The organism is Sediminibacterium goheungense, assembly GCF_004361915.1.
Taxonomy (GTDB): domain Bacteria; phylum Bacteroidota; class Bacteroidia; order Chitinophagales; family Chitinophagaceae; genus Sediminibacterium; species Sediminibacterium goheungense.
On record NZ_SNWP01000010.1, the window covers coordinates 1,384,556 to 1,442,226 of the forward strand.

The 57,671-nt window shown below is 40.0% G+C and carries 57 protein-coding genes (1 of these 57 cut by a window edge); 28 read left to right on the forward strand and 29 right to left on the reverse strand.

Annotated features, from left to right (window positions below; translation table 11 throughout):
• The first annotated feature begins 18 nt into the window (after window positions 1-18).
• Window positions 19-1,167, forward strand: a complete 1,149-nt coding sequence (locus BC659_RS05870; protein WP_133473736.1) for an amidohydrolase family protein — start codon at window positions 19-21, stop codon at window positions 1,165-1,167.
• A 60-nt stretch (window positions 1,168-1,227) separates the two neighbouring features.
• On the opposite strand, the gene recO is transcribed toward BC659_RS05870, so the two are convergent.
• Together recO and pheS are read right to left on the reverse strand one after the other, a co-directional pair.
• Window positions 1,228-1,965, reverse strand: a complete 738-nt coding sequence (recO, locus tag BC659_RS05875) for a DNA repair protein RecO (RefSeq protein ID WP_133473737.1) — start codon at window positions 1,963-1,965, stop codon at window positions 1,228-1,230.
• Between the two features lie 113 nt (window positions 1,966-2,078).
• Window positions 2,079-3,110, reverse strand: a complete 1,032-nt coding sequence (gene pheS, locus BC659_RS05880; protein WP_133473738.1) for a phenylalanine--tRNA ligase subunit alpha — start codon at window positions 3,108-3,110, stop codon at window positions 2,079-2,081.
• Between the two features lie 123 nt (window positions 3,111-3,233).
• On the opposite strand from pheS, the gene BC659_RS05885 reads away from it, so the two are divergent.
• Together BC659_RS05885 and murA are read left to right on the forward strand one after the other, a co-directional pair.
• Window positions 3,234-3,995, forward strand: coding sequence for a DUF4290 domain-containing protein (locus tag BC659_RS05885; protein ID WP_133473739.1), 762 nt, complete (start codon window positions 3,234-3,236; stop codon window positions 3,993-3,995).
• A 122-nt stretch (window positions 3,996-4,117) separates the two neighbouring features.
• The gene (murA, locus tag BC659_RS05890; protein ID WP_133473740.1) at window positions 4,118-5,422 is read left to right on the forward strand and encodes a UDP-N-acetylglucosamine 1-carboxyvinyltransferase; all 1,305 of its coding nucleotides are present in this window, start codon (window positions 4,118-4,120) and stop codon (window positions 5,420-5,422) included.
• Between the two features lie 10 nt (window positions 5,423-5,432).
• On the opposite strand, the gene BC659_RS05895 is transcribed toward murA, so the two are convergent.
• Window positions 5,433-5,873 (reverse strand): response regulator, encoded by a 441-nt coding sequence (locus tag BC659_RS05895; RefSeq protein WP_133473741.1) that lies wholly within the window; start codon window positions 5,871-5,873, stop codon window positions 5,433-5,435.
• A 23-nt stretch (window positions 5,874-5,896) separates the two neighbouring features.
• The gene (locus BC659_RS05900) at window positions 5,897-10,120 is read right to left on the reverse strand and encodes a PAS domain S-box protein (protein ID WP_133473742.1); all 4,224 of its coding nucleotides are present in this window, start codon (window positions 10,118-10,120) and stop codon (window positions 5,897-5,899) included.
• Window positions 10,121-10,258: 138 nt separating this feature from the next.
• On the opposite strand from BC659_RS05900, the gene BC659_RS05905 reads away from it, so the two are divergent.
• From BC659_RS05905 to BC659_RS05920, 4 genes are all read left to right on the forward strand, one after another.
• The gene (locus tag BC659_RS05905) at window positions 10,259-10,843 is read left to right on the forward strand and encodes a nitroreductase family protein (protein WP_133473743.1); all 585 of its coding nucleotides are present in this window, start codon (window positions 10,259-10,261) and stop codon (window positions 10,841-10,843) included.
• Between the two features lie 184 nt (window positions 10,844-11,027).
• On the forward strand, window positions 11,028-11,603 hold the full coding sequence (gene gmk / locus BC659_RS05910) for a guanylate kinase (RefSeq protein WP_133473744.1): 576 nt from the start codon (window positions 11,028-11,030) through the stop codon (window positions 11,601-11,603).
• 40 nt (window positions 11,604-11,643) lie between these two features.
• The gene (locus tag BC659_RS05915) at window positions 11,644-12,462 is read left to right on the forward strand and encodes an SDR family oxidoreductase (RefSeq protein ID WP_211340707.1); all 819 of its coding nucleotides are present in this window, start codon (window positions 11,644-11,646) and stop codon (window positions 12,460-12,462) included.
• A gap of 97 nt (window positions 12,463-12,559) precedes the next feature.
• Window positions 12,560-13,030, forward strand: a complete 471-nt coding sequence (locus tag BC659_RS05920) for a hypothetical protein (protein ID WP_133473746.1) — start codon at window positions 12,560-12,562, stop codon at window positions 13,028-13,030.
• Between the two features lie 3 nt (window positions 13,031-13,033).
• Here BC659_RS05920 and lysS read toward each other — a convergent pair whose 3' ends face one another.
• From lysS to BC659_RS16825, 4 genes are all read right to left on the reverse strand, one after another.
• Window positions 13,034-14,560, reverse strand: a complete 1,527-nt coding sequence (gene lysS / locus BC659_RS05925) for a lysine--tRNA ligase (RefSeq protein ID WP_133473747.1) — start codon at window positions 14,558-14,560, stop codon at window positions 13,034-13,036.
• 82 nt (window positions 14,561-14,642) lie between these two features.
• Entirely contained in the window at window positions 14,643-15,107 is a 465-nt protein-coding gene (locus BC659_RS05930) for a GNAT family N-acetyltransferase (protein ID WP_133473748.1), read from the reverse strand.
• The gene (locus tag BC659_RS05935) at window positions 15,100-15,687 is read right to left on the reverse strand and encodes a pseudouridine synthase (RefSeq protein ID WP_133473749.1); all 588 of its coding nucleotides are present in this window, start codon (window positions 15,685-15,687) and stop codon (window positions 15,100-15,102) included. The genes BC659_RS05930 and BC659_RS05935 overlap by 8 nt, the downstream gene beginning before the upstream one ends.
• Window positions 15,688-15,802: 115 nt before the next feature.
• Window positions 15,803-15,964 carry a hypothetical protein gene (locus tag BC659_RS16825; protein WP_162847361.1) on the reverse strand — a complete coding sequence of 54 codons (162 nt, stop codon included), beginning with the start codon at window positions 15,962-15,964 and terminating at the stop codon, window positions 15,803-15,805.
• A gap of 140 nt (window positions 15,965-16,104) precedes the next feature.
• On the opposite strand from BC659_RS16825, the gene BC659_RS05940 reads away from it, so the two are divergent.
• On the forward strand, window positions 16,105-17,055 hold the full coding sequence (locus tag BC659_RS05940) for a UDP-3-O-(3-hydroxymyristoyl)glucosamine N-acyltransferase (RefSeq protein ID WP_133473750.1): 951 nt from the start codon (window positions 16,105-16,107) through the stop codon (window positions 17,053-17,055).
• A 119-nt stretch (window positions 17,056-17,174) separates the two neighbouring features.
• Here BC659_RS05940 and BC659_RS05945 read toward each other — a convergent pair whose 3' ends face one another.
• The 5 genes from BC659_RS05945 to BC659_RS05965 all read right to left on the reverse strand — a co-directional run bounded on the left by BC659_RS05945 (window position 17,175) and on the right by BC659_RS05965 (window position 20,301).
• The gene (locus BC659_RS05945; RefSeq protein ID WP_133473751.1) at window positions 17,175-17,744 is read right to left on the reverse strand and encodes a thioredoxin domain-containing protein; all 570 of its coding nucleotides are present in this window, start codon (window positions 17,742-17,744) and stop codon (window positions 17,175-17,177) included.
• A gap of 70 nt (window positions 17,745-17,814) precedes the next feature.
• Window positions 17,815-18,150: a hypothetical protein gene (locus tag BC659_RS05950; protein WP_133473752.1), complete on the reverse strand. Its 336-nt coding sequence runs from the start codon at window positions 18,148-18,150 to the stop codon at window positions 17,815-17,817.
• 39 nt (window positions 18,151-18,189) lie between these two features.
• A complete protein-coding gene (locus BC659_RS05955) occupies window positions 18,190-19,167 on the reverse strand; it encodes an NAD-dependent epimerase/dehydratase family protein (RefSeq protein WP_133473753.1) in 978 nt (325 codons plus the stop codon).
• A 48-nt stretch (window positions 19,168-19,215) separates the two neighbouring features.
• Window positions 19,216-19,632, reverse strand: coding sequence for a Fur family transcriptional regulator (locus tag BC659_RS05960; RefSeq protein WP_133473754.1), 417 nt, complete (start codon window positions 19,630-19,632; stop codon window positions 19,216-19,218).
• Between the two features lie 12 nt (window positions 19,633-19,644).
• Window positions 19,645-20,301: an SCO family protein gene (locus BC659_RS05965; protein WP_133473755.1), complete on the reverse strand. Its 657-nt coding sequence runs from the start codon at window positions 20,299-20,301 to the stop codon at window positions 19,645-19,647.
• Between the two features lie 107 nt (window positions 20,302-20,408).
• Between BC659_RS05965 and BC659_RS05970 the strand changes: the two genes are divergently transcribed.
• Window positions 20,409-20,801, forward strand: coding sequence for a MerC domain-containing protein (locus tag BC659_RS05970; protein ID WP_133473756.1), 393 nt, complete (start codon window positions 20,409-20,411; stop codon window positions 20,799-20,801).
• On the opposite strand, the gene BC659_RS05975 is transcribed toward BC659_RS05970, so the two are convergent.
• Window positions 20,798-21,487, reverse strand: a complete 690-nt coding sequence (locus BC659_RS05975) for a metal-dependent transcriptional regulator (RefSeq protein ID WP_133473757.1) — start codon at window positions 21,485-21,487, stop codon at window positions 20,798-20,800. The two genes, BC659_RS05970 and BC659_RS05975, sit on opposite strands and share 4 nt — an antisense overlap.
• A 91-nt stretch (window positions 21,488-21,578) precedes the next feature.
• On the opposite strand from BC659_RS05975, the gene BC659_RS05980 reads away from it, so the two are divergent.
• Window positions 21,579-23,861 carry a TonB-dependent receptor gene (locus tag BC659_RS05980; protein WP_133473758.1) on the forward strand — a complete coding sequence of 761 codons (2,283 nt, stop codon included), beginning with the start codon at window positions 21,579-21,581 and terminating at the stop codon, window positions 23,859-23,861.
• A 136-nt stretch (window positions 23,862-23,997) separates the two neighbouring features.
• Here BC659_RS05980 and cysS read toward each other — a convergent pair whose 3' ends face one another.
• The 5 genes from cysS to rlmD all read right to left on the reverse strand — a co-directional run bounded on the left by cysS (window position 23,998) and on the right by rlmD (window position 30,078).
• A complete protein-coding gene (gene cysS, locus BC659_RS05985) occupies window positions 23,998-25,503 on the reverse strand; it encodes a cysteine--tRNA ligase (RefSeq protein ID WP_133473759.1) in 1,506 nt (501 codons plus the stop codon).
• Window positions 25,504-25,627: 124 nt separating this feature from the next.
• Complete coding sequence (locus BC659_RS05990) at window positions 25,628-26,743, reverse strand: endonuclease/exonuclease/phosphatase family protein (protein ID WP_133473760.1); 1,116 nt, start codon at window positions 26,741-26,743, stop codon at window positions 25,628-25,630.
• 80 nt (window positions 26,744-26,823) lie between these two features.
• Window positions 26,824-27,750 (reverse strand): rhomboid family intramembrane serine protease, encoded by a 927-nt coding sequence (locus BC659_RS05995; protein ID WP_162847362.1) that lies wholly within the window; start codon window positions 27,748-27,750, stop codon window positions 26,824-26,826.
• A 17-nt stretch (window positions 27,751-27,767) separates the two neighbouring features.
• Window positions 27,768-28,613 carry a rhomboid family intramembrane serine protease gene (locus tag BC659_RS06000; RefSeq protein ID WP_133473762.1) on the reverse strand — a complete coding sequence of 282 codons (846 nt, stop codon included), beginning with the start codon at window positions 28,611-28,613 and terminating at the stop codon, window positions 27,768-27,770.
• A gap of 40 nt (window positions 28,614-28,653) precedes the next feature.
• Complete coding sequence (rlmD, locus tag BC659_RS06005) at window positions 28,654-30,078, reverse strand: 23S rRNA (uracil(1939)-C(5))-methyltransferase RlmD (RefSeq protein WP_133473763.1); 1,425 nt, start codon at window positions 30,076-30,078, stop codon at window positions 28,654-28,656.
• Window positions 30,079-30,178: 100 nt separating this feature from the next.
• Here rlmD and BC659_RS06010 point away from each other — a divergent pair, with 100 nt between their 5' ends.
• Entirely contained in the window at window positions 30,179-31,672 is a 1,494-nt protein-coding gene (locus tag BC659_RS06010; protein WP_133473764.1) for a TlpA family protein disulfide reductase, read from the forward strand.
• A gap of 51 nt (window positions 31,673-31,723) precedes the next feature.
• Here the strand turns inward: BC659_RS06010 and metF are convergent, their stop codons facing one another.
• Window positions 31,724-32,677 carry a methylenetetrahydrofolate reductase [NAD(P)H] gene (gene metF, locus BC659_RS06015; protein WP_133473765.1) on the reverse strand — a complete coding sequence of 318 codons (954 nt, stop codon included), beginning with the start codon at window positions 32,675-32,677 and terminating at the stop codon, window positions 31,724-31,726.
• 129 nt (window positions 32,678-32,806) lie between these two features.
• Here metF and lptB point away from each other — a divergent pair, with 129 nt between their 5' ends.
• The 3 genes from lptB to BC659_RS06030 all read left to right on the forward strand — a co-directional run bounded on the left by lptB (window position 32,807) and on the right by BC659_RS06030 (window position 35,720).
• Window positions 32,807-33,595 carry an LPS export ABC transporter ATP-binding protein gene (gene lptB, locus BC659_RS06020; protein ID WP_133473766.1) on the forward strand — a complete coding sequence of 263 codons (789 nt, stop codon included), beginning with the start codon at window positions 32,807-32,809 and terminating at the stop codon, window positions 33,593-33,595.
• A 91-nt stretch (window positions 33,596-33,686) separates the two neighbouring features.
• A complete protein-coding gene (locus BC659_RS06025; RefSeq protein WP_133473767.1) occupies window positions 33,687-35,192 on the forward strand; it encodes a GH3 auxin-responsive promoter family protein in 1,506 nt (501 codons plus the stop codon).
• Window positions 35,193-35,222: 30 nt separating this feature from the next.
• Entirely contained in the window at window positions 35,223-35,720 is a 498-nt protein-coding gene (locus BC659_RS06030; protein ID WP_133473768.1) for a DUF3667 domain-containing protein, read from the forward strand.
• Here the strand turns inward: BC659_RS06030 and BC659_RS16935 are convergent.
• On the reverse strand, window positions 35,715-35,861 hold the full coding sequence (locus BC659_RS16935; protein WP_211340708.1) for a hypothetical protein: 147 nt from the start codon (window positions 35,859-35,861) through the stop codon (window positions 35,715-35,717). The two genes, BC659_RS06030 and BC659_RS16935, sit on opposite strands and share 6 nt — an antisense overlap.
• Window positions 35,862-36,076: 215 nt before the next feature.
• Between BC659_RS16935 and fabG the strand changes: the two genes are divergently transcribed.
• The 7 genes from fabG to BC659_RS06065 all read left to right on the forward strand — a co-directional run bounded on the left by fabG (window position 36,077) and on the right by BC659_RS06065 (window position 44,189).
• The gene (gene fabG / locus BC659_RS06035) at window positions 36,077-36,832 is read left to right on the forward strand and encodes a 3-oxoacyl-[acyl-carrier-protein] reductase (RefSeq protein ID WP_133473769.1); all 756 of its coding nucleotides are present in this window, start codon (window positions 36,077-36,079) and stop codon (window positions 36,830-36,832) included.
• A gap of 210 nt (window positions 36,833-37,042) precedes the next feature.
• The gene (locus BC659_RS06040; RefSeq protein ID WP_133473770.1) at window positions 37,043-37,336 is read left to right on the forward strand and encodes a hypothetical protein; all 294 of its coding nucleotides are present in this window, start codon (window positions 37,043-37,045) and stop codon (window positions 37,334-37,336) included.
• A gap of 53 nt (window positions 37,337-37,389) precedes the next feature.
• Window positions 37,390-38,955 (forward strand): SulP family inorganic anion transporter, encoded by a 1,566-nt coding sequence (locus BC659_RS06045; protein WP_133473771.1) that lies wholly within the window; start codon window positions 37,390-37,392, stop codon window positions 38,953-38,955.
• Window positions 38,952-39,587: a carbonic anhydrase gene (locus BC659_RS06050; RefSeq protein ID WP_133473772.1), complete on the forward strand. Its 636-nt coding sequence runs from the start codon at window positions 38,952-38,954 to the stop codon at window positions 39,585-39,587. The genes BC659_RS06045 and BC659_RS06050 overlap by 4 nt, the downstream gene beginning before the upstream one ends.
• 155 nt (window positions 39,588-39,742) lie before the next feature.
• Window positions 39,743-41,449 (forward strand): peptidase domain-containing ABC transporter, encoded by a 1,707-nt coding sequence (locus tag BC659_RS06055; RefSeq protein WP_133473773.1) that lies wholly within the window; start codon window positions 39,743-39,745, stop codon window positions 41,447-41,449.
• Between the two features lie 4 nt (window positions 41,450-41,453).
• A complete protein-coding gene (locus BC659_RS06060; RefSeq protein WP_133473774.1) occupies window positions 41,454-42,803 on the forward strand; it encodes an HlyD family secretion protein in 1,350 nt (449 codons plus the stop codon).
• Between the two features lie 6 nt (window positions 42,804-42,809).
• Window positions 42,810-44,189, forward strand: a complete 1,380-nt coding sequence (locus tag BC659_RS06065) for a TolC family protein (protein WP_133473775.1) — start codon at window positions 42,810-42,812, stop codon at window positions 44,187-44,189.
• Here the strand turns inward: BC659_RS06065 and BC659_RS06070 are convergent.
• From BC659_RS06070 to BC659_RS06085, 4 genes are all read right to left on the reverse strand, one after another.
• The gene (locus tag BC659_RS06070) at window positions 44,181-44,828 is read right to left on the reverse strand and encodes a DNA-3-methyladenine glycosylase family protein (RefSeq protein ID WP_133473776.1); all 648 of its coding nucleotides are present in this window, start codon (window positions 44,826-44,828) and stop codon (window positions 44,181-44,183) included. The genes BC659_RS06065 and BC659_RS06070 overlap by 9 nt on opposite strands.
• Window positions 44,825-45,601, reverse strand: coding sequence for an enoyl-CoA hydratase/isomerase family protein (locus BC659_RS06075; RefSeq protein ID WP_133473777.1), 777 nt, complete (start codon window positions 45,599-45,601; stop codon window positions 44,825-44,827). The genes BC659_RS06070 and BC659_RS06075 overlap by 4 nt, the downstream gene beginning before the upstream one ends.
• A gap of 58 nt (window positions 45,602-45,659) precedes the next feature.
• Complete coding sequence (gene paaZ / locus BC659_RS06080) at window positions 45,660-47,705, reverse strand: phenylacetic acid degradation bifunctional protein PaaZ (RefSeq protein WP_133473778.1); 2,046 nt, start codon at window positions 47,703-47,705, stop codon at window positions 45,660-45,662.
• A gap of 114 nt (window positions 47,706-47,819) precedes the next feature.
• On the reverse strand, window positions 47,820-48,347 hold the full coding sequence (locus BC659_RS06085; RefSeq protein ID WP_133473779.1) for a DUF1569 domain-containing protein: 528 nt from the start codon (window positions 48,345-48,347) through the stop codon (window positions 47,820-47,822).
• Window positions 48,348-48,355: 8 nt separating this feature from the next.
• Here BC659_RS06085 and BC659_RS06090 point away from each other — a divergent pair, with 8 nt between their 5' ends.
• From BC659_RS06090 to BC659_RS06100, 3 genes are all read left to right on the forward strand, one after another.
• Window positions 48,356-49,189: a DUF3667 domain-containing protein gene (locus tag BC659_RS06090; RefSeq protein ID WP_133473780.1), complete on the forward strand. Its 834-nt coding sequence runs from the start codon at window positions 48,356-48,358 to the stop codon at window positions 49,187-49,189.
• Between the two features lie 9 nt (window positions 49,190-49,198).
• On the forward strand, window positions 49,199-49,882 hold the full coding sequence (locus tag BC659_RS06095) for a hypothetical protein (protein ID WP_133473781.1): 684 nt from the start codon (window positions 49,199-49,201) through the stop codon (window positions 49,880-49,882).
• A 62-nt stretch (window positions 49,883-49,944) separates the two neighbouring features.
• Window positions 49,945-50,628, forward strand: a complete 684-nt coding sequence (locus BC659_RS06100) for a hypothetical protein (RefSeq protein WP_133473782.1) — start codon at window positions 49,945-49,947, stop codon at window positions 50,626-50,628.
• Between the two features lie 146 nt (window positions 50,629-50,774).
• On the opposite strand, the gene BC659_RS06105 is transcribed toward BC659_RS06100, so the two are convergent.
• A complete protein-coding gene (locus BC659_RS06105) occupies window positions 50,775-51,977 on the reverse strand; it encodes a GAF domain-containing sensor histidine kinase (RefSeq protein WP_133473783.1) in 1,203 nt (400 codons plus the stop codon).
• Window positions 51,978-52,096: 119 nt separating this feature from the next.
• Here BC659_RS06105 and BC659_RS06110 point away from each other — a divergent pair, with 119 nt between their 5' ends.
• From BC659_RS06110 to BC659_RS06125, 4 genes are all read left to right on the forward strand, one after another.
• Window positions 52,097-52,849 (forward strand): membrane or secreted protein, encoded by a 753-nt coding sequence (locus BC659_RS06110; RefSeq protein WP_133473784.1) that lies wholly within the window; start codon window positions 52,097-52,099, stop codon window positions 52,847-52,849.
• Entirely contained in the window at window positions 52,849-53,502 is a 654-nt protein-coding gene (locus BC659_RS06115; protein WP_133473785.1) for an HD domain-containing protein, read from the forward strand. The genes BC659_RS06110 and BC659_RS06115 overlap by 1 nt, the downstream gene beginning before the upstream one ends.
• 220 nt (window positions 53,503-53,722) lie before the next feature.
• Window positions 53,723-54,454: a peptidylprolyl isomerase gene (locus BC659_RS06120; RefSeq protein ID WP_133473786.1), complete on the forward strand. Its 732-nt coding sequence runs from the start codon at window positions 53,723-53,725 to the stop codon at window positions 54,452-54,454.
• Between the two features lie 350 nt (window positions 54,455-54,804).
• A complete protein-coding gene (locus BC659_RS06125) occupies window positions 54,805-55,548 on the forward strand; it encodes a response regulator transcription factor (protein WP_133473787.1) in 744 nt (247 codons plus the stop codon).
• Window positions 55,549-55,559: 11 nt separating this feature from the next.
• Here the strand turns inward: BC659_RS06125 and BC659_RS06130 are convergent, their stop codons facing one another.
• The 3 genes from BC659_RS06130 to pulA all read right to left on the reverse strand — a co-directional run.
• On the reverse strand, window positions 55,560-56,597 hold the full coding sequence (locus tag BC659_RS06130) for an ATP-binding protein (RefSeq protein WP_133473788.1): 1,038 nt from the start codon (window positions 56,595-56,597) through the stop codon (window positions 55,560-55,562).
• A gap of 103 nt (window positions 56,598-56,700) precedes the next feature.
• Window positions 56,701-56,925, reverse strand: a complete 225-nt coding sequence (locus BC659_RS06135; RefSeq protein ID WP_133473789.1) for a hypothetical protein — start codon at window positions 56,923-56,925, stop codon at window positions 56,701-56,703.
• 36 nt (window positions 56,926-56,961) lie between these two features.
• Window positions 56,962-57,671, reverse strand: the 3' portion of a protein-coding gene (gene pulA, locus BC659_RS06140) for a type I pullulanase (RefSeq protein WP_133473790.1). The gene runs 1,270 nt beyond the window's last position; the window shows 710 of its 1,980 coding nt (coding positions 1,271-1,980); the start codon falls outside the window, past its right edge; the stop codon is at window positions 56,962-56,964.

Consider the following 57,671-nt stretch of genomic DNA (forward strand, 5'->3'; position numbering starts at 1 on the left):
TAATAATCAACAATTATTTTGTCTTACCTAAAATTGAGCACTCCCCAATTATTCACCGGTACAGAAATGCTGGATGAAAACGCTGTGCTGATTACAAGGCAGGATGGTACTATTGAAGCAATTGTACCTGCTGAGGAAGCCGGAGATGATATCAGGCAATTAGAAGGCATACTCTGTCCGGGTTTTGTAAATGCCCATTGCCATCTCGAGCTCAGCCATATGAAAGGGCTGATACCTGAACATACAGGATTGGTCGATTTTATATTACAGGTGGTCACTAAAAGGTCCATACATGTTGATGATATACTGATTGCCATTGAAAATGCAGAAAATGAAATGTTTGCTGCAGGTATTGTAGCAGTAGGTGATATTTGCAATTTCACGCATTCTCTTATACAAAAAAATGCTGGTCGATTACACTATCACAACTTCATTGAAATCAGTGGCTGGAATCCACAAGTGGCTGCTGCAAGAATGGAACAATCTCTCCATTTCTTCAAAGTATTTAAGTCTTGTTTCCCTCATCATACAAGCTTATCGCCTCATGCACCTTATTCGGTATCTTCAGCGCTATGGGATTTAATGCATCCTTTGTTCGAGAACCAGATTATTACCATTCATAACCAGGAATCGAAAGCAGAGAACGAACTTTTTCAAAAAGGTACTGGCGATTTTATAAAGCTGTATGAAGTAATGGATATCCGGAATCCTTCATTTATTGCCGTTGGAACCAATAGTCTTCCTTTTTATCTGCCTCTATTACAAAAAGCAAGACAATTAATTTTGGTGCACAACACTTTTATTAGTCAGGAGGATATTGATCTTCTACTTCCGCAAAACTTGTCAGTAACATTTTGCCTTTGCCCAAATGCCAATCTGTATATTGAAAATACATTACCACCAGTGGACCTGCTGCTGAAGAATAACCTCAATATATGTATTGGTACAGATAGCCTGGCCAGTAATCATCAACTAAGTGTAATGGAAGAAATAAAAACATTGCAATTGCATTTTCCAGATATACCCTTAGCTACACTCTTACAGGCCGCTACCTTAAACGGTGCCAAAGCATTGGGTATGGATGATGTATTGGGCAGTTTTGAAAAAGGAAAAAAGCCGGGAGTAGTGCTATTAGAAAAGGAAAATACCATCTCTAGGATTCTGTAATCTCTAAGTGAACTCCATTACCTTATATTCTTTGGTAATACCCCACTGTTTGATACATACTCAACTTAAAATTTCCTGCAAAATGGCAAGTGTCTTGAGTTCTCCAAAGTCGGCAATATGTAATGCCATAAAATTTTGATAAGACTCCAGCAAACTTCTTCTGATGGTTCGGTTTAGTTTTATATGTTCCAGTTCGTTATAAAACTGCAGTTCATTTAGCTGTGAGGTTACTTCTGCCTGTAAACCTTCCAGGTAATAAGGGTGTGCAGGTGTATGTGATACAAACATGCCTTCCTGTAAATCGAAAACCGGTGTAACGGTACTATAGTTGCCCTGCGGTTTAAAACCCAGTTCTGTTGCCAGATGCATAATAAAATAGAGAGGGAGATTGGCCGTGAGGGTTTCGTTGCCTTTATCGAGCTGTTTCAGGCTGTCTTCAATCAGATAAAACAATTCCGGATTGGCTTCGGGTTGTTTCAGGCTATGCTGCAGCATTTCAATCATATACATGGCAACAGCATGTTTTACCACATCAGATAAAACAGCCTCATATAAATAACTCCATCGATATTCTTTTACAAATTGTAATTGCTTCAACTCATTATGGTATACTTCCATTTCGAGTAAAGCAGAGGGTTGAAAATAAGAGGCTTTACCGGAAGAAGTTTTGGTGCTCTGTCTTACGCCTTTTACCAGATAACTCTGTATACCAAACAATTCGGTATAAACAGTACTGATAACACTGGTGTCACCATATTTTACGGTTCTCAGCACAATACCTTTTGTTGCGTGGAGCATGGTTTTAGCTTATAGCATATAGTTGATGGCTTATAGTAAATAGCTGAGAGGTTATGGTATATGGTAGCAAATTCTTCCTGCTATACGCCATCACCTATTCGCCATAAGCTCTTCTATATTACTCCTGTAAACTGTTTCAGAAACCTCACATCATTTTGTGAATACAGGCGAAGATCATTTACCTGATACTTTAACTGCGTAATTCTTTCTACACCCATACCAAATGCAAAGCCGGTGTATTTGGTGGAGTCAATACCAAAATTTTCGAGCACTTTAGGATGCACCATACCACTACCCAATATTTCTACCCATCCTGTATGCTTGCAGATATTACAGCCTTCGCCACCACATATCTGGCAACTGATATCCATTTCAGCACTGGGTTCTGTAAAAGGGAAATAACTGGGTCTGAAACGCACTTTCACATGCTGGCCAAACATTTCCTGTACAAAAAAGTATAAGGTTTGTTTGAGATCGGCAAAGCTTACGTTCTCATCAATATACAAGCCTTCCACCTGATGAAAGAAACAATGGGCTCTCGCACTGATGGTTTCATTTCTATACACTCTTCCGGGACAAATTACCCGGATAGGTGGTTTTTGGTTTTCCATAACCCTGGCCTGTACACTGCTTGTATGCGTGCGTAAAAGCCAATCGGGATTTTGGTTAATGTAAAAAGTATCCTGCATATCACGGGCCGGATGGTCTTCGGGCAGGTTCATGGCACCGAAATTATGCCAGTCGTCTTCAATTTCAGGACCCTCTGCTACCGCAAAACCCAGACGGCGGAATATGGAAATAATCTGGTTTTTCACCAGATTCAAAGGATGTCTTGTGCCTACAGGAAACAAATCGCCCGGCAGCGTGATATCTTTAGCAGAAGTACCAGTATCTGTTTGTTCACCTGCATGTTCTTTTAATAAGGCATAGCGCTGTTCAGCAAACTCTTTGAACTCATTCAGCACCTGTCCAAAAGCTTTTTTCTGCTCTACGGGTACATTTTTCATTTCACCCATTACAGTCTTCACCAATCCTTTGGTACCCAGGTATTTGATACGAAAAGCTTCTACCAGATCAGGTGTATGGGCTTCAAAAGCCTGCATTTCCTGTTTATATTGCTCAATCTGTTGCACGATCTGTTCCATGTTGCGAAGATAAATAGCAGGGCGCAGTGCTGAAAAAATGATTTCTTTAACGCTTATCCACGTAAAATATACCCTTCAACGCCCTGAAATACTTACATTTGTTGCTGTATTTATTAAAGTTACATGGAATATAACACTTCGAGAAGTTACCTGGGTATGCGTGAATATGGTCGTCATGTACACAAAATGGTGGACTATTTACTGACAATTGAGGACCGCGATAAAAGACAGCAGCAGGCTCAGGCTGTGATTGAACTGATGGGTTTTCTGAATCCGCACCTGAAAAATGTAGAAGACTTTAGACATAAACTATGGGATCACTTGTTTTTCATCAGTGATTTCAAATTAGATGTAGACAGTCCTTACCCTATCCCACAAAGAGAGACTTATAAGCAGAAACCAGACCCCCTTCCTTATCCCAAGCGTCATCCCAAATATGCGCATCTGGGTAAAAACCTGGAAGTGGTAATCGATAAAGCTTTAAAGGAAGAAGACCCCGAGAAAAAAGCAGGATTTGCACATGCTATTGCCTATTACATGAAACTGGCATATAGCAACTGGCATAAAGAGCTTGTACACGATGATGCCATCAGAAGCGAGTTAAACAGCATTACCGGTGGCGAACTTGAGTTTAGCAATACCCCATATATCAAACACCGCAACCAGAATTTTGAACGCGATGAATATGGAAGCGGTGGTGGTCGTGGTGGTCGCTGGCAACAAAATTTCGGTGGCCGCAATAACAACAACCGCAATAATAATAACCGTAATAATGGTGGCGGTGGTCGCAACAATAATAATAATCGCAATAATGGTGGTGGCGGCCGCAACAATAACAACAACCGCAATAACAGCGGTGGCGGTCAGTTTAAAAAGCGTTATTGATAATACTTCAGTATATCATGAAAAAAGCCCCAACAAAATTGCCGGGGCTTTTTTCATGACAGTACCTTTATAAGCGCCTGCCATTTATTACATTCGTGTACACATTCAATTAAGCAACTATTATGGGTTCATTTGAAGTACGTGGTGGAAACCGTTTGAAAGGAGAAATTATTCCGCAGGGAGCCAAAAATGAGGCATTACAGATATTATCTGCTGTGGTCCTCACAGATGAGGAAGTAACCATTTCGAATATTCCCGATATCCTGGATGTAAACCTGTTGATTGAATTGTTACAGGATATGGGTGTTAAAACAGAAAAACTGCATGCGGATACCTATCGGTTTAAGGCAGACGATGTGAATATTGATTACCTATCGTCTGATGCGTTCAGAAAAAAAGGGGGGCGGTTGCGTGGTAGTGTTATGCTGGCCGGGCCGATGCTTGCCCGTTTTAAAAAAGCGTATATCCCCAAACCCGGTGGTGATAAAATTGGCAGAAGAAGGCTAGATACCCATATTATTGGTTTTGAAAAATTAGGGGCTTCATTTACTTATGATGATGCACAGAGTTGCTTTAAGCTATCGGCCACCCAGCTAAAAGGTAGTTTTATGTTACTGGATGAGCCTTCCGTAACAGGCACAGCTAATATTGTGATGGCTGCTGTACTGGCTGAAGGAGTAACCCAGATTTACAATGCTGCCTGTGAACCCTATATTCAGCAGCTCTGCAGTATGCTGAACCGTATGGGTGCGAAAATCAGCGGTATCGGCAGTAACTTATTAACCATTGAAGGTGTTAGCCGGCTGGGTGGAACAGAACACCGTATGTTACCGGATATGATTGAGATCGGCAGTTTTATCGGACTTGCCGCTATGACACAAAGTGAACTCACCATTAAAAATGCCGGTGTTCAGCACCTGGGTATTATTCCGGAAAAATTCAGCCAGTTAGGTATACAGTTCTCCATCAAAGGCGACGATATCTATATTCAGGCACAGGATGTATATGAGATACAGACTTATATGGACGGGGGTATCTTAACCATTTATGATCACCCATGGCCAGGCTTTACACCAGACCTTCTGAGTATTGTACTCGTAGTAGCTACACAGGCAAGGGGCAGCGTGCTTGTTCACCAGAAAATGTTTGAGAGTCGTTTATTTTTTGTAGATAAACTCATTGATATGGGTGCACAGATTATTCTCTGCGATCCACATCGCGCAACAGTTATTGGTTTAGGTAGAAAAAATAACCTGAGGGGTATCACCATGAGTAGCCCTGATATTCGGGCAGGACAGGCATTGTTAATTGCTGCATTAAGTGCGGAAGGCAAGAGCACCATTCAGAATATTGAGCAGATAGACAGGGGGTATCAGAAAATTGATGAGCGACTAAGGAATATCGGTGCAGACATAAAGCGAATCTGATAAAACAGTATCAATGCTTCCCTGGAAGCTTAACAATAGATATCCAGTAATCTTCTATACTGCGTATTACATCCATGAATTTATTCAGATCAACCGGTTTTATAACATAACAGTTCGCATGGTTTTCATATGATTCCTGAACATCCGATTCGGCAGAAGAAGTTGTAAGCATGATCACTGGGATTGTTTTCAATATCGGATCTTTTTTCATGGTACCCAATACCTCTTTACCATCAATTTTGGGAAGATTAATATCCAGTAAAATAATATCAGGCGATGGAACACCTGTGTACCTACCTTGTTTTTTAAGGTAATCCAGTGCTTCTTCTCCATCTCTCACCACTTTTATCTGATTTCTGATTTTGGCTTCTTTAAAAGCTTCAATGGTGAGCCTGATATCACCCTCATTGTCTTCTACCAATAAGATTTCTAGATCCTGAAAAGCGGACATATGAATGTTTTTAGTTGATGTATTTACTTAGGCATACTAAAGAAAAACGTACTTCCTTTTCCTTCTTCCGATTCAACCCATATTTCTCCGTGGTGGCGCTCGATTATTTTTTTACAGATAGCTAATCCGATGCCTGTTCCGGAGTAGTTATTGATGGGATGTAATCGCTGGAACACCACAAATATTTTCTCGAAATACTTTTGGTTAATACCAATGCCATTATCCTTTACAAAAAACACATATCGACTCTCTTCTTCCAGACAACCAATGTGAACATGGGGGGGGAGTTCACTCTTATACTTAATCGCATTACCAACAAGGTTTTGGAGCAGCTGCAGCAACTGTGTAGCATTACCAATGATTACCGGTAACGGATCTGCTATTAAAGTTATTCTTTCTTTTTCAAATCTGGATTCGAAAATTTGAACTACCTGACTTGCAATCATATTCATATCGACCGGCTGAAATTCTTCGGTTATGGTAGATACCCTTGAGTAGGAAAGCAGGTCAAGTATCAGCCTTTTCATCCTGTCTGCACCGCCTACAGCGAAGTTGATATATTCTCTTGCTTTTTCATCTAATTTCTCATTGTACTGTTTTTCAAGTAGTTGCAAAAAACTGCTCACCATCCTTAATGGCTCTTGCAGGTCGTGAGAAGCTACATAAGCAAAACGTTCGAGTTCAGCATTTGATCTTGCCAGCTCTGAAGCTCTTCTTTGTAAAATGGCATTGAGTTCCTGTAACTGCTGCTCTGAACTTTTTAGGGCAGAAATATCCTGGGTAGACCCGATCATACGGATCGCTTTTCCTTCTTTATTTCTGATAATATAACCACGATCGTACACATGCGCATAGCTCCCGTCAATTCTTTCAAACCTGTATTCATCCTCCCAATATTGGTCTTTGGTCAATTCCAGTACCTGCTCTCTTTTTTGGATTACTTTATTTATATCATCAGGGTGTACATGTTTGCGCCAGAAATCATTATCGCTACTTGCCGTTGCGGAGTCATAACCAAAAAGTTTTTGCAATCCATCGCCTGAGCGGATAACAGAACCTGTTCGCATATCCCAATCCCAGATAGCATCACTGGTTGCCTTGGCAACGAGTTCATATCTTTCATTAGATCTTCTGGTTGCAGTTTCTGCCCGTTTCCGTTCTGTTATATCTCTGATAAAAGCACAAAAGAAAGAATCATTATCCTGTTTTATCGGTAATACAGTTAACTCAATCTGAAATGTTATCCCATCCCGGTTAATGGCACTGAGTTCCAATAAAGTATTCAATGCAGGTCCTTTACCGGTTACTTTATACTGTTCCATTCCGTGATCATGCATGGCACGATAAGGTTCCGGAATGATGATATCGGAAAGCCGTTTCCCCATTACCTCTTCCTGTTTCCAGCCAAAAATATGTTCGGCCTGTGGGTTCCAGAAAGTAATCATTCCTTCCGTGTCAATACAAACAATGGCATCCAGTGCCGCATTCATGATAAGCCTTCTCTTTTCTTCGCTATCGCGCATCAGAGAATCTGTTTTCCGTCTTTCGGTAGCATCACGCTGTACAGCCACCCAATGCGTATAACAACCGGCTTCATTTGTAACCGGCGATATGGTGAAATTATTCCAGAATGGTTCTCCATTCTTCTTATAGTTAAGTACTTCTATCTCACATGAGTCCCATTTTTTCAACGCTTTTTTTAACCTTTCCAATTCTTTTCTATCGGTTCCCTCACCCTGAAGTATACGGGGAGTTTTACCAATGACCTCTGCCGCCTCATATCCGGTAACTTTTGTAAAAGCCTCATTCACATACAGTATTCTCGGCCCCTCTCCATCAATTGGTTCAGCTTCTGTAATAAGAATGGCATCTTTGGTATTACTGATAACCATTCGCATAAGGTGCAACCTTTCTTCTTCTTCTTTTTTACTGGTAATATCGTTACGGATAGCAACGAATTGGTAAGGTTTTCCCTTTTCATTTATAAAGGGAACAATGGTTGTATCAACCCAGTAATAAGTTCCTGTTTTTGTTTTATTTCTGATTTCACCACGCCATACTTTCCCATTGGCAATGGTAACCCAAAGGTTTCTGAGAAATGATTTTGGATGATATCCCGAATTGATAATCCTATGGTCCTGCCCGATCAATTCTTCTTTGGCATATCCCGATATTTTACAAAAATTATCGTTTACATATTGAATAATCCCTTTTTGATCTGTAACCGCAACAATACTTGACTGATCAAGTGCAAACTTATAATCCGATATCTCTTTTACTTTTTCAATCAACTGACTATTTACACCTTCCAACTGCTGGTGATATCGTTTAGTTTCAGAAATATCTCTGCAATAACAGGCTATACCAATAATCTCATGATTGGTAATAATGGGATTGAAGCTTATTTCTAACCATTCTTCAGATTGCCCCTTTAATGCCGGCTGATGAATCAATTCAGTAAAAAAATCTCCCCGGAAAGCTCTTTCATACAGGTTTTTCCAATGTGCAACAAATTCCGGGTGGAAGTTTGAAGTATCCAGCATATAGTCGCCCGGTTGAAAAAGTTTACCGGTCTGCTTTTGAATATTACTGAGGAAAGAGGTATTGGCACTTAGTAACCTGAAATTATTATCGATACTCCAGATCAGGTCACTGGTATTATTGATTAAGGCTTCTTTATTCTGCTTTTCAAACCTGCCCTCTTCCTCTGCTTTTATTCTGGCTGTGATATCATTAACCAATACCAGAACCGATGGCTGTTTATCATGGGTAATATGGTGCGCTGTAATTTCAACATACAGCAGTTCCTTTTTTTTAGTTAAATGACGCCAGATACTATGGTGTATTTCATATTCCTGTAAGCGGATTTTTTCAGCTTTTTTTACTTTTTCTACGTCCTCCTCAGGTCTTATATCCATGATGGTCATAGACAGAAACTCTTCTCTGTTATACCCGTATTTCATGATAGCCGCATCATTTACCTCTATAAACCGATAAGAGCCTTCCTGATAAATCCACATGGGCATTGGATTGGCATAAAAAAGCTTCTTATACCTTTCTTCAGATTCCCCAAGTGCCTTTATGCTCATGATTTCTTTTGTGGCATCCCTTGCAGTCATCATGAGCTTATCGGCCTGCCCATCTTCATTAAAAAGCGGAATACAGGTAATTACGAAATGATACTGACGACCATCGTGATCACTAATGTTATAATCAAAACTTATTTTCTGTCCTGCAAATACCTTTTCAAAATAAGCAAGTGTATCAGGCTTTACATTTGATTGCCGGATTTTTAACATCGACAATCCATTTTCCAGTTCTTGTCCTAAGAAAAGCCTGGCCATTTTATCAGCGGCCTTGTTAAATGTAATCAACCTGTACTCACTATCCATTACCAGAAAAATTTCTTCTGTTGTATCCAGAATCATACGCATATGATTCTTGGAAACCCTAATCTGTTCCTCTGCTTTTTTGGTTACAGTAATATCCGTAAAAAAAATTGTAATACCTCCATCAGGAGATGGATATATCCTGTTTTCAAACCACTTATCCCATGGTGAATAATATTCCTGCATCACTATGGGTTCACGCTCCTCCATTACTTTATGATAATTGTAATAGAAAGGTTGTCCAATAGCTTCCGGAAAAATTGTCCAGATATCTTTTCCTAATAAATCTTCCGGTTTATAATCAGCCAATAACGCAGCACCACGCTCATTAATATAACTATAACACCAGTTTTTATCTAAGGCCACAAAACCGTCTGAAATACTGGATAAAATATTATCCATCAGCAGACGTGTCCTTGTGAGGTTTTCCTTTACCTGCCTGTCAGACAATACCTTATCTGTTACATCTTCCACAGAATTAATAATCTGCGTTACTTCATTGGCCTCGTCAAGAACGGGTGTATTCATGATGCGCCAATAACGCTCTACAAAATTACCGGTACCATCATTGGCGGGAATGTCATACCTGAAATCATTTAATTCATTGGTTTGTTTTAATTCAATTACCTTATTAAATAACTGTAACAGTTGCTCTTTAGCTTCCTTATTATAAATACCCGGTGTATCCGGGAAAACAGAAAAAATCGGGTTCCCCTTAATCATATCATAGGTTGTAAGGGTAACCTTCAAATAAGCTTTATTGCCTGTAATAATTGTAAAAGAGGGGTAATCAGGTTGTAACAAAAGGTACATACCCGGTAAATTGTCAAATACAGATTGAAACTCTTTGACCGTCATAGCAATCAAATGGCAAATGCCGGGGTTACTGATAATTGAAAGCCAATTCTACTTTTAAACATAAGTAATTTTTATGGTTTTACGAAACTGTTTTCAGGTTTATACTTGCTGTATGCTCTGCATATTTATTTTTGCAGAATGCAGCCGATCCATACACTTAAACAGGTTATTAGAGAAAGAAGAAGTATTAAGCCCACTTCTATGAATGGGAAAAAAATAAGTGATGCCTCTATTTACCAATTACTTGAACTGGCAGACTGGGCACCCACACATGCAAAAACAGAACCCTGGCGCTTTATTGTATTTACAGAAAACAGTCTTCAAAGTTTCTGTCAACAACATGCAGATCTCTATAAAGAGCACACAGATCCCGAAAAATTCACCACAGCAAAATACCAGGGCATTATCCATAATGGTGAGAAAGTTTCTCATCTCATTGTCGTTTACATGAAACGACAGCCAACCAAAAAAATTCCGCTTGTAGAAGAAATAGCTGCAACAGCTGCTGCCATGGAACATATTTTATTAGGCGCACAGGCCCTGGGTATCAGCTGCTTATGGAGTACAGGTGGCATGACACATCACGAAAGTATGAAACAAATGCTGGGACTAGCTGAAGATGATATGGTAATGGGTCTTTTATACCTGGGTTATACTGATGAACCCTTATCCGAGGGGAAAAGAAATATACCTCTTTCAGAAAAAATAAGCTGGCATAAATAAATCTTAAACGCCTCCCCTCTCTCTGATAGAAACAGTCTTCGTAATGAGTATGCCCTGAATAGCCGGGATTTTTTTTCGCAGAGAGAAAGGGATAAGAAGAGGCCACAGATTCTATACCGAACACTTGCACTTTCGTTTGAAATAAACGCCTTCGCAGGCTTCTAAAAATTCTGTTTCTTTGCACATGCAAGCAAACAAGGGAAAACTTATCATTATTACTGCACCTTCGGGCTCAGGTAAAACTTCCATTACCCATTACCTGTTACAAAAATATCCCTTACTCTGCTTTTCGATCTCAGCAGCTACCCGCTCTCCAAGGGGACAGGAAAAAAACGGTGTTGACTATTATTTTATGTCTGCGGAAAGTTTTCAGCAGAAAATAAAGGAAGATGCTTTTATTGAATGGGAAATGGTATATGAAGGAAAGTATTATGGAACATTGAAATCGGAACTGGAGCGTATCTGGAATGAAGGAAAAATTCCTGTACTCGATATTGATGTAAAAGGCGCCATCCATGTACAGCAGCAGTTCGATGGAAGTTGTCTGTCTTTATTTATTCAGCCCCCATCCGTAGAAGAATTAAAAAGAAGACTTGAAAGCCGCGGTACAGAAACCCCGGAGAGCCTTGCCGATAGGGTAAATAAAGCCAGTTATGAAATTTCATTCAGTCATCATTTCCACCATACTGTGGTAAATGATGACCTGCCAAAAGCCTGCCAGGCAACCGAAGCACTCATTAAAGATTTCTTAGGTTGGTAGGTATGTTTCCTTACATTTAGGGATATCAATTTCATTCATCATGCCATTTCAGAACAGAACTATTCTTATCACCGGCGCCAGTAGAGGCATCGGAAAAGCCATTGCATTACGTCTTGCTAAAGAAGGTGCCAATATTGTGGTAGCTGCTAAAAGTGTTACCGAGGACCCACGCCTGGGCGGTACCATTTATTCAGCTGCTGCAGAAATTGAAGCTGCAGGTGGTAAAGCATTGGCTGTGCAGGTTGATATACGACATGAAGAACAGATTCAGGCTATGGTTGAACAGGCCGTAGCCAAATTCGGCGGTATTGATGTAGTGATTAACAATGCATCTGCTATTCAGCTTACACCAACAGAACAAACAGATACCAAACGTTTTGATCTGATGCACAGCATTAATGTAAGGGGTACTTTTCTGGTAGTAAAACATTGTATACCCTGGCTCAAAAAAGGAAAGAATCCCCATATCATCACACTGTCGCCGCCTGTTAGCCTGCAACCAAAATGGCTGGGCGGACACATCGCCTACACTCTTACCAAATACAATATGAGTATGTTGTCACTGGGCTGGGCTGCAGAATTTAAAGGAGCGGGTATTGCCTCCAATGCACTATGGCCAAGAACCACTATTGATACGGCAGCAGTTCGTAATCTCCTTGGCGGCGAAGCATTGGCGAAAATGAGTCGTACTCCGGAAATTATCGCAGACTCCGTTTTTTATATACTTCAGAAAACCGGGCTGAGCTGTACAGGAAACACTTTCATTGACGAAGAAGTGCTTGCAGCAGAGGGTATTACAGATTTAGAAAAATATTCAGTTGTACCAGGAGGCCAATTGTATAATGATTTATTTGTATAGGTATTAATCTAATTTTAAGGTTGTAAAATAAAAAACCCCTTAAATAAGTTGTAATATCGCATACCCCCTGATGCGAACTACTGCTCTAATACTCGTTTTGACGACCCTTATGGTCGTTTCCTCTCATGCACAATACCATGGACGTTGTGGCTCTTATCGTTACACTATTGATGGAAAACTGATCAGCAATCTTGATATAGTTATACCCGGTTCTGGAAATGACATATCCATTAAGAGCTACTATAAAGTCGATACTAAAAATGGTTATATCTGGTTCTGGATAGAGGAAACAAAAGCCGGTAGTAACAGTATTGCTAAGTTCACCAGTTTATGGAGCAGGCTTTCTGAGTTAAATGCTGAAAGTTTTAGCAGCAATAAAAATAATCCTGTGGAGGTACAGGTTCAGTTAAGTAGTTCTCAACAGTTTTTCTTTACAACAGTATACTATAGTCAAAAAAAAGGACCCCAGTATGAGGTCCGTAATAAATTATCCATCCGGTTCAATAATGAGGCAGATGCCAATGCCTTTATAAGGGATATGCAGCCATATATTCCCGGTTATAAATAACTTTTATTCCACTTGTTTTTCTGGCCTCATCTGTGGAAACAGCAATACATCCTGAATGGAGGGCTGATTCGTCATCATCATGCATAAACGGTCTATGCCAATTCCAATTCCTGATGTAGGTGGCATACCATATTCCAGCGCGCGAAGGAAATCATGATCAATAAACATCGCTTCATCATCACCACGCTCCATGAGTTTCAATTGTTCTTCAAATCTCTCTCGCTGGTCTACTGGATCATTGAGCTCAGAATAAGCATTGGCGATTTCCTTTCCATTCACCATCAGTTCAAATCGTTCAACTAAACCCGGCTTGGTGCGGTGCTTTTTGGTGAGCGGGCTCATTTCAACCGGATAATCGATGATAAAAGTTGGCTGAATGAAGGTATGCTCACTCGTAGCCCCAAAAATTTCATCAATCAGCTTACCCTTACCAATATTGTTTGGAACATCTATTTTCAATTGTTTACACACTTCACGCAAGCCTGCTTCATCCATAACACTTACATCAATACCCGTATTCTCTTTAATAGCATCATGAATACTGATTCGTTTAAAGGGTGCCTTAAAACTAATGATCTTGTCTCCTAATGGAACATCTGTGGTTCCATGTAAAGCGATGGCTATCTTTTCAAATAATTGTTCCGTAATTTCCATCATCCAGAAATAATCTTTATAGGCCGTATACCATTCAAGTACAGTAAACTCAGGATTATGCGTTCTGTCCATGCCCTCGTTTCTGAAATTGCGGCTAAACTCATATACCCAGTCAAATCCACCCACAATCAAACGTTTCAGGTATAGCTCATTGGCAATACGGAGGTAAAAGGGAACGTCCAGCGCATTATGGTGGGTGATAAATGGTCTTGCAGCGGCACCTCCGGGAATGGCCTGTAATACAGGCGTATCTACTTCCAGTGCTCCCTGCTCATTCAGAAATGTACGAATGGTATTGATGAGCTTCGTACGCTTTACAAACGTATCTTTTACATCCGGATTGATAATCAGGTCGGCATAACGCTGGCGATAGCGGAATTCGGGGTCTGTTACTGCATCGAATACATTTCCTTCCTCATCGCGCTTAACCACCGGAAGCGGTTTCAGCGATTTGGCAAGCATGGTAAATGTTTGTGCATGGATAGAAGTTTCGCCTGTTTTGGTAATAAAAGCAAAACCGGTAACACCAATAATATCACCCAGGTCAAGACCATGCTTGATCACATGATCCCAGAAAGACTTGTCTTCTTCCGGACAAATATCATCCCGTTTAACATATAGCTGTATAATACCTTTACTATCCTGAATCTTAATAAAGAATACTTTCCCTTTATCATTGATGCTCATTACCCTACCTGCTACACAAACACCTGCGAATGCTTCTTTATTTTCCTCGGAATAATTTTCCTTTATATCTGTTGAGTAGTGACTAACGGGATACAATGCTGCCGGAAAAGGATCGATACCTACTTCCTGCAGTTTGGCTAGTTTTTCACGACGAATCAGTTCCTGCTCCGATAAATGTGCTTGACTCATATAAATACTTCGATTACTTGAAGGCAGCAAAATTAACGCTTACCATGCAAGATTGTTGAAAGATTCGCGGATTATTCGGCCTTTATTGTGCTGATGGAAGATAAATATCCGGATTATGTATCTGCATGATTCGATGGGTAAGCTGTTCAGGTACCGGTTGCCATCCGAACTGACTGTACAATCCATGTGCATCACTCGTAAAAAGCAGCCATCGCCTTAACCCCTGTAAGTCTGGATAAGCATGAATGGTTTCCATCAGCCATTTAGACAATCCCCTACCCCTGTGTTCCGGTAAAACGAAGACATCTCCCAAATAGGCAAAACTTGCCTTGTCGGTAATCACACGAGCAAACCCCACCTGTTTGTCAAAGAGAAAAATACCAAAACAAAGTGAGTTTTGTATGGATTTACGGACCAGTTCTACCGGGATATTTTTTGCCCAGTATGATTCTTCCGAGAGATATCGGTGAATGGTTTCAATATCAAATATTGTTGTATCGGTACTGATCGTATAATTATCTTTTTGGCTTTGCAAGGATTTATTCATGAAACAGTTTTTTATAGAGGGTTGATTTTGACAGACTGATCAGGTCGCCCGGCTGCATGCCATCGATAGTTAACGTTTCAATACTGTAACGAATCAGTCGCAGGGTCGGGAAGCCAACAGTTGCTGTCATTTTTCTCACCTGCCTGTTTTTTCCTTCAGTTAAAACGATACTGATCCAGGGTGCCGGAATTTCTTTTCGGAACCGAATGGGTGGGTTACGTAGCGGAACAATCGGTTCTGTTTTGAAAAGTTCAACATGGGCAGGAGATGTTCGATATGGTTTACCATCCACCGTAATAGATACACCCCGGCTAAGTTGCTCAACTGCATCTACTGTAATAGCACCATCAACCTGCACCCAATATTTTCTTTCATGTTTGTTTGCCGGGTGCAATAACCGATGGTTTAACTGTTTATCGTTTGTGAGAATCAATAACCCTTCACTATCATGATCCAATCTTCCAACGGGATAAACATCTTTGGGAACGTCAAAAAAATCAGATAAAGTCTGCTTGCCGTCAACCTGCGAAAACTGCGATTGAACGAGGTATGGTTTATAAATAATGAAGTAATAATTCATGGAAAACAAAAGTCCCGCAGAAGCGAGACTTTGTATATGGATGGGTTAGTAAGTACTGGGAAATAAATTTCCCTACACAATATTAAAAAGAGTTTTATCGAAAGCAAAAAAATTTTTAAACAATTTTATTCACATTTTTGGCGGCTTTGTTAATAGCCGCCCTTTTTACAATGTTTGTTAAGCCTTGTTTAATGCGGTATAAAAACACAGTCTGCACAAAAAAGAAAAAAGTAGATTCGCTGTAACGTTGATGAATAAAGGGTTGTAGCAGATTCATTTTTTTTCATTTAAATAAGATACATACTTGCTATTAGCATCTGACACTAAAATTTCAAGCCTTTTTTAAGCCCTGAATCAAACTAAAATAATTTATCCGCAAAGGGCTTATTACCTTTGATTTTAACAAAAAAAGGGCATATGAAGTTTCCCGCACCCGTTTCTGTAAGCTGGATAGCATCTCTGATTCATGCTGATATCAAAGGAAATCCGGACGCACTTATCACAGGCATTAATGAAATTCATAAAGTAGAAAAGGGCGATCTTGTATTTGTAGATCATCCGAAATACTATGATAAAAGTCTCAACAGCGCTGCTGATTTTATCATTATCAATACTGCAGATGTTAGTATTCCCTCTGGTAAAACCATTCTGGTTACTGATGAGCCATTTGAAGCTTACTTAAAAATTGTACGCCATTTCAGACCATTCACACCTGCTCAATCCAGTATCAGTTCAACAGCTGTTATTGGTGAAAACACAGTAATAATGCCCAATTGTTTTATTGGTGAAAATGTAGAGATAGGGAAACATTGTATCATACATCCGAATGTAACCATACTTGACCATACCATCATCGGCGACTATGTAGTAATACAATCAGGTACTGTTATTGGGAGTGATGCATTTTATTATAACACCAAAAAGAACCGCAGTGTGTGGTATAAAAAAATGTTGAGTTGTGGCAATGTTGTTATAGAAAACCATGTTGAAATTGGTGCAGGTTGTACCATCGACAGAGGTGTAACAGCCGAAACAAGAATCGGACAAGGTACCTGCATGGATAATATGGTTCATATTGGCCATGATACAACCGTGGGTAAGAACTGCTTATTTGCTGCACAGGTAGGAATAGCAGGTGGAACCATTATTGAAGATGGTGTTACCCTTTGGGGCCAGGTAGGCGTAAGCAAAACCCTGACCATCGGTGCCAATGCAGTGGTACTCGCACAAAGTGGTGTTCCCTCTTCACTGGAAGGTGGAAAAACCTATTTCGGTTATCCTGCCGAAGACGCATCCCTGAAAAGAAGAGAGCTTGTCTGGATCAAAAGAATCCCGGAATTATGGAAGAAAGTGATGGAGGGAGAGTGAATGGTCAATGGTCAATGAATTAAATTGGGTGAGTAGTGAGTAGTCAGTAGTGAGTATCTTAGCCAATAATATTCGCTACTGACTACTGACTACTCACTACTCACCATTGACCTCTCTGCTCACAACCCACTATAATTAGGGGTATACTTTTCATGCCGGAGTATTCGCAATAAATCCTTTTCCAGTGATTCAACCGGGTATTCAATGATACGGCCCATTTCGGACTGGTTATGATAAATAATGAGTGTAGGTACCCTTTTTATGTTTTTACCCGCTTCTTCATGCTGTGGACTTTGCTTATAAGCATCTCCGGCATTGCTCACAAAAATCAGTTTCACCTGCTGAATATCATAACCCGACGATTCCAGCATTTTTAACATACGTGGTACTTCTCGTTTACTGTCGCCACACCATGTACCGAGAAATATTTCAATTTGTTTGTCTTTTAATAAGGGTCTTAGCTGAACAGTAAATGAAGAATCCGGTTGATAAGCTGAAAAGCCGGTTGTAAACCATTGTCCGAAAGGTGGTTTTCGCAATAAGGCAAGCTCGCAATGTCCAAGCAACATGGGTTCGCCATTTGCATTTTTTATTTCTGTATTGGTATAAGTAGCCGGCACCTGTGCATACGCAGGTGCAAAGGTGGTAGCCATACATACAATGGCTGCCACCCATATCAATGATTTCATTGTAAATGGATTATAGGTTGATGAATAAATACACAGCTCCGCTAAGCGGAAACACAGAATTTGTATGTATTCAAACCAGCGGCGGGTGGAAAATCAGCGGCTTATAGGGAGTTGGGAGATGATCAGTATAAAAACCATTTTGAGGTACTATCGCTGCTATTACGGCTTCTTCCGCTGATATATTTTTTTCAATAGTAAATTTCCAATCTGTTTTAAACTGTATGTCTTTTTGTTTTTCTGTTGCAGGAATACCGTCTACATCTGTATCTGAGGAAAGCATACAATCGCACCAGCTTTTATCGGCCATTGTTACAGCCAGTGCTGTACATTCTGCATAAGCCATCCACTTTGCTACCTGTGGTGCATAAAGTGATAGGGATAGTATGATAGTTACCAGGTATTTCATAACCTGTATACAAGATAGTGTAAATTATAGCTATACCAGTTAGGGGAGCTGGTATTTAACTTTTAACTCTGCGCAAATACGATCAATAGATACTTCAAGAGGGGTGTAGGCAAATGTTGGAAGTGTTTGTAATAAACGGGTATTATCGAAATTTACTTTTGCCTGCGCCGTTTTTGCTGTTTCTCGTGTAAGCAGTGGTTTTTTCCTGGTAAACCAGGATTTTACAGCTTCCACCCGCCATACAATGGCAGCCATTAACGGACTTACTTTCCGTGACGGTATTTTTTTCCCGAAAGCTTTTGCAATCAGGTTAAAAACAGATCGATAAGGAACATTAGCACCACTTATAATAAAGCGCTGGGCAGAAATGGTACTTTGCATCAATTCCATCATGGCTGTTACTACATCTTCCACATCTACAAAACCACTTATACCTTCGGTATACCATGGGAACTCATCATATGCCGATTTGAAGATAGCGGTAGAGCCACTGCTCCAGTCGCCTGCACCCAGTATAATGACAGGGTTTACAATTACCGCATTCAATCCCTCACCTATACCTCTCCACACTTCCATTTCTGCCAGGTATTTACTTTTACCATATTCGCTGTTACTGGTTTCAGGAGTCCAGTTCATGGTTTCATCAATGGCCACATCTTCTCTTATACGTCCCAGTGCAGCTACAGAACTCATGAATACCATTTTTTTCACTCCTGCATTCAATGCTGCATTCACCACATTGGCTGTTCCTTCAATATTTACATGCTGTAATTGTTTTTTCTGATCAGGACTGAAAGAAACAACCGCCGCACAATGGTATACCTGTTCTATATGCTGCATGGCATCTTCCAATGCCATCACATCCAGTATATCGGCCTGAACCCATTCTACCAGATGGGTTATATCTGAAACGGGTATGGAATTTCTGTAAGTGGCGCGAACTTTTTGTCCACCCAAAACCAGTCGCCTCAGCAAGTGAGAACCTACCAATCCTGTTGCGCCGGTAATCAGAATCATGAAAATTATTTGCGTGAAGATATATGAATGCGTGTAATCGCTTTCTCTTTATGAGCATTTATTACAAAGCCCACTCACAACCAGATCGTTTTGCATTGCCTTGAATCCATCCGGTAATGCTACTTTCGGAACGGTTACATGATCAAGGCAATAAGTAGTACCACACTCATCACACATAAAATGTACGTGATCGTCGTGGTGATGACCCGCCGAGCATTCATCCTTACAAAGCGCATACCTTACAGAATTATCGGTGGTGGGTATGGTATGAATGATCCCTTTTTCAACAAAAGTTTGTAATGTTCTGTAAATCGTTACACGGTCAAACTCTGTTCCACTCTTTTGCTCGATGTCTGCATGAGCCAATGCACCATTGGCATCAAAAAAATGAGATAATATCTTTTTCCTACTCTCAGTAATACTGAGGTGGTTTTTCTTCAATAAATCAACAATACGCTCGTGCATATATTTTCCTCCCTACTGTGGATTATTCGTAAAAATTCCATTCACAAAATTCCCGGATCCTTTTTCTTTCAATAATTCAGCAATATCTTTTTTTAGTTTTTCGAGCTCATCCGCTTTTAACCCATCATAAATCTGTCCGCGCACTTTTCCCTTCTTATCAATGAGTGCGAAAAACTGTGTATGGATAAACTGATCTTCAATTTTTTCAAAATTGTTTTTTGGGTCATCCAGTAAATAAGAATTACGGGCCATTTGGTATAAACTATCTTTTCTACCGGTTACCAATATCCATTTTTTAGTATCTATCTGCATAGAATCTGCATACACTTTCAGTCTCGCTACTGAATCCGTCTCCGGATCACAGGTATGCGCCAGTATCATAAAATCGGGTTTGTCTTTATAGGTTTCATAAACGTCCTTCATACCTTTATGCATTTTCGGGCAAATGCCTTTACAGGTAGTGAAGAAATATTCAACCACTGTTACTCTACCCAACAGATCTTTTTCTGTTACAGGTACCCCATCCTGGTTCCTGAACATAAAAGGTTTTACATAACTGAGTTCGGGCAGCTTCACTCTCCAATTATCAGTTCCTCTGAAAAGGAAAAAGTAAAACGCTGCAACCAATACAGCAAAAAATAACAGGTAACCGATTAACTTCTTATTCATAGCCTACTAAAACACAAAGTTACACCCCATTTGGTTCAGAACAGGGCAGGATAAAAGTTTAGAATATATTTTGCAACAATGTTGCATTGTTATATATTTGCAGCCACATGAATTTTAAGATCAATTGGGACGCATTTGGTATTGCCACATCACTGGCATGTGCCATCCATTGCGCTTTATTGCCCTTATTCATCACCAGTTTACCCTTATTCGGATATGATATCATTGAAAATAACTGGTTTGAATATGGAATGATTGCGCTGGCTTTTGTGGTAGGTACTTATTCATTGTACCATGGCAGAAAAAAACATCACCATAGCTGGATGCCCATGATTTTTTTTACAGTTGGTATTATCCTCTTACTCGGTAAAGTTATCTGGCATCATTGGGAGCTATGGTTACTGATTCCTTCAGTAATCTGCATCATTACTGCTCACTATCTTAACTACCGCATGTGTCGCTCACACAACCATGCCCATAGCGACGATTGCAACCATTAACAGGTTCTGGTTTGTGTTTCACAATCGTGACATACGATAATAATATTATCCGCGAAACGAGGACTCACACTTGATTTCAGGCCATTTACCTCAATTTCAATCAACTCATCATAGGGTTGTCTGGCAAGTACTTTAATAGGTTGATTGATGCGCAGACCCACTTTATCTACATACTGCAGAAAGGTAGCCGAGTTATCTTTTACCCCTACCATTTTGCATTGATGTCCTACGGTTTCTTCATTCAGGGTTTTCTTTTCAGGTATTTTCATTTCACCTGTAGCCGATGGAATAACATCGCCATGCGGGTCGAATGATGGATAATCCAGCAACTCATCAAGCTTATCGATGAGTTTTGAACTTTGAATATGCTCCAGTTGTTCCGCCACTTCATGAACTTCATCCCAGGTAAAACCTAAATGTTCGTACAGAAAGGTTTCCCAAAGCCGGTGTTTTCGCACAATTTCAATCGCCTTTTTGCGTCCCTCAACGGTTAACGAAGATTTTCCGTATTTCTCATAATGAATCAACTGCTTTTCCCGCAATTTCTTCAGCATATCATTGGCAGTGGCTGGTTTAACACCCAGATGGGCAGCTAGTTCATTGGTACCAGCCTCCGATTTGTCGACCTGTTCAATGGTTAACTGTAATAGTGCCTTCAGGTAATTCTCTTCCGTTGTAGATAACATGCTTCAAAGATAAAAGAAAAGACAAACTATTTTTGTTAGATTAACCTAACATTTATAATTTTACATGTCGAACTAAACATTCTTAGCCTTTATGAAGGGTTTATTGAGCATTTTTCTAATTTTCCTGGCTTTTTCAGCGCAATCCCAGCAGGTAACAGTGGCTGGCAGGATTACGGCATCCGGGAAAGGCATAGCAAATGCTTCCATTCGTATACTCAACGGTGTTGCTCAGGCCACATCAGATAGCAGTGGGTTTTATACTATTTTCTTACCCATGCAAGGAAGCTATACACTGGTAGCTGAAATGGTAGGCTATGAATCCTTCAGAAAAAAAATACTGGCAGTTACTACCCAAACGCTTTTACTGGACATTGTTTTAAAAGAAGCAGCTATTACTGTTTCCGATGTAGTAGTTACCGGCACACTCAAGGAAGTAAGAAAAATGGAAAGTCCAGTTCCGGTAGAAGTATTTACACCCGCATTTTTCCGAAAAAATCCAACACCTAATATTTTCGATGCACTACAACAGGTAAATGGTGTGAGACCACAGTTAAACTGTAATATCTGTAACACAGGTGATATACATATTAATGGACTGGAAGGCCCATATACCATGGTATTAATTGATGGCATGCCGATTGTGAGTAGCTTATCGACGGTATATGGTCTGTCTGGTATTCCCAATGCTTTGATTGAAAGAGTAGAAATCGTAAAAGGTCCTGCCTCATCCCTCTATGGAAGTGAGGCTGTTGGAGGATTGATTAATATTATCACAAAAAATACAGCACACGCAGCCAGGCTTTATGCAGATTATATGCATACCAGTTGGAATGAAAAAAGCGCTGACCTTGGTTTTGCAGGGAACCCTTCAAAAAAAATAGCGGTTCTGACAGGATTGAACGGCTATTTATATGATCGGCCGATAGATAAAAACAAGGATGGGTTTACAGATGTAACACTACAGAAAAGGCTTTCTGTTTTTCAGAAATGGTCTGTAACAAGAAAAGAAAACCGGCTCTTCAGTTTTGCAGCACGTTACTACCATGAAGACCGATGGGGAGGCGATATGCGTTGGAACAAAAGCTTCAGGGGAGGTGATAGCATTTATGGGGAAAGTATTTATACCAGCAGATGGGAACTTACCGGTCAGTACCAGTTGCCCACAAGGGAAAAAATACTATATGCTGTTTCCTACAATTCGCATCAGCAGGATAGCCGCTATGGCACTACCTCTTATATTGCCAACCAGCAAATTTTTTTTCAACAGCTCACATGGGATAAGAAAGCAGGCATCCATGACCTGTTAACCGGTGCCGCATTACGTTATACCTATTATGACGATAATACTCCTGCCACAGCCAGTGCGGATCCTCTCAACCCGAAAAATGAACCCCAACAAACCTGGCTACCAGGTATTTTTGTACAGGATGAAATGAAAATAGGGCGTCAGCAATTACTATTAGGATTGCGATATGACCGGCATTCCATTCATGGTAATATTATTACCCCCAGAATCGCTTATAAACTTACCCTAAGCGGGAATGAAGCCATCAGATTGAATGCCGGAACAGGTTTTAGGGTGGTGAATTTATTTACAGAGGACCATGCTGCACTCACTGGTGCCAGAAAAACAGTGATCAGAAATGAACTCAAACCCGAGCGTTCGTATAATATAAACCTCAACTATTCGAAAAAACGCATAACCGGAAATGGTACCCTTATAGGATTAGAGGTATCTGTCTGGTATACTCATTTCAGCAATCGGATCATTGGTGATTATGAAACAAACCCTAACGAAATTATTTATGATAATCTACAGGGTTATTCAGTAAGTAAGGGAATTACGGTTAATACTGACTTTAGTTTTTTAAATGGTATAAAAGCAATGGCGGGTTTTACACTGCAGGATGTATCACTGAACGAGAATGGCATCAAGACACAACAGATACTCACAGAAAAAATTACCGGCACCTGGTCTGTTTCTTATAAAATCAACCCATGGAACCTTGCAGTTGACTATACAGGTAATTTCTATGGTCCCATGCGATTACCTTTATTAGGACCACTTGATCCGCGCAAACCCTATTCACCCGTATGGAGTTTACAAAACATACAGTTTACCTTTTCCGGGTGGAAACAGATAGCGTTTTATGGCGGCGTAAAAAATCTCCTCAACTGGACACCCAACAAAGGCAATCCTTTTCTCATTGCCCGCACGCATGACCCCTTCGACAAAAAGGTTCAGTATGATACAAATGGACAAATAAAAGCTACCACTGAAAATCCCTATGCGTTGAGTTTTGACCCAACCTATGTATATGCACCTAACCAGGGCAGAAGAATATTTATTGGTATCAGGGTTTCGCTCAAGTAAAAAAGATTCTTTCATTGCATTACAAAAGCAATACTTTGACCAGAAAATTCGCAACAAAATCCTCTTCGTGAAATATACGCCAATGAGTAAACACTAATTAATCCTATTCACCATTGACCATTCACCATTCACCAATTTATTGAATCGAATAACTCACACCGCCATCTTTCTCATCTTTCAGCTGAACACCTAATGCAGCCAGTTCATTCCTGATCTTATCACTGGTAACGAAATCCTTGCGTTCCTTTGCTTGCTTCCGTATATCAATCAGTAATTGTAGTACGCCATCCAGTTTACCATCATCTGCTGTTCTTTCACCGGTGAGGCCAAAAATATCTTCAATGTAAAGTTTCAGCTGTGTTTGTAATAAAACCAATGTCTTTCCACTTACAGCATCAGCCTTAATATGTTTATCCTTGATAGAATTAATAACCGAACTAAGTTCAAACATATTGGCCAATACTTTGGCCGTGTTAAGATCATCGTTCATGAACTCATCAAACTCATTGATCAACTGTGCCACTTTTGCATCCTGTACGGTGTCAGTAGCTGATGTATTATTGTCAAAATTTTGTTTGCTGAGCCATTCATAGGCATCCCACAAACGGCGCAGTGCTTTTTCAGATGCCTGTAAAGCTTCATTACTAAAATCAAGTGTTCCTCTGTAATGGCTCTGCAATATAAAAAAGCGAACCGTCATGGGATGATAGGCCTGCTCCAGAATGGGGTGTGTACCTTCGAACAATTCACTCAGCTTAATAACATTATTATAGCTCTTACCCATTTTCTTACCGTTAATGGTAATCATATTATTATGTAACCAATAACGTGCAGGTGTGATATGATTGCATACAGTACTCTGTGCTATTTCGCATTCATGATGCGGAAACTGAAGATCCATACCTCCTCCATGAATATCAAATTCCTTCCCAAGGTATTTGGTACTCATGGCAGAACATTCAATATGCCATCCCGGAAAACCTTCGCCCCATGGACTCTGCCAACGCATAATATGTTCTGGTGGTGCTTTTTTCCAGAGAGCGAAATCACTTTTGTTTCTTTTCTCTTCCTGGTTATCCAACTCACGTGTGGTGTCTAACTGATCATCTAACACACGTCCGCTTAAGATACCGTAGGGTAATCCTTTTTTCGAATACTCGATATGATATTTCTCTACATCAAAATAAACAGATCCATTTGCCTCATAAGCATATCCATCAGCAATGATCTTTTTAATCATTTCGATCTGCTCTACAATATGCCCGGTTGCAGTGGGTTCAATGCTGGGTGGCAGGTTATTAAACTGTGCCATAGCCCAGTGATACAGGTTGGTATATTTCTGTACCAGTTCCATCGGTTCCAGTTTTTCCAATACAGCTTTTGAGCTGATTTTATCTTCTGCTTCTCTTCCTTCTTCTTCAAAGTGCCCTGCATCTGTAATATTTCTTACATAACGTACTTTATAACCCAGGTACATAAGGTATCGGTATACCACATCAAACGTAATAAAAGGTCGGGCATGACCCAGGTGGCTCTCTCCGCTTACGGTAGGTCCGCATACATACATACCTACATAGGGTGCATTGATGGGTTCAAAAACTTCTTTTTTACGGGTGAGTGAGTTATAAACTTTGAGTGACATATTCTTTAATTAGGGAAATCAAAATGAGGTAACACAAACCATTGGCCTGAAAGACCTGAATAGAATCAGCAACAACAGCAGCAGGTATATATGCTTTTTAACATCATGATACTGCGAAGATATTTTATTTTTTTAATTGCAGATCAGAAACCAGCATGATATGATCGCTCAGTCCTTCATCAACCATATCAAACATTTTTACGGTGAACGCAGGACCGGCTAAAATATAATCGATCCGGAGTGTAGGTGCCAGTGCGATAAAACTCCTTCCGATACCAAACCCCTTTTTCAGGAAAGCATCCTGCAAAGTGCCTTTTATATGGAAATAGGTATAAGAATTGGGTACATCATTAAAATCGCCACAGATGATGGATGCATACGGACTTTTATCCAGTTCAGTTCTTACAATACCCGCCTGAACGCCCCGTCTTTTGAATGCCAAACGCATTTTCCTGACGATGTTTTTTGAGGCACGAAGACCTTCATCATCCTGATCCTTTATTTTTTCAAGATCTGTGTAATCTGCCTCTTTAAACTTGAAAGATTGCAAATGTGTGGTAAACACACGGATGGTATCCTGCCCTTTCAAAATATCAGCATAGATCAGGCTTTCTGCTACCGGGTATTTGATTTTACCTGTATTTGCAATCGGATACTTTGAAAAAATAATACATCCCGACTGGTATTCTCCACCATCTCGTACATAATCCTTAGAGAAATGGTAGTATGGATATCGTTTCGTAAAAAGTGATAAATTGTTGGATTCCGGATCGCGCCCCTCTTTGTGATTAAATTCCTGTAAACAAACGATGTCGGGTTCAAATTTCAGAATCGACTCCACCACTTCTGTTCTTGCCAGCTTTCTCACTTTTTTGTCTTTGGTAAAGCCATTAAAACTCTGGATATTCCAGCTAATCACCCGCAATAACCCTTCCCGTTTTCTTTCACTTACTGCCGGACCGGGTTTCCAGGCGAAGACCACATTTACCTGTTGAAAACCGATCAGTAAAGCGGCAACAGATACCAATGCCAGTTTAGGTTTTACAATCAACCAGAAAATAATAAAGAAAATAAGGCCGATAATCAGGTAAGGTACTATCAAACCTGTAAAACCAATCATCCACCAGTTTGCTGTATTGAGAAAAGGACTTAAACAGGCAAGAAGGAATAAAACAACGATCGTCAGGTTCAGAATGACGACCAGGGTTTTGGTTGCCCGCCGGAGAAAACGCCTTGCCATGTGTTAAAAATACTGATTAATGGCAGTATCCAAGGGAAAAATAATACGGCTTACAGACCAAAAGTGTGCGGCTGAAAAAATCAGACATCCTCAGTACTGGCTCTCTTTAGAAAAGCCTTTTCTTCATCAGTAAGAAACTGGTATCCCTGTTGATTTATTTTATCGAGGATTTCATCAAGCCTTTGTTGTGTCAGATTGGCTTTTTTCTCAAAAGGTCTGGTTTCTGTTTTATAGAAATGTCTGGAAGAAGATGATTGCTTTTTGTGTTTTTTTTCCGGGTTAAACAGATCATCCAGCCATTGCGCAAACCTGTTCATCCATGCACCCCAGTCTGACCCTCTGCGCATCTGACGGATATACAAATAACCTATCAGACCGGCCATTAGATGACCCGCACCAATGCCGGCATTACTGCTGGCCAGTGTTGCAAAATCAATCGCTACGAATATCAGCGTAATAACCCACAAAGGAATGCCCCCATTGATCAGTGGAAATACCCTGTAGTCAGGTGCCAGTGTAGTAGTAGCTACAGCAATAGCCATAACGGCTGACCCTGCACCTAAGAGGGGTGAAACATTCTGTACATTATTAGCCAACACAGGCACCAGGTTGTTCATCAGCAGGAAGGACAGGCTTCCGGTAATGCCTCCATAGATATAGACGGGAATCAGCTTATTATTACCCGCCAGATCCTGTAAAATAAAACCAAAGCACCATAACCATAACATACTGCTGATCAGTTGCCATACACTATGATGGGTGATCATAGCCGAGATCAGGGTCCATGGGCGCGATAAAAAAACATCTGTCTGTGCGGGAAGACTTAACCAGTTTAATACCTGACGATAAAAGAATTCGTCGGGTATTTCTGATAAATAGTATACAATTTTGATAAAGTTTACAATCACAAACATCAGCATATTCACGGCAAACAGGAATACCAGTGAGTTGTTATCCTGACCGAGTAATATTTTTTTATTATTGCTTTTATAAGATTGCATAGCCATATCGCACCATTTCTTTATTAATACAACGTTTTTTTGTTTGTTTTGTTCCAGGTAATTACAATCAGCAGTCCTACCAGTCCACCTCCGATATGGGCCCATCTGGCAACATTATCACCCGCCGAATTTTGTATGGCGTAAAATACCTCATAACCGAAATAAAATAAACCCAGCCATTTAGCCTTAACCGGAACCAGAAAATAAATGTAGATATAAGTATTCGGGAAAAGATAAATGAATGCTGCCAGTATTCCGAATACTGCACCACTCGCACCAACCGTTGCTGTATTCAGGCGACCATCATAAAAAGCAGTAATATTTGAAAGAATCTGCTCAGTAATCTCACGGTTTGCAGGAGTGGAACGCAGGTAATTGATAAGTTCTGGCTGATACCAGCTTAACTCATATTTACGACCAAAGCTGAGTAATGCATCTGTAAATGCTACTGCATCGTTTTGCGATTGGGCCACCAATGCGTAATCCCTGATCATGGGCGATAGTTCATAAGAAAGAAAAAGCAGGTGCATTAATGCTGCACCCAGTCCGCAAATCAGGTAAAAAGTCAGAAACCGTTTGGCACCCCATACATTTTCCAGCACCGAACCAAACATCCAGAGGGCAAACATATTACCGATGATATGGAAGTAGTCCTGCGTACTATGCATAAACATATGCGTAAGCAGTTGCCAGGGTTTGAACAACTCACTCTGCCATGCGTGTAATGCAAAATTGTCTTCGAAGGAAAAAACGGGAACGGCGCCTTTTGAGAACGTAACCTGCGCAAGGAAAAAAATACCATTAATGATCAAAAGATTTTTGATGATAATCGGTAATATCTCAAATCTTCCCGGTCTGAATTCTGTCATGTCAATAACGCCATTGCGTATTTAATCGGCTGAATAAATATTAATCTCTCAATTTTAACTGTACCACATTTTCTATATGCAAGGTATGTGGAAACATGTCAACAGGCTGAATTTTTGTTACCTGGTATTTCTCATCGAGTAAAGCCAGATCACGTGCCTGCGTGGCAGGATTACAACTTACATATACAACCGTTGGTGCGGCAATATCTAATAATTTTCTAACCAGTTTATCGTGCATTCCTGCCCGGGGAGGATCGGTGATCACTACATCCGGTTTTCCATGAGTTGTAAAAAATACATCATCACAGATATCAATCACATCACCTGCAAAAAAACGGGTGTGCGTAAGCCCATTCAGTTTTGCATTCTCTTTGGCATCTTCAATCGCATCTGCCACCACTTCTACACCCACCACCCGGGCAGCCCCCTTACTTACAAAAATACCAATACTACCCGTACCACAGTATAGATCGTACACAGTCTGGGTACCATTTAATGCTGCGAATTCGCGCGTTACCTGGTACAATTTCTCAGCCTGCTTGGTATTGGTCTGAAAAAAAGATTTTGGGCTGATCTTGAACTGAAAATCTTCCAGTTTTTCAATGATATATCCTTTACCACTGTATACCTGAGGGTCCAGATCAAATAAGCTGTCATTCTTTTTGGTATTGAGTGTATACAGCAGGGTGGTAATCTCAGGAAAAGTCTGCAGCATTCCGTTCAGGAGTTTTTCCCTGTGCGCTTTGTCTTCATAACCAAGTATCACGTTTACCATCAATTCACCCGTGCTGGTATTTCTCACAAACATATTCCTCAACCAACCCTGGTGCTGTTTAATATCGTAAAATGGCAACCCGTTTTCCAGTGTATAATCTGCCGCAAATTTCCGGATATGGTTCGTTGGCTCAGCCTGTAAATGGCAGGTTTCGATTTCAACCACTTTATCAAAAAAACCTCTTGCATGAAACCCTGCCGCACCCGGTAACTCATCTGGATTAATACCATCTGCTTTCATCTGTCTGAAAACATCAGAAGGGATGTATTTACGGGTCGCAAAAGTGTATTCCATTTTATTCCGGTAATAGCGGGTCTCTCCTGCACCCATGATCGGCATAATTTCCGGAAGAGTTATGCGGCCAATTCGGGTAAGATTATCCGTTACCTGCTTTTGTTTGTACTTCAGTTGCTGCTCATAAGGGAGCATCTGCCATTGACAGCCACCACAAACACCAAAATGAGTACAAAATGGCTGTACCCGATCAGGTGAAAACTGATGGATCTGTATGGTATGACCTTCTGCCCAATCGGACTTATTTTTGGTAAGCTGAACATTTACCACGTCACCTGGTACGGCCCCTTCAATAAAAACAACTTTACCGTCAACCCTGGCAAGTGAACGACCCTCAGCAGCATAATCTTCTACCGTGATATTTTCTAAAATGATCCTTTTCTTTTGTTTTCTCACAGTGCAAAGGTAAACAGTATGTTCCTGAAATGATGTATTTGACAGATGATTAACGGACTCATGCAGGTATTTAACTAATTTTAGGCCCAATAATAAGGATATGAAATACTGTTTTACATGGATGGCATTATTGGCATTATCAGTATCGGCTCTGGCACAGCCCGCAGGCAAGACTACAAAACCAAAACCCAAAACTGCCGGAACGGTTGCCCCAAATGCCGGTAGCAGCGGAAGGAATATTGCGATTACACTCACCCCATTAAAAAACTGCAAGGTTTATCTGGGTAGTTATATGGGCACTGGCAGAACCCTTGTTGATTCTGCTGTTTTAAATGAGAAGAGTCAAGGGGTATTCAAAGGCGATAAAAAACTAACGGGAGGTATCTATTTTGTGGTTTCTCCGCAAATGACCATACAATTTGAGGTATTGATGGACAATATCCAGCAGTTTAGTATTGTGGGTGATACTTCATTAAAAGATCAGGCCGTTATTCGTGGTTCGCTTGATAATGAGCTTTTTAAAACCTATACCGGCTTCTCTGTTGAAAAGGGGCAGCTCATTCAACAACTAAGCAATGCTTACAAAACGGCCAGCAATAAAACAGATTCCAGTCGTTTACTGGAAGCGCTCAATAAAGCCGATAAAGAGTTACAGGATTATAGAAAAAATATCATTGAGCAACACCCCAACTCGCTGCTTGCTATGTTATTCAATTCCATGAAAAGACCAGAAATCCCTACTGTTCCGGTGGTCAATGGTAAACCTGATTCGGCTTATCCTTACCGTTTTGTAAAAAATCATTTCTGGGATGATGTTTTATTCAGTGATGATCGCCTGCTCCGTACTCCTTTTTTTGAGCCGAAGCTGGATGATTATTTCAGGTACTATGTTTCTCCTGAACCAGACTCTATTATCGAAGAAGTAAAATATATTTTATTATCAGCACGCACGGGTAAAGAGATTTATCCCTATCTGCTTACCAAGTTCACCAATAAGTATATGAACCCCGAATTTATGGGGCAGGATAAAGTATTTGTATATCTCTTTGAAAACTTTTATGCCAAGGGTGATACTATGATACTCAATCCAGCATCAAGGAAAACAGTGGTGGAAAGGGCTTATAGTCTAATGGCCAACCAACTTGGTAAGCCGGCACCTGTATTGAATTTAACCGATACTACCGGAAAAACATCTTCACTCTATTCCATCAATGCAGATTTTACCGTGGTTGCTTTCTGGGATCCCAACTGTGGACATTGTAAGGAAGAAATGCCCCGTCTCGATTCTTTTTATCAGCATAAATGGAAGGGTATGAAAGTTGCCGTGTATGGAGTAAATATTTATGAAAATGAAGTGCCAGCCTGGAAAAAATTCATTACAGAAAAGAAACTGGAAGGCTGGATACACGCCTATCAGACAAAAGCTGCAAAAGATGCAGAGGAAAAAGCGGGCCAACCCAACTACAGACAGCTGTATGACATTTTTAAAACTCCTACCCTTTATCTGTTAGATAAAGACAAGCGCATTATTGCCAAACAACTAAGCCTTGAACAATTTGACGATTTGATAGCAACAAAAACGAAAAAAAAGTAATAGCAATACCTTAAAATAAAATCCCGGTCTATTCAAACCGGGATTTTTATTTTAAACGAGTTCTTTCACCACATTCCAAATCACCTTAGGCTTACCTAAAGTATAATAGTGTAATACAGGAACACCAAATGCTTTCAGTTCGCGGCTTTGTTGTGTAAGCCATTCCGTACCTACCTGCTCACATTCAGCATCAGTTTTACTTTTCATGATGGCATTCGAAAGATCGGTAGGTATGTCTACATGGAAAATACGTGGCAAAACAGATAACTGCTTTTTATTGGTAATGGGTTTCAATCCAGGAATAATGGGAACATGTATGCCCATATCCTTACAGCTTTTTACAAAATCGAAAAATTTCTGGTTATCAAAAAACATCTGGGTCATGATGTATTCAGCTCCGGCATCTACTTTTTCTTTTAGTTTAGCCAGGTCTATTTCCAGATTAGGCGCTTCAAAATGTTTTTCAGGATAGCCTGCCACACCAATACAGAATTTTGTTTTACCGCCATTCTTGATATCCTCATCTATATAAAGGCCATTATTCATATTGTTTACCTGACGAATCAGGTCCAGCGCATAATGGTTGCCTCCCGGTTCTGGTTCAAAAGCAGATTCATTTTTGGCCGCATCGCCACGAAGTGCCAATACATTATCAATACCCAAAAAATCCAGATCAATCAGCGCATCTTCGGTTTCACGTTTAGTGAAGCCTCCACAAATAATATGCGGAACGGCATCGACCTGATAATGGTTCATGATGGCGGCGCAGATACCTACGGTACCCGGACGTTTACGCACTTCCACTTTTTCAAAAGTACCATCTGCTTTTTTCTTAAACATGGTTTCACTTCTGTGATAGGTAACATTGATCCAGGAAGGTTTAAATTCCATAAGAGGATCAAGGTGATCGTATAGTGAAAAAATGGTTTTCCCTTTTAAAGGAGGTAGTACCTCAAAAGAAATCAGGGTATCTTTTGCCTGTTGAATATGTTCTGTAATCTTCATTCCAGCTTGCTTGCGGGTTCTAAATGGCTGCAATATACAGTCTTAACCGCTTTATAAAAACATCTGTTAATCCGGTCACTGTGTGTGTTTGTGCAAATGAGAAGCCCTATTTTTGTTGAAACGAAGATTTTGAGCCTTACCATACATACCCGCCAATTAGTAAAAAGTTACAAGGGAAGAACCGTTGTAAAACAGGTAAGCATTGATGTGCATCAGGGTGAAATTGTGGGTTTGCTCGGACCAAACGGCGCTGGCAAAACCACTACTTTCTATATGGTGGTAGGTTTGATTAAGCCCGATGAAGGAAGCGTGTTCCTGAATGATACCGATATCACAAAGCTTCCCATGTATAAACGTGCCCAGATGGGTATCGGCTATTTGCCACAGGAAGCCAGTGTATTCAGAACCCTGAGTGTAGAAGATAATATACTTGCCGTACTGGAAATGACAACCCTCACCAAAAAAGAGCGGATATACAAACTGAACCAGTTACTCGACGAATTCAACCTGCACCATGTTCGTAAAAACAATGGCGACAGTTTAAGTGGTGGAGAAAGAAGGAGAACAGAAATCGCACGTGCTCTGGCAGTAGACCCTAAGTTCATATTACTGGATGAACCTTTTGCGGGCGTAGACCCGATTGCTGTAGAAGATATTCAGGGTGTCGTTGCCCGGTTAAAATACAAGAATATTGGTATCCTGATTACCGATCACAATGTAAATGAAACCTTATCTATCTGCGACCGCGCCTACCTGCTGATTGAAGGAAAGATTTTCAAACATGGCACTGCTGAAGAATTGGCAGATGATGAACAGGTAAGAAGGCTTTATCTGGGCACCAATTTTGAATTACGCCGTAAAGACTGGATTATTGAAATGGGGAAAACACATCATGCTCCTTCTGCTGAAACTGAGTAAGTGTCTCCTTTATACCAATAAGAAGTTTTCATACTAAACTACCCCCGATTAGCTTTTCTCATTCCGATTGCTTATTTTGCTGTTATCAACCATGAAACTGCTCAGTCCCGCAATATCCCGTTTGGCCAGATTAAGGCATTGGCGCATAGAGCAATGGATGAGTGACCCAGTTGCCGCACAAAGAGAAGTATTACAGGACCTTGTTACCCATGGACAGTATACCGAAATAGGGCGTAAATATGGTTTTACTTCTCTTTTTAATATCCGGAAATTTAAATCCGCTGTCCCCATCCATGAATACGATGACCTGAAACCTTATATCGAAAGATTGATGCAGGGCGAACAACATCTTTTATGGAATACGCCTGTTAATTGGTTTGCCAAAAGCAGTGGAACTACCAGCGATAAAAGCAAGTTTATTCCTATTACACAGGAAAGCCTGGAAGACTGCCATTATCAGGCTGCAAAAGATGTGCTGACACTCTATTACAATTATCATACTGAAAGTCATCTTCTCACCGGGAAGGGATTGGTTATTGGCGGTAGTCATCAGATCAGTAAAGTGAATGAAGAAGTAAATTATGGCGACCTGAGTGCGGTGTTACTTCAGAACACACCTATCTGGGCCAACTGGATCAGAACACCAGAACTTTCGATAGCGCTGATGGATGAATGGGAAGAAAAAATTGAAAAGCTGGCCCGGTCTACCATACCCGAAAATGTTACTTCTATTTCAGGTGTACCTACCTGGACATTGGTTTTAATAAAACGCATTCTTGAGATCACCGGAAAAGAAACACTGAAAGAAGTATGGCCCGATCTCGAATTGTATATTCATGGCGGTGTATCATTCACTCCATACCGCGAACAGTTTAAAAAACTGATTGGCAGCAATTGTACATATCTTGAAATGTACAATGCAAGTGAAGGTTTTTTTGCGGCACAGGATGATCCGAATGAAGAAGGGATGTTACTCTTTTTAAACCATGGCATTTTTTATGAGTTCATGCCTGTTGAAGAATATGGAAAAAATGAACCTCAAACAATTGGTCTTGATAAAGTAGTATTGAATAAAAACTATGCACTTGTAATCAGTACCAATGGTGGTTTATGGCGGTACCTGGTTGGTGATACTATTCAATTTACCTCTCGCAACCCATTCAGGATAAAAGTAAGCGGCCGTTTAAAACAATATATAAATGCATTTGGCGAAGAAGTAATTGCAGATAATGCCGATAAGGCCATTGCCATTGCTTCAGAAAAAACAGGATTAACTGTAAAAGACTATACAGCCGCACCAGTTTATTTTGGCGACCATAGCAAAGGCGCTCATGAATGGCTGGTTGAATTTGGGGAATCATCGGTTTGCACGGAAGCATTTGCATTCGAACTCGATTGCGCACTCAAATCATTGAACAGCGACTATGAAGCCAAGCGGTATAAAGATCTGGCATTAACCCTTCCACACGTACACGCAGTACCCACAGGCTTATTTAATCAATGGTTAAAAAGTAAGGGCAAATTGGGTGGTCAACACAAAGTACCGAGATTGAGTAACGACAGGAAATATATTGATGAGATAAAGCAGATGATGTAAAAGTATTGTAGAACAAGCCTGTTACCCTCTATGAACCCTACCACAAATACTTGCAAAAATTGCGGCAACAGCTTTCAGGGAAAATATTGTAACCAATGTGGCGAAAAAGTATACCTGGAGAAAGACAGAAAAATCATTCACCTTTTTGAAGAGGTATTCCATTTTTTAACGCATTTTGAAGGAAGTTTTTTTACGACCCTCAAAACCATGTTCACTAAACCCGGACAGGTTTCTACCGACTACTGTGATGGTATCCGGAAAAAATATTTTAAACCCTTATCACTTTTTTTGCTCCTGGTGGTCCTTTATCTTTTATTTCCACTGGCTTCCGGGCTGAATATGCCACTCAAAAACCATCTGGAAAATGCCCGGTATGGTGCATATGCAACTGCAAAAGTGAATAGCTACCTGACAGCACATCCTGATCAGCGTTTTAAAAGTATAGAGCAGCTGTTTGCCACAAAAAGTGAAAAGCTATCCAAAATTTTATTGGTATTCATACTACCACTTTGTGCGCTGGTATTATAGCCGATCAGCTTCTTTAAAAGGAAATTTTTCTTTGATCAGATGGTACTCTCGTCTGAGATTAACTCTTTTTTTCTCCTGATTAATTTTTTCATCCTCCCTCTGATTATCATCACAATTGTACTTATTTGCAGGTTGTTTCATGGATCTTCAGATTGGCTAACAGATGATATGTATACGTTTACGGGCCAGGTAATAACGGCTATATATACAGCGCAGGCATTTAAACGATTTTATCATTTCGGTCTCCTGCGAAGGATCATCATGGCAACCGCATTTATTTACTTACACAGCTTTATTGTCTACACCTTATATAAATTCATTTTATTTGCAACTGTATTCTATCAAATACACTAACTATGAAATTACTTAAAGGAAAAGTATCTATTGTAACCGGTGCAGCCAGGGGTATTGGTGCTGCCATTGCTTTAAAACTGGCAGAACAGGGCAGTCATATTGCCTTTACCTATGTAAGCGACAGCAGTGCCGAAAAAGCTGCAGCCCTTGAAACCCAGCTAAAAGCTTTGGGTGTAAATGCCAAAGCCTGGAAAAGCAATGCCGGTGATTTTGCCGATTGTGAAAACTTTGTCAGCGAAGTACTCAAAGAATTTGGAACCATAGATGCCTGTGTTAACAATGCCGGTATTTCGAAAGACAATCTCCTCCTGCGGATGACCCCTGAACAATGGGACGATGTGATGGATATTAACCTGAAAAGCGTATTTAATATGACCAAACAGGTAATTCGCCCTATGATGAAAGCTAAATCCGGTAGTATTATTAACATGAGTTCCATTATCGGAATCAGGGGTAATGCCGGTCAGAGCAGTTATGCAGCCAGTAAAGCAGGTATTATTGGTTTTACCAAATCTGTAGCGCATGAACTGGGTAGCCGCAACATCAGGTGCAATGCCATTGCCCCAGGTTTTATTGAAACGGATATGACCCATTATCTTCAGGATGGAGACGGTGCCGCAGAGTTTCTGAAAAAAATACCCCTTGGTCGATTCGGCAAAGCGGAAGAAATTGCCAATACAACCCTTTTTCTGGCCAGCGATATGAGTTCCTATATTACCGGACAGGTGTTAAGTGCCTGTGGCGGTTTGAATATTTGATCAAATCATCAACAGTTTAAACAGTCGTTGTAATGGGATTACAACGACTGTTTTTTATTTTTTATAGAAAATTCCCCCTGAATCAAAGAAACTCATATATAATTAGTTAATTTTCAGTGTTTTAATTTATAGGCATTCTGCTTATTTTTTTGTTAAACAAATGTTTATGCTTGTATCTTGTTTAACGGGCATTTACATTTGCAACTCATTATGGGTAAACGAATTATCAATATTTTTCTGATTCTGGTACTGGCAGTGCAGATACTTCCCATCCAACAGATGGGTAAGCTTTTGTACACCAATCAGTTTACAGAAGAAATACCCCATAATCTTGATCACTCCGGAGAACCTCAGCAATCAGAAGCCAAAAGCGATTTTATTTCTACACCTGAGCTTTCCATTTTTCACCAGAAAGACTTTATTGGTCTTATTCGTCCCGTTACAGCCGATGTGATCCCACAAAATCACACAACGGAAATTCATGTACCTCCCCCCAATTGCTAGTTACACTCTTATCAACTAGTTAGCTTTCTATCTTACTTATTACAAATTTATGCATGAATAAATACATAAAACATGCAGGTGCCGATGTATCTGCGTCAATCGTTGTTCTTTTAGTGGCTTTACCGCTTTGTCTGGGTATTGCACTCGGATCGGGGGCTCCTCTTTTTTCCGGTATTATTGCCGGCGTGGTTGGCGGTATTGTAATCGGCGCATTAAGCGGTTCACAGCTAAGCGTGAGTGGCCCTGCGGCAGGACTCACCGTAATTGTCGCTACTGCTATCACAAAGCTTCAGGTATATGAGGCTTTCTTACTGGCCGTTGTACTTGCTGGTTTATTTCAGCTGATATTTGGTTTTATTAAAGCGGGTGTTATTGGTGATTATGTTCCCAATGCAGTAATTAAAGGTATGCTGGCTGCCATTGGTCTGATACTCATCATGAAACAGTTCCCACATCTGGTAGGTTATGATGCTGATTTCGAAGGAGATGAATCTTTCATTCAACCTGATCATGAAAATACTTTTTCTGCCATATTCAGTGCTGTAAAATATATTACCCCCACAGCATTTATTATTGGCGCTGTTTCATTGATATTACTCATGCTTTGGGAAAGCAAATTCATTAAATCAAAAAAAACACTGAAACTGATTCCCGGCCCATTGGTTGTGGTGCTTGTGGGAACCCTGTTAAATGAATACTTCAAAACGGCACAACCTAATTATGCACTAGAAGCAAAACACCTGGTAGCATTACCTGTGGCAACAGATATTAATTCTTTTATTTCATTCCTGACCTTTCCGGATATTGCTTTCCTGAAAAATCCGGATGTATGGATTTCTGGTATTACGATAGCAATTGTAGCTAGCCTTGAGACATTATTGGGTATCGAAGCAGCCGACAAATTGGATCCACTCAAAAGAGTAACACCTACCAACAGAGAATTAAAAGCACAAGGGGTGGGCAATATGTTATCTGGTCTTATTGGTGGATTACCACTCACTTCTGTTGTAGTAAGAACATCAGCGAACATCTCAGCCGGTGCAAAATCTAAAATGTCTACCATTTATCATGGTGTCATGATGATGCTCTGCGTTATGTTCATCCCCTTTATATTGAATAAAATTCCACTGAGTGCCCTGGCAGCGGTATTGATCTTTACCGGGTATAAACTTGCAAAAATCACTTTATTTAAAGACTTTTATAAAAAAGGATGGGATCAGTTTGTTCCCTTTGTAGTTACCATTGCTGCCATTCTGTTAACAGATTTACTCATTGGGATTATAGTAGGTATTGGTATAGGACTATTTTTCATGATCAGAACTAATTTCAGATCAGCTGTAATGGTTGTAAATGATAATAAAAATTACCTGATCCGTTTCAGAAAAGATGTTTCCTTTCTGAATAAACCAATCGTTAAAAAGAAGTTGGAAGATATGCCTTCCGGTTCCTTTGTAATCATTGATGCTACCCGTGCCGATTTTATTGATAAAGATGTAATTGAAGAAATAAACAATTTTCTTTGTCACGCACACCTGAAAAAGATAAAAGTAGAAATCAAAACCAGTCAGAATAAATCAATGCATGACCTGTTTGTAAATACACAAAACACAGAAAAATGAAAATTTACGAGAAACTATTATTAGAAAATAAAGCCTGGGCCAACGAAAAAGTACATACAGACCCGGAGTATTTCAGCAGGTTAGCAGATATTCAGAAGCCCGACTTTTTATGGATCGGATGCAGTGACAGCCGCGTGCCGGCCAATGAAATCACCAATACACAACCTGGTGAAATTTTTGTTCACCGGAACATTGCAAATATGGTGGTGCATACTGATGTAAACCTGCTGAGTGTGCTCGATTATGCAGTTACCCATTTGAAAGTAAAACATGTAATTGTTTGCGGACATTATGGTTGTGGAGGTGTAAAAGCAGCCATGACTAACCATGATTTCAAACAGGTGTTGAATATGTGGCTCCGTAACATCAAAGATGTATACAGAATACATCGCGATGAACTGAATACCATTCAGGATGAGCAGCAGAAATTCGATCGTCTGGTTGAATTGAATGTACAGGAACAGGTAATGCATCTGGCCAAAACATCCATCATACAAAGGGCGTGGAAAAATGAGCAGAGGCCTCATTTACATGGTTGGGTATATGGCTTAAAAGACGGTTTGATTAAACCCGTTTTTGAAATGCCGGCCAATACCAATATTGATCATCTGTATGAATACGATGACCTTTAATATCAATTGCCCGTGCCGGGTAATCCGGCAAAGGCAATTTTCATATGGATCAAAAAATATTTATAAGGGAAAGAATTCATCAGCAGAACAATTCACCGGTTCTGGTGTTGTTCAGGCGCAGAAGAAGTAATAACTTTCTTTGACAAATTAGCACTATGGCTCAACAAGCAAGCGGCTCACCATCGAGTGCGGCCAGGAAATTTTTTGCATTACTCAGACTCGACAGAAGAGATGTATCGGCTATTTATGCCTATTCCATACTGGCAGGTCTGGTACAACTATCCCTACCACTGGGTATACAAACCATTATCAGCTTTGTAATGGCAGGTACAATCTCAACTTCTATTATAGTGCTGATTGTATTGGTAGTTACGGGTGTATTTATCTATGGTTTGCTACAGGTACGACAAATGCAGATCATAGAAAAAATAAAACAAAAGATCTATACCCGGTACTCTTTCGAATTCGCAGATCGTATTCCCAGGTTAGATATCGAAAAGCTGGACTCATACTATCTACCTGAACTGGTTAATCGCTTTTTTGATACCATTTCATTACAAAAAGGTATTGAGAAGATTCTGCTTGAAGTGCCATCAGCTATTATTCAAATATTATTTGGAATGATATTACTATCGTTTTATCATCCAATATTCATTGCATTTGGTGCCTTACTGTTATTGCTTCTATATGTAATTCTAAGAAATACACTCCCAAATGGTTTTGCAGCCAGCATGGAAGCCAGTGAATACAAATACAAAACCGCTTCCTGGCTCGAAGAGATATCAAGATCTATCAAATCTTTTAAATATTCAAGAGGCACTTCGTTAAATATCGAAAAAACAGATATGCTGGTTAGCAGCTATCTACTCTCCAGAACAAAATATTTTAAAGTCCTGCTCGCACAATTCTGGAGTCTCGTAACATTCAAAGTCATTATTACAGCAGCTATGCTGATTGTTGGTGTAGTGCTTCTTACTGATCAGCAGATTAATATTGGTCAGTTTATTGCTGCTGAAATCGTAATTCTTACTGTTATGAATTCAGTAGAGAAATTGATTGTTAATCTTGATAAAGTGTATGATTCACTTACATCCATTGAAAAACTAGATAAAATCACCAGTGGTGAAATTGAAACCGGCGGATCCGAAATGATTGATCAATCAGCAGGAGGACTATCTATTCGTTTTTCAGATCTTAGTTTTAGTTATCCTGATGAACATATGGTATTAGATAAGATCAATTGTTCAATTGATCTTGGAGAAAAAATTTGTGTCATGGGGTCTTCAGGATCAGGAAAATCTACTTTATTGAGATTACTCACCGGGGGATTTAAAAATTTCAATGGTAGTGTATTGTTAAATAATATCCCCATAGGTAATTATAATTTACAGAGTCTCCGATCTTCTACTGGTATTCTGCTCAGCAAGCAAGACATCTTTCAGGGTACCTTATGGGAAAATATAACCATGGGTAATAAAGATATCCGACTAATAGATATTACGGATATGATTGACAGATGTGGCCTTACAGATTTTCTGGAATCATTACCACAAGGACTTGATACACAACTGGACCCTACTGGAAAGAGATTACCGATGAAAACACGCCAGGGAATTCTGATTGCTCGTGCACTACTGGGAAAGAGACAACTCGTATTGCTGGAAGAGCCATTTACAGGCATCGAAGGCAAATTCAAAATGATGATCATGCATTTCCTGAAAAATGACCAGAATGCAACCGTTATTATAACATCGAACGATACCGAAGTGGCTAAACAATGTGATAAGGTATTATACCTGACTGATGGCAAAGTAACAGGGTTTGGCGACTGGGAAACAATTTCTAAACAACTTCATGGATAATTATATGAGTAAGTATATAACCTGCGAACCAGAAGAGGAGTTAAGTAAAAATCCAATCCCTTCTTTTCAAAATATTTACCATATCAGAAGAAAAAGCAAGGTCAAAAACTGGCTTTGGGGTTCTCTGTTTTTACTTTTTCTGGTCATGTTCCTTCCCTGGACACAGAATATACGTGCTACCGGACTAATCACCACATTGAGACAGGAACAGAGACCACAACAACTTAATTCTGTTATTGGAGGAAAGGTAGAAAAATGGTGGGTGAAGGAAGGTGATTTTGTAAAAAAAGGTGATACGATTCTACAATTAGGTGAGGTTAAAGTAGAGTACTTTGATCCGGCCTTGCTGGAAAGAACCGGATTGCAGATTACAGCAAAAGAAAGTGCTGGCACCGGTTATGAAAACAAAGCACAGACAGCTACACAACAGGTAAGTGCTTTGGAAGAAGGAAGAACACTAAAGCTGTCTCAAATAGACATTAAACTACGTCAGCAGCAACTAAAAGTGGAAAGCGACAGCATGGATCTCAATGCTGTTTTAAACGAACTAAATGTAGCAAAACGACAGATTGATGCTGCCAAAGCCATGTTAGACAGTGGTGTTATTGCACTGGTGGATTTTGAAAGAAGAAAAATTACTTTCCAGAATGCAACAGCAAAACGGATTGGAGCTGAAAACAAACTTTTACAAAGCAAGCAGGAGCTAACAGCTCTTCGTATTGAAAAAAATGCTGTGGTGCAGGAATATGCAGATAAAATTGCAAAAGCAAGAGGAGATCAATATAGCGCTATTTCAGATAAAGCCAGTAATGATGCAGAAGTTGCCAAACTAAAAAATGCATATGCCAACTACGACATGCGGAACAAACTTTATTTTGTAACTGCCCCCCAGAGTGGCCAAATCACAAAGGCCCGTAAAGCGGGTATCGGGGAAATATTAAAAGAAGGGGATATGATCGTTGAAATAGTTCCCGACAAAATTCAATATGCGGTTGAAATGTTTGTTTCGCCTATGGATATGCCCTTATTATCCAGAGGGCAGAAAATACGTTTTGTATTTGATGGGTTTCCTGCCATTGTATTCAGTGGCTGGCCCTCCAGCTCGTACGGCACATTTGGCGGTGTTGTGGCTGCTATTGAAAACTCAGTTAGCCTCAATGGAAAATTCAGGGTGCTCGTAACTGAAGATCCGAATGAAAAAGCCTGGCCAACACAGTTGCGTATTGGGGGGGGTGCGAATGGAATCGCTTTACTCAAAGATGTAACTGTTGGTTATGAATTGTGGCGGAATATCAATGGCTTCCCACCTGAGTATTATCAACCTGTTAATGCCGAGAAAGGGAAAGGAAAATAAGCAAGCATGAAGTTAATTTATACGGTTATTAGCGTGTTCATTGTGCAGCTTTGTTCAGCACAGGTATTTTATGCGGACGATTTTATAAAAATGGTACGCAGTAATCATCCTTTGGCTAAACAAGCACAAATAGGGGTTCAGAAAGCGCAGGCAGATCTGCTGAGTGCAAAAGGTGGTTTCGATCCACTGATAGGCATGGATGCCAGCAGAAAAACTTTTGACGGCAAAAACTATTATTTCTATACCAATCCTGAAATAAAAATTCCGACATGGATCGGCGCCGATATAAAAGCGGGCATTGAAAATAATGGCGGGCAATTACTCAGCTCAGAAATCAGCGCCGGACAAACCAGTTATCTGGGTGTTTCTTTACCCGTAGCTAAAGGTTTACTGCTCGATAAGAGAAGGGCCACTTTACAGCAGGCAAGGGTATTACGCGAGCAGAGCGAACAGGAGCAGCTAAATGCAGTCAACAATCTATTATTTGATGCCTACCAATCATATTGGCAATGGGCAGGAAGGTATCAGCTATATCGCATTTATAGCAGATTTGTAGGCATTGCGCAGGATCGATTTCGGTTGATTAAAATTGGTTTTGAAAACGGCGAAAGAGCTTCTGTAGATACTATTGAGGCACTTACACAGGTACAGCAATTTCAACTTTCGCAAAATGAAGCCCTGTTACAGCTTACCAATAGCACACTTGAATTGTCTAATTATTTATGGGATGAAAAAGATAGTGTAGCCTTACTTTCTCCTTCTCTCATTCCTGATACCACCGGCTTCTCAAAATTCGTTTTAATGCCTGATGAGCAAGCCATTGTTCAGCAGGCATTAACGTTTAACCCGCAATTACGCATCTACGATTTTAAACTAAATGCTCTTGAAATTGAGAGAAAGCTAAAACAACAAAACCTTTTACCTTCCATCAACCTGAAAGCCAACCTGCTCAATAAGGGTTACAATGTGTTTAAGGGTTGGAACAGTGCATTGTTTCAGAATAATTATGCATGGGGTATCGATTTCAAACTGCCGATTTTCATCAGAGAGGGAAGAGGGGAATACAAAAAATCAGTTCTCAAAATCAAAGAAACCAATTACGAACTTTCTTTGAAGCGAAGAGAAACAGAAAATAAACTTAGATCCTATCTGAATGAAACCAAACAATTACAACAGCAGGTGATCATCAGCGAACAGGCTTATAAAAATTTTCAAGCCATACTCAATGCAGAGTACCTCAAATTCCGAAATGGAGAGAGTTCATTATTCCTGATCAATAGCCGTGAAAATAAAGTGATCGAAACAGCTGAAAAACTCGTTGGCCTGCGTATTAAATACCTTAAATCCAGGTATGCGATTGACTGGTCTGCTGGTTTATTACGCTGATGGATACACAATACCTTTTCTGCAGATATAAGCATGCCATAGTAAATAAGCCGCAATAGAACGGTAAGGCTTCCATGATTCTACAATACTAACCAGTTCTTCTTTGGGGGCTTGCAGTGAAATTTGTTTGATATATTTCAGGCTATTCACGGCTGCAATATCACCATACGGAAAAATATCAGCACTATGTAAACACATCATCAGAAAAACATCTACCGTCCAGTCGCCGATACCCTTAATTTTTTTCAGTTTTACCCTGATGGCTTCATCGTCAAGCAATACCAGTTGCGCTATGGTTAGTTGATTACTGATAACAGCTTCTGAAAGGTTACGTGCGTAGCTGGTTTTTTGCCGGCTGAAATAACAGGCTTTCATTTCCTCATCAGTGAGACGTAAGATATTTTCAGGGGTGATATCACCAATATAAGACTGTAATCGATCGAAAGCAGCTTTAGCAGAAGCCAATGATACCTGTTGTTCTAAAATAATATGAATCAATGTCGCAAAAGATGGTTCACGCCTCCATTGCGGAGGATAACCATATTGCTCAATGATTTCCTGAAAGTCTTTGTCTTTCTGAGCCAGTTTATTGCAAAGGGAAGTAAAATTTCCGGCCGTAAATCTTACACCCTCACTCATGACTGTTTTTCCTTAAAGCGTGCGATGGCTTTTTTACTGTAATCGCTCAGGATCAAACGACCACTGATTTTAGCTCGTTCCCGCAATAACGCATCCCAATGCTCTGTGCCGGCCCAAAATATTTTTTTCATCTCACGCATAGCCTCCGGACTTGATTGGGATAAAGTTGTTGTTAAACGTGTGATAGAGTCATCCATACCGGCTGCATCAGCATGTAGTTCAGCAAAAAGACCTTTTCGTCTGGCCCAGTCCGCTGGGCGCCACATAGAGGCATCGATCGCCAGTTGAGAAAAAGCAGATACACCTATTTTTCTTTCCACTGCCGGGCCTACCACAAAGGGACCAATACCTACGGCCAGTTCACTCAATTTAATATCTGCACCTTCTGCTGCAATCGCATAATCAGCCGCAGCAGCAATGCCCACACCGCCACCTACACATTTTCCCTGAACACGGGCTACAATGAGTTGCGGTGCAGTTCGCATAGCATTAATTACCTGCGCAAAACCATTAAAAAATTTAGCACCCTGTGCTTCATCTGTAATAGAAGCCAGTTCATCAAAAGAAGCACCTGAACAAAATACTTTTTCACCTGCTGATCTTAACACGATTACTTTTGTATCAGGATTTAAACCTTCACTATGAATATCTTTTGCCAGTGCATCTAATATCTGGCCAGGTAGTGAATTACGCTGGGGATGGTAAAACTCTATTGTTGCTATGCCGTGCTCTCTCTCAACTTTTACATACCCTTCTTTAATTTCTTCAATCATAATCTTCTTTTCTTTTTAGTATAATCCTTTGTATGTCTCTTAAAGTTAAATAATCTTTTTATCCTTTACGGGCTACCATTGTTAAAATCGTAGCTACACCTGTGATTTCTCCGGTTTCATCCATGATTTCTACCAGCCACTTTACTATACCTTTATCAATATCTGTGGCTTCCTTTTTTTCCTGTCTGATTTTTTCTTTACAGGTAAACCTCACCTGAATTTCTGCTCCCGGATAAACAGGTTTGGTAAATCTCAATTCATCAATACCATAGTTAAGCAAAACAGGATTTTTTTCATAACTGCTTACAAACAATCCGGCTGCCATACTCATAATGAGGTAACCATGTGCCACTTGTTTCTCAAACATAGTTCCTGCAAAATCTGTGTCGCGCATATGCGCATAGAAATGATCCCCGCTCAGATCGGCAAACTGATCGATATCTTCGGCAGTAATCAATCTTTTTTCTGTGAGTAGCTGGTCACCGATCTGCAATTCATCAAAATATTTTTTGAATGGATGTACATCACTGATATTTCCTTTTGCGCCAGCCTGGTAAACATTACTGATGGCGGTAATCATATCGGGAGAACCCTGAATAGCCACACGTTGCATATAATGCTTAACGCCCCTGAGTCCACCCATTTCTTCACCACCACCGGCTCTGCCCGGGCCCCCATGCACCAGTAAAGGAAGAGGTGAACCATGACCGGTACTTTCTTTGGCACATTCCTGGTTTAATACCAATATTCTTCCATGATAGGTTCCCGCACCCATTACATACTGCTTGGCAATATTTCTGTTAGCCGTTACAACTGTACTTACCAATGAACCCTTGCCCATTTTGGCAAGTGCAATCGCATCTTCTACATTTTTATAGGGCATTAATGTTGATACAGGGCCAAATGCTTCTATCTCATGTACCTCTTTTGTATGAAACGGATTTTCATTGAGCAATAAAATAGGGCTGATAAAAGCTCCTTTCGCTGCATCTGCATCTATCAGCTCCACACTATCCAGTGAACCATAGATGATCTGTGAAGAAGCCAATAATTTTTGTACCTGTGCCCTTACCTCTTCTCTTTGTGAGGAACCTGCAAGTGAACCCATTCTTACTTTCTCATGTAGTGGATTACCAATGGTGGTTTGTGCCAATGATTGACCCAGTGCGATCTGTATATCTTCCAGTTTGTTTTCCGGAACAAAAATTCTTCTGATCGCCGTGCATTTTTGTCCGCATTTTGTTGTCATTTCTTTCCTTACTTCTTTCAGGAAAATATCCCATTCCGGCATATCCGGTGTTACATCATCTCCCAAAACAATACAATTCAGTGAATCGGCTTCCATGGTAAATGGAACATTGTTCGTGAGAATGGAAGCAGTTGATTTCAGCATGAGTCCGGTAGAAGCAGAGCCGGTAAAAGTAACCACATCCTGTTCTGTTACATGCTGTAATATATCACCTGCACTGCCGCAGATAAGCTGGAGTGCACCTTGCGGAAGAATACCGGAAGCGATAATTTCCTTTACCACAGCTTCGGTTAGATAAGAAGTAACGGTTGCTGGTTTTACAACTGCAGGAACACCAGCCAGCAGGTTTACGGCTATTTTCTCCAACATGCCCCATACCGGGAAGTTAAATGCATTGATATGAACAGCAACTCCTTCTTTAGGCAGCAGTAAATGGTGCCCCATAAATGAACCCGTCTTTCCTAATATATGTTGTTCACCATCCAGACAATATGCTTCGTCGGGAAATTTTCTGCGCAGTGACGCGTAAGAAAATAAATTACCGATTCCTCCTTCTATATCTACCCAGCTATCTGCCTTGGTAGCACCTGTCTGGTAACTTATCTGGTAAAAACGATCAAGATGATTTCTTAAATGAAGTGCCAGACTTCGTAACATCAACCCACGTTCATGAAAAGTCATTTTCCGCAGCGCTGGGTTTCCTTTTGTTCTGGCATATTCCAATAAAGCCTTGAAATCTATTCCTTTTGTAGATGCAGTGGCAATTTGTTCGCCTGTTACCGCATTGAATAATGGTTGTCCGTCACCATCGCCTGTGATCCATTTACCGAGAATATAGTTTTCCAGTTTTGACATATCAATCGTTTAAGCGACAAAGCTAACGATTGATAGCTTTATTTGCATATAACGAATGAATAAACCCTTCGGTGAATAAATTTAAGTATGAACAGCGTAATGAGTAAGGGTGGATTACGGAAGTCTTTCTTCCCGCGGCAGCAATCCGAATTGGCGGGCATGATGGGCTACATGCTTATAGTGCAATAAGATCCACTCGTCAAAATTCAACCATCCGAAAACCGGGTGCCTGGTTGTTTTTTCGGGATCGGCAGAAAAATAATCGAAGAACGCTTTGATTGTTTTATCCAGTTGATGGATAGCATCATGTAGGTTCTGCTCACGAACCGGAAAGGGCTCCTCCGGTAATACCGGAGCTTTTGTGTTTTCCCTGAATGATTTATCACTCAGTAAAAATTCCTTGAACTTAGGCAAGTGCTCTTCCGGTGTTACCAAAGGAAAATGCAACTTATCGATTGAAACAAGGAAAAAGCCGGTCACATGTTCTACCATCTGTTGTGCATTCATTTTACCCCATAATGCTGTTGTTTCGGCTGGTAAATGATGCAATAATGCCATGAAGCCCGATCTGACAAATGCTGCTTTTTCGCTGTCCATAAAAGTTTTGTGAAAGATACGTGAATTGGATATCGGTTCGTTCATCCTAAAGTATGAAAAAAACAACGATTCTTGGTTATATTCGACTTACCATGCGTAACTGCTTAAATTGTAATTATCCTGTAACTGAAGGGCAAAACTTTTGTTCTCACTGCGGGCAAAGAGCTGATCTGAAGCGTTTACATCTTCATGAAATATGGCATGACCTGATTCATTATTTCACGCATGCAGATAAGGGTATTTTCCAGTTACTAAAAGCACTCTCCATACAAACAGGTACAGTAGCGAGGGAGTTTGTAGCAGGCAAGAGAAAAAAATATTTCCCGCCATTAAATTTCTTTCTCATTGTTGCAGCATTGTATGTTTTCATGAATAGTATTTTTAGCTATACGCCTTCATCAGTGAAGCCAAATACACCCCAAACTGCTTATTCAAAACAAACCACTGCTCCGAGTTATAATATTGATCAGCAAAGAAAAATGGCCCCCGTAAACCGGTTCTTTGCCAAATATTCAAATTTTGTAGCCATGTTTGCGGCACCCTTTATAAGCTTGCTGCTATGGCTGATTCTTTTAAAAGGACCATATAATTATACAGAACACCTTGTTGCCAATTTATACCTTATTGGATTTACCAATCTGGTTCGATGTATGATTTATATTCCGGCACTTTCTTTATTGCATATTTCACCAGCAACAAAATCGGTTAACTATATTTTTGTTTTGTTTGAAATCGCGTATCGCACGGTTTTCTATTACAGGTTCATGGGTGAGTTTAGCGTAAAAGGGAAAATAAAATCACTGGCACTCGCCATTTACACAGCAATCGCCTGGTGGCTACTCATTTTTGGCTTCATTTTTGCATATATGACTATAATCACTACTTAAAACTGCCACATGAAAAAACTGAGCTTTTTACTACTGATTTCCCTTCCTATTATTTCAGTTGCACAAACAGAAGTACCCATCAGCATTTTTATGAAAGATGCCAATGGTCGCCTGTTAAACGACTTTTCAAATAGCTATAAACAGGAAGGATCCCCTTTCCTGCTGAAAGAGTTCTGCAATGCCAATATTGTATCCACCCGGGGGAAGAGTTATACTAATATTCCAGCAAATATTAATCTGGAAACCAGCGAGTTGATATTTAAAAGTCCTGAGAACCAAATGCTGGCTGTAAATATTCCTGTATCCCGTGTAACATTTTATGATTGTGAAACTGGCGGAAAAAGAGTTTTTATGTCTGGCTTTAGTCCGGTAGATCGTTTAACAGAAAGAAGTTTCTACCAGCTATTAGATTCAGGTTCTGTTTTGTTACTGAAATCATATCAGTCGAATTATGCAGAATCCAAAGGCTATTCAGAATCGATCCCAACAAGGGTATACGAACAAACAACTGCCTATTATGCATTTTTACCTTCGAAAGGACTTATAAAAATGCCCAGGTCTATTTCAGATATACCCGCATTACTTGAGAGTGATAAAAAGGAAAAGCTGAATAGTTTTATCCGCAGCAATCAGTTAAAGCCCCGTAATGAAGCAGATATGGTTAAGCTATTTAGTTATTATAATTCCCTGTAGTTTTTATATTTAAATTTTTAATATATTTACATTGGATAGTATCATATTTCAAACCTGTACTTATGAAAAAAGTATGGTATTTCTTATTCATTGCAGCTGTCCCGATATTGGGAGTAGCCCAGAATTATTTTACCAATTCAAACCTTGCTTATTTACCGGTAACACCCAATAGAATTGCCTTCAACTTGAAAACAGAAGGTTCTCCTTTTCTTTTCAAACGTTTTTCAAATGCTACCATTTATCTCGAGCATAATAAAGTGATTAGCGATATACCTGTGAATCTGGATTTTCAAAATAATGAGATCCTGGTATTGGATGAAAAGAGAAAATTATATGCAATTTCGGTTCCCGTATACAGGGTTGTCTTTGAAGATCCAGAGACAGGTCAAGAAAGAACTATACTATCCGGTTTACCAGGTATAGAGAAACAAACTGAAAAAAGTTATTATGAGCTTTTGTTTCCGGGCAATGTAAATTTATTAAAAGCCATCACGTTGTATTGGTCAGACTCTCGCGCTTACCATGAAGCTGCTACAACGAGAAAATATGAACAGGTAGCCAGCTATTACATTTATAATGACACGAGAGGAATGATCAGACTTCCGAAAACAATCCAGGATATCGCCGCAAGCCTTCATCCGGCACAGGCTGATAAGTTGACAAAATTTATTCAGGATCATCAACTCAACCTGAAAAATGAAGCCGATCTTATTAAACTTATTGAACACTATAATAACGGACAATAAATTAACTTCTTACCCAAAGTCACAGTTGTCCTGCTCGTACTTGTGCATGGGGTGATTGTAAGGATGCTGATCTTTATTTAGATCACAATTTAATCGGTAAATATTACTTACATACTATACGCGTTCACCGGTATCTAATAATGCCACTAAATCGGTATTTTTATTTCAAACAAACTGCCTTTATGCAGTTCAGATTCGATGTTCATAGTTCCTCCCAATTTCTGAACGAGGTGCTTTACCAACTGTAAACCAAATCCATATCCCTTTTCACCACCCGTGCCTTCAGAAGACATCACTTCACCATGTAGAATTTCCTGGACGGTCGCCGCATCCATTCCACTACCCGAATCAGTAACCCTAATTGTCAGGTGTTTTTCCCTTGTTATTCGTATAGACAGTTCCACTTTGATGGTACCGGTTGCAGGAGTGAATTTAATAGCATTGGAAATAAGGTTGCCGGCAATCTGTAATAATTTATTTTTTGAGAAGGGGATATCATCTGTTTTGGTATCGGCAATAATTGAAAGTGTAATATTTTTATTCACAGCCTGCGGCGCAAACAGCTTTTCCAGTTTCTCTTTAAATGTCTGAAGATCATATTCATTTGCTCCGAGTTGAACAGAACTATTCTGTTTTTTCTCAGCACTTAATATTTCATCCGCAAGTTCAAGTAAAGAATGTCCTCCCTTTTGTATCATTGATACCAATTGCAGCACTTCATCAAGTTTATTTTCGTTTCCCTGTTCGCTTATAATTTGAGCCAACCCTACGATTCCTGATAAGGGACCCCGAATATCATGAGCCACTTTTTTCTGCGTTTCTTTTACTTCTTTTACACGATTCTGCAGACTATTAATAACACGTATCACCATGAGACGATTAACGATTTCGTCGGCAATAATCTTTAGCATTTCTACCTTTTCCGGACTAATTTCTTTCCCGATAGTATCGAGTACACACAATGCACCTAATTGAATACCATTATTTGTACTGAGTGGCACTCCGAAATAATATCGCAGATTCGGATCATCCTTCACATAGAATTTATCTTTAAACCGCTCATCGGCAGAAAGATCTTTCACCTCAAAAAAGTTTTCGGTAACAATGGTATACTGACAAACAGAATCCTCTCTGGGCATTTGTTGAAGATCCAATCCATAATTACTCACAGACCATTGCGTGAATGAATCAATCAGGTTAATCAATGATATTTCCGTACCAGCTATTTTTGCTGCCAGTTTGGTTAATTCCTTGAATTGATCATCAAGAGATGCATAATCAAGATCAAATTCAGATAACTCAATTATCCGATTTATTTCATTTGCAGGTATAGGGGCTGATAGAGACATAAAAATGAATAATAAAATAAAGGTAACGTAATCGCACAATTCATATATTTTCTTTTCGGCAAAGATGGATGCAAACGCTTTTTCAGATTTGCTTCTTATATTTATAAAAAGCCTAGTGTATGAAAAAAATGATTCATTTCTGTTATTATGGCCTGGCTTCACTGATATGCTGTGTATTGCTATTGTCTTTCAATAGTAAAAAAGACAATAGCATGGAGATACAGGGTGCATGGCGATATACAAATGGGAAAGAACAAACTACCATCATTATAACACCTTACATTTTTTCATCAGCCACCTATAATCTTGAAGAAAAGAAGTTTATTTCCTCTTATGGAGGAAACTGGAGCATCAACGGGAATCAACTTACCCTAAAAACAGAATGGAATAGTTTGGATAGTACAAAAGTAGGCACAGACTGGCTGAGCACTGTTGGCGTTTCAAAAAATGAGTTAAGTCTGACCGGCTTACCTAAAAAGCTGGCAAGACTGGATAACGGAACCCCTGGTGCACTGGTAGGGGCCTGGATCATTACCGGAAGTTATAATAATGATCAGGTATCAAAAAGAAGAAGCCCTTTCTATCCGCGCCGTACGATGAAAGTATTATCCGGAAAACATTTTCAATGGATTGCTTATAATGTGGCAACCAAACAATTTATAGATACCGGTGGCGGCACTTATACAACTGAAAATGGTAAATACACAGAAACCATTCATTTCTTCACAAAAACAGCTGCCAGCGTAGGTAAGACACTAACCTTCGATTATTCATTTGTAAATGGAGACTGGCGGCATAAAGGTGAGAAGTCGACCGGTGGTGTACTGGATGAATGCTGGACAAAAAGGGAAGTTTTAGAACCCAAACAATAATGACAAGAGAAGAAATACTATCCACTACGGTTGCTTTTGTAAAGCAGCAATTAGCAGAAACAGAATCAGGACATAACTGGTTTCATATTGAAAGGGTATGGCGCAATACAAAACTTATTGCTGCAAATGAGCCGGTTGATTTGCTGGTGGCTGAGCTCGGTGCTTTATTACATGATATTGCAGATTCAAAGTTTCATCAAGGAGACGAGACGATAGGACCGGCAACAGCGGCCCTTTTTTTGAAAGGTTTACCGGTTGATGAAACCATGGCAACACATGTGGTCAATATTGTTAAGCATATTTCTTTTAAAGGCGGTAACGAAGAACAGGTGTTTTCTTCTCCCGAATTGGCCGTTGTGCAGGACGCTGACCGTTTGGATGCCATTGGTGCCATCGGTATTGCGCGTGCTTTTCATTATGGCGGGTTTAAAAACAGGGAAATATATGACCCTGCTGTTCTACCTAACCTGGAGATGACAAAAGAGGAATATAAAAACAGTCAGGCACCTACCATCAACCATTTTTATGAAAAATTATTACTGCTGAAAGAGCGAATGAATACAGCAACCGGCAAAAAAATTGCGGAAGCGCGTCACCGTTTCATGGAAGATTACCTGCAACAGTTTTATGGTGAGTGGAATGGGGAATGTTAAATGATTACTGCGGGGCAAATTAAGTTGCTAGCTATTAACTACTAGCCTGATTATATAATTTGTATTTTAGGTTATCTGGCATGAATGGTAATAACTACGAATTAGTTTTGTAATACATCAACTTAAAGAAGTACTTTATCGTCGGAATTACGCAATTTGATAAATTGAATTTAACATATAAAGGCTCATAGTTAAGAGCTAGATGCTAAAAGCTTATTTTATGCATAAACTATTACTTGTTTTAGCAGTATTCATCAGTTCCTGTGCGGGAACCAAATATTTCAGAAAGCTGGATAAAGAAGAGAAAAGAGCGATTAAAGACAATAAGAAATGGGCTGCTGTTTCCAGTGATGAGGCCCATGTGCTGATCATGACCACTAAAGGAAACATGGTAGTGAAATTGTATAACCAGACGCCCTTACACCGTGATAATTTTCTGTCGAAAGTAAATGCAGGCTTCTATGATAGTCTGTTATTTCATCGTGTCATCAACCGTTTTATGATCCAGGGTGGTGATCCTGAGAGTAAGTATGCTACGGCTGATAAACGTATTGGTGGCGGATCTGCTCCCGGCGATCGAATACCTGCGGAATTCAGAACCGATCAGAAAATTTATCACCAGCGTGGTGCGCTGGCAATGGCTCGTACCGACAATCCGGAAAAAGCCAGCAGCAATTGTCAGTTTTATATTGTACAAAGACCTGCCTGGCGCAAAACTGAATTGGATAGTACCATTGCAGCCAGAAAACTGGTATTGAATGAAGAACAGAAATCTATTTATACTACAATGGGTGGTACACCACATCTTGACGGTGGATATACGGTTTTTGGAGAACTACTACATGGATTTGAGGTACTTGACTCCATTGCGGTTAGCCCCACGAAAAGCGACAGACCCCTGAATGATATACGCATGCGTATGTTTTTACTGAATAAACCCAGAAAAAAATAAGACCCGGATAAAAATTATCCGGGTCAATGTCCGCCCTTTCAAGACGGTAGAAAGGCTTACATAGGAATAACGATTGCTTGCTCAACCCAGGGTCTGTTACCGGATCGTACCCCCCGGAACGATCAGTAACAGCCCAATAGGTTTATAAGATAAAGGCATATGCCTGATTATCAAATAGATAGGAGGATAATACAGTTTCTTGGTGTATTAGCATATGATTACTAATTTTAAACTGTTAAACGGACCAGGTTTAATAACCCTCCTTTCTGAAACCAAAATTACAGTGACGGTACATACCAGTCAACTGTGAAAAGACGCAGGTAGCAGAAGGAATTGTTTTAGTAAGCATTATGAATGAGACAGCGCTACCAGGTTTAGGATCCTATTCCAGAAAATTCATTACCGATATCCCTGCAGATCTTTCTACAGAGGAAGTGAAACATTTCAATGAAACCATTCCCAAATTTCCGGAAGAAGGTATTTATATCTATTCATTCGCTAAAGGCAGAATGATCTATGCCCATGGGTGGGAAGAAGTAATGGGATATAAAGACGATGAGATTACCATGCTCAAGATTGTAAACATGACGGCCCCTGCTTATGCGCCTTTTGTGGATGAAGTAAACGACAAGGCCCTCATGTTTATTCATAAAACCAAAACCGATCTCGACAAATACAGTTTCATGATTGAATCCAAGAAGTTGCATAAAAATGGATCAGAAGTTCCTATTGTTGCGAGGGTAGGTGTTTTTGAACATGCAGAAGGAAAGGTATTATCAATTATTGGCCGCTTTCAGGTAAACAGAAGTCTCACATTTGGTAAAGTAATGCGCTATGCTGCTTTCGGACCTGAGAAATCAGGTTTTGAAGAAGAACTCAACAAAACTTTGTTTTATCAGTACGCCATTTCCGATAAAGAAAAAGAAGCACTGGCCATGGTAGCGAAGGGATATTCATTTAAAGAGATTGCCAACAGTTTCAATGTATCACAATCTGCCATAGAAAAACGGATCATCCCCTTGTACAAAAGGTTTGATGTGAAAAGCCTTACCCATTTGGTAAGCTTTGCCTACGACAACCACATCCTTCCCTGATTATAAAAAGATCAGGCTGTTCGGTTAAGGTCAACCTGTACAATTTTATCAGCAGGTATACCCATATCAAGTAGCATCTGTTGCCAACTGTTTTGGAGAGTCTGGTTAGATACGGATGCAATTTCACCCAATACCCAGATGGTATTTATTTGCTGCAATGCAGCGAGGTTTTCAGCTGTATAATCACCCTCGTTCATATGTGACATAAATTCAGCAGGAGAAATCAGTTCCTGAGAATGTGGTAAACCTGTATTCAGATCATCAATCACCAGACAATCTGCTTTGCGCCAGGTCCAGATATTGGATGGTACCGCAGGTTCTGTAGCATCCGCTTCCACCATCCAGCTGAATAGCTTCATAGCGGTTGCATATTTAGCTTTTCTGTGTTGTATAGACCACTCGTTGGCAATGGCAACGGCCAATGAGGTTTTACCGGTTTTATACGCACCTGATATCAGTAAATGATATCCTGCTTTGGGTTTCTTTAAAAAATCCAATACAGTGTTTGTTTCTGCCTCACTCATGTTCCATTTCCATTGGCTGAGCCTGAACTGGAAGGGATATTCTGCAGCCTGCTGAAATATTTTGGTATGGTACCAGTATTTCGCAGGCGAAGAAAGTACAAAAGCCACCAAAAGCAAGGCGATCAGCAGGTACCAGTTAAATCCCAGCAACATACCGGCCAATAAAGCGCCACTTGCAAAAAAACCAAGATCCGTGGCGGTATCATGAATAATGTTTTTCCAGTCAGGCTCAAATAAGGCACCATCTTTTTTTTGCTGACTGAGTGGCTTCACCACATTGTATATTTCAAAAGCTGTCCAGAACAGTACAATATAAAGTGCTGCTTTCCAGGATGCGCCTTTTACATGCAATACTTTAGATAACAGCAGATACAACAAATGAGCAGGGATAAACCCCAGCATACAATGCCCGCATTGGTTGGCGAGCCAGCCATAGCTAAGGGTTATACCTCTTTGTGAGTCTTTACCAATAAGATCGTAGTGTAGCTGTTTTTTTACAACAGCAGCAGGTAGCTGGTAGGGCATAGTTTGGCTTTACTGCATAAATATAGCCACAGTCGTAAAAGATTACAATAGGAAAATTCCGTTCATCTGATACGTCTGTGGCTATTATACAGCTGGCTCTTACTTATTCTTCCTCTTCTTTGTAGAGCGGGTTTCTGCGGGTAGGGATGATCATTTTCTCATCTTCACTCAGAAATACCCAGAATTCATACAGTGTAAAAATATCACCGGGTGTTTTACTGTCTCCGTTTTCGCTTCTGCGCTCGTAAGGGCCCAGTATGTCGCCGTTATGCTTTAACTCCAACAGTTTCTTTTCGTGGGTCAGTTCTTTAAAACTTTCAATGGTCATACCAGAATTGATTTTGTGCAAATATAGGTGTATCTGTTATTTTCCAGCCCAAACCAGTATAAACTTATCATAAGCCGGTACTTCAATTGCATTTTGAAAATACTTCACCTTATCGAGGCTGTCTACATAATAGGGGTTCCATTTGCCGGCTGGTAGTTTGATTTTCTGACGAGTCGTCGTTCCATTAAAAATTACCAGCGTTTGTATCAGATTATCTCCCACTTCTTTCCCATTAATGGTATATGCAATGATGCCTTCAGGCATTTTTTCCAGGAAACTTATATTATTATTGATATCCTCCTGAGAAGTCATTCGAAAAGAAGAATGCGATTTTCGGAAATCTATTAAGGCACGTAGATTGCCAAAAAGGTCCTGCTGAGTGGTCTTTTGATCCCATCTTATCGCATTCACACTATCCCCCATATTATAAGAATTCTCTTCCCCAAACTTGGAACGCAGAAACTCAGAACCCGCATGTAAAAAAGGAATACCCTGTGAAGTGAGTACAATGGTTAATGCCAGTTCATGCATTTTCTTTCTGTCTGCTTCCGAAGCTTCGGGAACAGACAAAGCAATTTTATCCCAGAGAATATTGTTATCATGACATTCTGCATACGTAATCACATTATCCGGACCTGAGGTATAGGGCTCTTTGGAGTAATTTACCTTACTCATATCAATCTGACTGTGCTTGCCAGAAGCCACTATACCAAACTTTACAGATTCTGCATTAGCTGTTTTACCGG

Coding starts and splice junctions, on each gene's coding strand:
- recO (WP_133473737.1), bottom strand. CDS start 1,965: ATGCTCCACGCAACAAAAGGTATTGTGCTGAGAACCGTAAAATATGGT.
- pheS (WP_133473738.1), bottom strand. CDS start 3,110: ATGGAACAGATCGTGCAACAGATTGAGCAATATAAACAGGAAATGCAG.
- BC659_RS05885 (WP_133473739.1), top strand. CDS start 3,234: ATGGAATATAACACTTCGAGAAGTTACCTGGGTATGCGTGAATATGGT.
- murA (WP_133473740.1), top strand. CDS start 4,118: ATGGGTTCATTTGAAGTACGTGGTGGAAACCGTTTGAAAGGAGAAATT.
- BC659_RS05895 (WP_133473741.1), bottom strand. CDS start 5,873: ATGTCCGCTTTTCAGGATCTAGAAATCTTATTGGTAGAAGACAATGAG.
- BC659_RS05900 (WP_133473742.1), bottom strand. CDS start 10,120: ATGACGGTCAAAGAGTTTCAATCTGTATTTGACAATTTACCGGGTATG.
- BC659_RS05905 (WP_133473743.1), top strand. CDS start 10,259: ATGCAGCCGATCCATACACTTAAACAGGTTATTAGAGAAAGAAGAAGT.
- gmk (WP_133473744.1), top strand. CDS start 11,028: ATGCAAGCAAACAAGGGAAAACTTATCATTATTACTGCACCTTCGGGC.
- BC659_RS05915 (WP_211340707.1), top strand. CDS start 11,644: ATGCCATTTCAGAACAGAACTATTCTTATCACCGGCGCCAGTAGAGGC.
- lysS (WP_133473747.1), bottom strand. CDS start 14,560: ATGAGTCAAGCACATTTATCGGAGCAGGAACTGATTCGTCGTGAAAAA.
- BC659_RS05930 (WP_133473748.1), bottom strand. CDS start 15,107: ATGAATAAATCCTTGCAAAGCCAAAAAGATAATTATACGATCAGTACC.
- BC659_RS05935 (WP_133473749.1), bottom strand. CDS start 15,687: ATGAATTATTACTTCATTATTTATAAACCATACCTCGTTCAATCGCAG.
- BC659_RS16825 (WP_162847361.1), bottom strand. CDS start 15,964: ATGAATCTGCTACAACCCTTTATTCATCAACGTTACAGCGAATCTACT.
- BC659_RS05940 (WP_133473750.1), top strand. CDS start 16,105: ATGAAGTTTCCCGCACCCGTTTCTGTAAGCTGGATAGCATCTCTGATT.
- BC659_RS05945 (WP_133473751.1), bottom strand. CDS start 17,744: ATGAAATCATTGATATGGGTGGCAGCCATTGTATGTATGGCTACCACC.
- BC659_RS05950 (WP_133473752.1), bottom strand. CDS start 18,150: ATGAAATACCTGGTAACTATCATACTATCCCTATCACTTTATGCACCA.
- BC659_RS05955 (WP_133473753.1), bottom strand. CDS start 19,167: ATGATTCTGATTACCGGCGCAACAGGATTGGTAGGTTCTCACTTGCTG.
- BC659_RS05960 (WP_133473754.1), bottom strand. CDS start 19,632: ATGCACGAGCGTATTGTTGATTTATTGAAGAAAAACCACCTCAGTATT.
- BC659_RS05965 (WP_133473755.1), bottom strand. CDS start 20,301: ATGAATAAGAAGTTAATCGGTTACCTGTTATTTTTTGCTGTATTGGTT.
- BC659_RS05970 (WP_133473756.1), top strand. CDS start 20,409: ATGAATTTTAAGATCAATTGGGACGCATTTGGTATTGCCACATCACTG.
- BC659_RS05975 (WP_133473757.1), bottom strand. CDS start 21,487: ATGTTATCTACAACGGAAGAGAATTACCTGAAGGCACTATTACAGTTA.
- BC659_RS05980 (WP_133473758.1), top strand. CDS start 21,579: ATGAAGGGTTTATTGAGCATTTTTCTAATTTTCCTGGCTTTTTCAGCG.
- cysS (WP_133473759.1), bottom strand. CDS start 25,503: ATGTCACTCAAAGTTTATAACTCACTCACCCGTAAAAAAGAAGTTTTT.
- BC659_RS05990 (WP_133473760.1), bottom strand. CDS start 26,743: ATGGCAAGGCGTTTTCTCCGGCGGGCAACCAAAACCCTGGTCGTCATT.
- BC659_RS05995 (WP_162847362.1), bottom strand. CDS start 27,750: ATGGCTATGCAATCTTATAAAAGCAATAATAAAAAAATATTACTCGGT.
- BC659_RS06000 (WP_133473762.1), bottom strand. CDS start 28,613: ATGACAGAATTCAGACCGGGAAGATTTGAGATATTACCGATTATCATC.
- BC659_RS06010 (WP_133473764.1), top strand. CDS start 30,179: ATGAAATACTGTTTTACATGGATGGCATTATTGGCATTATCAGTATCG.
- metF (WP_133473765.1), bottom strand. CDS start 32,677: ATGAAGATTACAGAACATATTCAACAGGCAAAAGATACCCTGATTTCT.
- BC659_RS06025 (WP_133473767.1), top strand. CDS start 33,687: ATGAAACTGCTCAGTCCCGCAATATCCCGTTTGGCCAGATTAAGGCAT.
- BC659_RS06030 (WP_133473768.1), top strand. CDS start 35,223: ATGAACCCTACCACAAATACTTGCAAAAATTGCGGCAACAGCTTTCAG.
- BC659_RS16935 (WP_211340708.1), bottom strand. CDS start 35,861: ATGAAACAACCTGCAAATAAGTACAATTGTGATGATAATCAGAGGGAG.
- fabG (WP_133473769.1), top strand. CDS start 36,077: ATGAAATTACTTAAAGGAAAAGTATCTATTGTAACCGGTGCAGCCAGG.
- BC659_RS06040 (WP_133473770.1), top strand. CDS start 37,043: ATGGGTAAACGAATTATCAATATTTTTCTGATTCTGGTACTGGCAGTG.
- BC659_RS06045 (WP_133473771.1), top strand. CDS start 37,390: ATGAATAAATACATAAAACATGCAGGTGCCGATGTATCTGCGTCAATC.
- BC659_RS06050 (WP_133473772.1), top strand. CDS start 38,952: ATGAAAATTTACGAGAAACTATTATTAGAAAATAAAGCCTGGGCCAAC.
- BC659_RS06055 (WP_133473773.1), top strand. CDS start 39,743: ATGGCTCAACAAGCAAGCGGCTCACCATCGAGTGCGGCCAGGAAATTT.
- BC659_RS06060 (WP_133473774.1), top strand. CDS start 41,454: ATGAGTAAGTATATAACCTGCGAACCAGAAGAGGAGTTAAGTAAAAAT.
- BC659_RS06065 (WP_133473775.1), top strand. CDS start 42,810: ATGAAGTTAATTTATACGGTTATTAGCGTGTTCATTGTGCAGCTTTGT.
- BC659_RS06070 (WP_133473776.1), bottom strand. CDS start 44,828: ATGAGTGAGGGTGTAAGATTTACGGCCGGAAATTTTACTTCCCTTTGC.
- BC659_RS06075 (WP_133473777.1), bottom strand. CDS start 45,601: ATGATTGAAGAAATTAAAGAAGGGTATGTAAAAGTTGAGAGAGAGCAC.
- paaZ (WP_133473778.1), bottom strand. CDS start 47,705: ATGTCAAAACTGGAAAACTATATTCTCGGTAAATGGATCACAGGCGAT.
- BC659_RS06085 (WP_133473779.1), bottom strand. CDS start 48,347: ATGAACGAACCGATATCCAATTCACGTATCTTTCACAAAACTTTTATG.
- BC659_RS06090 (WP_133473780.1), top strand. CDS start 48,356: ATGAAAAAAACAACGATTCTTGGTTATATTCGACTTACCATGCGTAAC.
- BC659_RS06095 (WP_133473781.1), top strand. CDS start 49,199: ATGAAAAAACTGAGCTTTTTACTACTGATTTCCCTTCCTATTATTTCA.
- BC659_RS06100 (WP_133473782.1), top strand. CDS start 49,945: ATGAAAAAAGTATGGTATTTCTTATTCATTGCAGCTGTCCCGATATTG.
- BC659_RS06105 (WP_133473783.1), bottom strand. CDS start 51,977: ATGTCTCTATCAGCCCCTATACCTGCAAATGAAATAAATCGGATAATT.
- BC659_RS06110 (WP_133473784.1), top strand. CDS start 52,097: ATGAAAAAAATGATTCATTTCTGTTATTATGGCCTGGCTTCACTGATA.
- BC659_RS06115 (WP_133473785.1), top strand. CDS start 52,849: ATGACAAGAGAAGAAATACTATCCACTACGGTTGCTTTTGTAAAGCAG.
- BC659_RS06120 (WP_133473786.1), top strand. CDS start 53,723: ATGCATAAACTATTACTTGTTTTAGCAGTATTCATCAGTTCCTGTGCG.
- BC659_RS06125 (WP_133473787.1), top strand. CDS start 54,805: ATGAATGAGACAGCGCTACCAGGTTTAGGATCCTATTCCAGAAAATTC.
- BC659_RS06130 (WP_133473788.1), bottom strand. CDS start 56,597: ATGCCCTACCAGCTACCTGCTGCTGTTGTAAAAAAACAGCTACACTAC.
- BC659_RS06135 (WP_133473789.1), bottom strand. CDS start 56,925: ATGACCATTGAAAGTTTTAAAGAACTGACCCACGAAAAGAAACTGTTG.